Raw genomic sequence first — 55,335 nt, 5'->3', positions numbered from 1 at the left:
GTTAACCGGCGGATATTTTTTCCTGAATGGGGTTACTTAGCAAAAAGAATGGCACCTTCACAGGTCTCTCACGTATTTGATGACAAAAAAGCCGCACCAGTCGGTCCGATCGCAGTGATTGGAGGCGGAATCAGCGCTGCCCACCTGACAATCAAGCTTTCAAAACAATACCCCGGACAGGTTACACAAGTAACCAGACACGCATACAGAGTTCATGACTTTGACAGTGACCCGGGCTGGCTTGGTCCGAAATACATGGATGGCTTCAGCAGATTGAGTGCACAAGAGAAGCGGCGGACGATCCAGCAGGCAAGGCATAAAGGGTCCATTCCAGCCGAACTGAATCAAAAACTGCATCATCTGAGGAAAAAGGGATCCTATCACCTTTATATTGATAAAATTAGTCACGTGGAATATAAAAATAATCAGTTTACATTGACCGCACAATCCGGAAAACAGCTGGAGGTCAAAACGGTCTATTTCGCCACGGGATTTGCTCCTGATGTGATGTCTGCCGGCTTTTTAGCTGATCTCATTAAAAGAGAGAACCTTCAGTGCGCGCACTGCGGGTTCCCTCTTGTGAATCAGCACCTTGAATGGTGCGACCATTTATTTGTTTCAGGACCTCTTGCTGAGCTGGAGCTTGGTCCTTCATCAAGAAATGTTATTGGTGCAATGAAAGCTGCAGATCGTATTACTGCAGCTTCATGTTAATCTTTTCTTCTAAATCTGGCAGCAATATATAACACCATGAAAAACAGTGCAATACTCAGCAGGATATTCGTTGAGAATCCTCCGAATATCCATGCACTCTCTCCTGCACCTGTAAATAACAGACTGACTGCTGCCAGAAAAAAGAAGAAAATTGAGATGACAAGCAGAATCAGCTTCCAGCCCTGCTTCAACATATGAATCCCTCCTACGCTTCCACCACTTCTTTTTCAGCGCCGGCCCCTTCATGATGCCGCTCGCTTTCCATCAGCTTTTCCAAATGCTTTTTAAATAAATACATGACGACTAAATGGACGTTTGCCTGCGTATATTTATAAATGAACCATGGCATGGCGGGCTCATATTCGTGAATGGCAATGATACATTCCTGCGTATCAGGAATTTGCCTGAATTCGATTCTGCCGCGGCTGTTTTCTCGTACAGAAGCGAATCGTCCGCCTGTTATCTTATAGAGTGACCTGAACTGATCACTTTCATCCGGTGCAAATGACAGCTCAAGCAGCGGTTTGTTTTTGCTGATCAGAAATACCTGACCTTTTTTGTGAGAATCAACCTTTGTCCAAAGTAGTGGCTTTGCCAATGTCGCCAGCCAGTCCATATATTCCTCGCCGGCCCATTCAGCATTCTTCCCTTCAGGCAGCATCACCCGCTGCACAGAACGTACATCTTTCCCGGTTGGATTAGGCTTTAGATAGTCCGGTGCCCCAGAAGATTCCTCGTCTTCTTTCAAAGCTGTTTTTGCGGCTTCTTTGAAAGTAATAGTTCCTTCACTGATTCCTTCAACCTTATTCTTTGCAACCATTGCATGCTGCAGACTTTCAACCAGCGGATAGACCATTTCCTTTGAAGCGCCCGTCACCAGCATGACCCACAAACGTGATAAGTTCACTGTCATGAATGGAACATCCACCACTCTCGGTTTCTTGCCTAACACTTCAGCAGTCTGAATCATCATCTCTTTATACGTCATAACTTCCGGTCCGCCGACATCAATTGATCGATTTTTTACTTCTTCGTTTCCAACACTCTTGCTTAATGACCCGACGACATCTTTCAGCGCGATCGGGTGCGTTTTCGTTCTTGTCCACTTTGGCAGTAGCATGAAGGGAAGCCTTTTTGCAAGTTTGGACAGAATCGGGAATGATGACCCTTTTGGTCCGACAATCAGCCCTGCCCTGATAGTCGTGACAGGTGTTCCATATGCTCTCAGCACTTTTTCCACTTCAAGCCGGCTGCGTAAATGACGGCTCAGCTTATTGCGCTCTTCATTCTGCGGAACAATGCCACTTAAATAGATAATCTGTTTTACACCCTGCTTTTTTGCTGCGCGTGCAAAATTGTCTGCTAAAATCAGGTCCATGTCTTCGAATTTAGCCTGTGTTAACTTTGCAGAGGGCTTCATTGAGTGGATCAGGTATATCGCATAATCTGCTCCCTCAAGCGCCTGTTCTGCATCTTTCATCGAAAAGAAGTCTGCTGAGCGCCAGGTAACTTGCTCTGTATTTTCTTTGTCATCCCCGCTTCTCGAAAGGGCAATCACATCAGCTTTTTTTTGTATCTGCTCAAGCAGATTTCCGCCTATGTAACCCGTGGCGCCTGTCAGTGCAACGACTGGTCTGTTGTTTCCCATAAAATCGCTCTCCTTTAATTCGTCAGATCTTATATGTATACCCGGAGACATCCAGTTACTAACAATAGGGGGCAGATGCTTTCCGCGGCCGGGCGGTGAGCCAGCAGGCCGTGCTTCGTCTCACCTGTCCCTTCCTGCGAGCCACCGCCCTACGCTTCAATCCCAGCTGTGCTAAAAACAATGGACTATAATAAAAAAGACCGTGACAATTACGTCTCAGTCTTTTAAAAGTTTGGCTGTGCCTCACTCAAATAGGATGCTATAAATTAAGTATTTTATTTAAGCTCTGCCTTCTTAACAAGCTGTTCTGTTGCACGTGAAAGGCCGCTGGTTGTTTCGTTGATTTCCTGTATAGATGTCACGATGGTTTCAAGGTCTCTTTTATTTCGTCCAAACATGTCGAGGTAGTTTTCCATCTCCATCTGGAAAGTCGTTAAGCCGGTTTTGACCCGTTTAACATTCTCCTGTGAAGCCTGGTTTTCTTCATTTAATTCTTTCATCTGTACGACTAGTGATTGGATTCCTTTATTGCTCTGGTCAATCAGACCATTGATCTGTCCGCTCAGTGCTTTTGCGTTTTCAGCAAGATTTCTGACTTCACTTGCTACAACAGCAAAGCCTTTTCCGTGCTCACCGGCTCTTGCCGCTTCAATTGAAGCATTCAATGCTAACAGGTTCGTCTGATCAGCTATAGCCTCGATTCCCTGTGTCATTTTGATGATCTCTTCAGACGTTTGCTTTAAATGGTTCATCCCTTCAACAGACATGCCCACTTTTTCAGCTGACTGAACGAATTGCACTTCCATTTCATTCATTAATTTCTCATTTTCTTTCGCGAGTCCAACCAGGTTTTTGCTCGACTTTTCTGTCTGGCCGGTTTCTTCTAGAATTTGCGCAGCACTCTCACTCGTTCTGATTACTGTGTGTTCAGCCTGCGTTACTGAAGCCGCAACCTCCTGACTGACTGATGCAATTTCAGTCTGGAGCTGCTCATTTTTCTGATTTGCTTCTTCTAATTCATTCATTCTGATCGTCATATAGTGTTCTGTAACAAGCTGTGCATCAAGATTCATGACATGTGTAATCGCTAAAAGGGATTTCTGCAGTTCCTCCGGGTCTTTTTGAAGCTGTTCTACTACTTTTGGAATCAGCAGTGTCTGAAACGAAGAGTAAGTTGCGAGAAACCATGTCACCGGCACATTAAATCGGTTATGGGTTTCCCCCATTCTTTTACGCATCGCAAAATATTGATCATCAAGCTTCCCGCTCAATAAACTTCTGAAATAATCAGCAAAAACCTTTTTCAGTCTTTCGCGAGTAGACGATTCTGAAGCGATTTTAGCCATCTCAGGACTTTTCATTAGATGGTCAAGGACCGTTTCCAAAATATCATCCAGAATAGATGTGATCACCGGACTAAGCTCCTGCAGGTTTTCTACATGTTCCTGCTTGAACCCCATATAAAACAATCTGTCTTGTAATTCTCGTCTTATATTAACAATCTCTGTTTTTTCTGGATAAGCCATTGGCGCTTTGTAAAGAAGAGCTTCTTTTCTTTTAAATGACAACATAGATGTAACCTCACTTTTGTGATAATAGGCTTATTTTTTATAATAAATCTTTATTCCTATTCCCTCTTTATCATAAAAAACTCCGCCCGATTTGTCTATTTTAAATATAAAAAAACAAAGTCTTCGGTTAAGACTTTGTTTGCTCTTCGTTTTGAAACAGGCTACGGAGCTCTGATGGATTGCGTACCAGATCAGCAAGTGTATAGGCATCAAGCACCTGTAAGTAGGCCTGCAATGCTTTAGCAAGCGCGTGTTTCAGTCCGCACACAGGGGAAATCACACAATGACCTCCTCCGGGCTGAAAACACTCAACCAGTTCAAAATGATCTTCAGTTTTTCTGACAACTTTTCCTACATTAATCTCTTCAGGTTTTTTAGCAAGTCGGATTCCACCTTTTCTACCCCTGGTTGTTTCAATGAGTCCAAGCTTGCCGAGCTCATGTGTCACTTTCATCAGGTGATTTTTCGAGATCTGATAAGCATCTGCAATCTCCTGAATATTTGAAAGTTCCCCCTCTTCTTTCGCACCAAGATAGATCAGTACGCGTAAAGAGTAATCTGTATATAAAGTTAATTTCATTAACCTCACCCTATCTTTTGCTTAAATTTTTATTATACATGTAGAGACACTTCACTGCCAAAATTAAAACTTCAGAAATGATAAAAGAGCTGAGAGATAAAATGTTTCAGCTCTTTTATCGGTTCACCGTGCCTCAGTCGGATATGAACTGATCTTCTTTTAGATATCTATCATCACTATTCGTTTAACTTGATTATTTATATCTAAAGGGTATCCCTTCTTCCTCCCACTTACGATCTAGTGAGTGAAAGGAGGTGATCAGCATGGCAAACGTAAAAACAGATGATATCAGAATCCGCTTATTGTTTGACGCAGGACTGACAGAAGCAGGCAAGCCATTTACAAAGCGCAAAACGTACAGCAGAATCCGCCTGAGTGCTTCAGCAGAACAAATGTATAACACTTCAGTTGCACTCGCTTCTCTATCAAGCTATCCGCTTATCGAGATCGGGCACGTAGAAACAGGAGCAGTCACACTTTAATACCCAAATCATTTTAGAAAGGAGAAATTGATATGAATAAAACACTGGAACTGATCTTTCTGACTTCTGAGGGTGGAAATGCCTCTCTTACAGTCGACACTCCCATTGAACCAATCGATCCTGCAACTGTTCAGGCTGTGATGCAGACGGTCATTGATGAAAACCTGTTTATCTCGCCAACCGGCGCACTTACTGGGATTAAAAGTGCACGCGTTGTATCACGGGGCGTTGAAGCAGTTGAATTAGGCGTTTAATTTTAAAAAGGCGGTCAGCTTCCGGGCTGATCGTTTTTTCTTTTACTGAAAGGAGTTGAGGGAATGGAGCAATGGATTTCTTTTATCAGTGACGTGGGCTTCCCAATCATTGTGACGCTGTATCTGCTGCACAGAATTGAAGCCAAGCTTGAGGCAGTCATCCAGTCCATTCACGGATTAACAGAAGCGGGTAATAGCTAAATACAGAAAAGCGGAAGGCGCTCGTTCAGCTACGACGGGCATAAGACGCGGAGCGGAAAACGGGTGACCTTTCCCGTTTACCGATGCGTGGCTTATGACCCGAGGAGCTAGCGCCTAGAGCTGGACACAAAAACAACCTGAAACGGATAAGTCGTCTCAGGTTCTTTTATTTTTTCCGGGTGCTTTATACCAGCCCATTTTCGTCCAGAGCAGGTAATAGGCAAATGCGAAAACTGCAGCTGCCACAATGTTCACAGGAAATAATACTTCTCCATTTTGAATCAGATCAAAAATGCCAAGCAGACTGAACACAAAAATGAAGACGCACATTGCGCGCTTTTTCATTACTGCTCCTTCTTACGTCTTTTAAGCTCGAAGTACCACATTAACATCGTAAAGAAGAATCCAAACATCACAGACTGGACTGCGTTTGGCCCCCAGTTAATCTGATCAGCAAGCGCAAGGTCCCATAGCGCTGAGAATACAAAATAAATGACTGTGTAAATCACAAAACGGATCACAAATGACAATGTTGACGCTCCTTTTCAATCGGCTTTTTCAGATAGATACAGTATGACACAGAATCGCTTGTAGTAGTGCTGTCTCCTGCAATTGTTCAAGGTTTGGATTTATTTCACTTTTTTCTCCCGATCAGTATATCCACGTCCAGCGTCATATCTGTGCGTTTCAAAGCTTTAAACGATGACACTTTTTCAGGATCTGCACGCCAGCTGAGTGGCGTCATATGAACAAGCGCTTCGATCGCCTGCTGGTTAAGCGACTGGACGAAGGTTACAGTAACCTTTTCTTTTACATCAAACTGCTCGTAAAAAGCTGAAACTGTCTCCTCATTTTCATATCCACTGCCAAAATAATGATGGCGCAGTTCTTTCAAATAGCCTGAACGAGGGACAATTTTAATCACTTCTCCATCATCTTTTAACAGCCGGGCGAACTCGCGGTAATTTGCCGGGGATAAAATATTCAGAATGAAATCTACAGATTCGCTTTCCACCGGCGCTTTTGCCAGGTCAGAAGTAATCCACAGAACCTGTTCATAAAAACGTGCTGCTGCCTGGATTCCGTCTTTGGCCAGATCAATTCCAACTCCCGTAAAGCCTTCTAATGACTCAATTACTTGAGCCAGATGAGTCCCTTCACCACAGCCCGCATCAAGAATGACGCCGCGCTTTTGAATGCTCAAATACTTTATGACTTCATCAATTGCAGGCTTAAAAAACGCCGCCTCATTCATTAGATATTGCCGTGCCTCAAACAGATCCTTCGTATATTTCGTTTTTAGATTTTTCGTTAACAGGTGAATCGAGCCGTTTTTTGCAATATCAAACTGATGATTGCTTTTGCAGATCAGCGTCATTTCTTCCACACCAAGCTTTTCACCGCATACAGAACACAACAGATGCGGAAATTTGTCTTTGATCATAACCGCCGCGGCTTCCCTCTTTTTTAATTTCATACAATATGCTCCGATCAATTTTTCTTTATCATAACAAAAAGCGACAACGATGTTTTACTTCATTTCAAATGTGACAAATGTTTGTCGAACCGCTCAGCGGGTAAATGAAAAGCAAAATCCTAAGGAGTGTTTCACAATGGAAAACAAGCATCAGGATTTCGGTGAGAAAGTCAAAGATGTGTTGAGTAAGATGACAGGAAAAGACGATAAAGACAACTATAATAACCATGAGCACGATGATCCTCTGCTAAAACATCAGTTGCATGAAGCAAAAACGAAAGGTCTCGTGCGTGACGATTCCGGCATTACGAAAAATAACAGTATATAAATAAAAACCGCCTGAAAGCTATTCGCTTTTCAGGCGGTTTTCATTTGTAATAGCAGCTTCTCTGGAAAATGTTGAATTCAGACGAATGATGTTACCCACACATCATACAGTTATTCACATACCTTATGCACATATCCACTGAAAAACCCTTGAATAACAGATGAAAATGGTTTACTTCATCCACATGTGGATGAGTCAGTTATTCGTGTTTTGCATCCTCTGATTGTAGATAAGAACATTTTTAAAGGCTATTTAAAAAAGGGGCCGGAACAATAAATATGTCCCAGCCCTTCGTTACCTTATATATTCTTAACCAGTTCACGGTTCTTTTCCTTAAACACATCATTATGTGAAGATACCATTGCAGCTGCCCCTGCGTCAGGCGTAATATAGCGCTTCGCCTGATTCACAGCATTTGCCGCATCATGAAAAGCACCCATCAGCAGATTCAGTTTGCCGTCATGTTTTGAAATATCCCCCGCAGCATAAAGACCCGGCACACTTGAACCCCCGCCAGATTCAGTTTTAATGAAATAATCATCAACCATCTCAATTGGCAGTTCACTGTTTTTAATGAGTGAAGCATCAATCTCATAGCCGTGATTGATAATGACATCATCCACTTCAAGTGAGCTCGCTTCATTTGTAATGCTGTGTGTCAGCTCTACACGGTCAATCGCATCATGCGTCTCATTAGCATGAAGCTTTGTGATCTGCGTGTTTAAAAGACATTCAGCGGTGCTGTTCATCAGCTGACCGATTTGTGATTCATGTCCTTTAAAGTTACAACTGCGGTGCGTGATATATACTTTCTTTGCTACAGGCTCGAGCTCATTCGCCCAGTCAATGGCTGTATTTCCTCCACCTGAGATCAGGACCGTTTTATCCTTGAATTTCTTCAGTGACTGCACAGTATAGTGAAGATTTGATACTTCAAATCGCTCTGCCCCTTCAATCTGAAGCTTTTGAGGATTCAGGATTCCGCTTCCTACCGCTACGATCACTGTTTTAGAAATATGTACATTTCCACTCGCAGCATTGACAACGAAGTGACCGCTCTCATTTTTATGAATGGATTCAACCTTTTCATTCAAGTAAACTTCCGGGTTAAAAGTGAGCCCCTGCTCAACCATCTGTTTAACCATTTTCGCACCGGTAACAGGCGGCATGCCGCCTGCATCCCAGATCATCTTCTCCGGATACACATTAACTTTTCCGCCTAAATGCGGCTGATATTCAAGAATTTTCGCTGTCATTCCGCGCAGACCGCTGTAAAAAGCTGAGTATAATCCAGCGGGACCTCCACCGATAATTGTCACGTCAAATATTTTTTTCTCCATGATCTTCACTCCTGATTTTCAAGTTGAAATCTCCCGTGAACGTTGTTATATAAGCAAATGATTCTCATTCTCATTTATAATTCTCTGATTATTGTAGCATATACTTCACAAAAGTGACATTGACAATTTTAATTCAGGTGACTATAGTTGGAATTATTGATAGTGAGAATCATTATCACACGCAACGACTGGGAGGCCTTCAATCATGCGTCTATATACAGAAGATTTATCTATTGGATACGGTGAAAAGACGATTGTAAAAGAATTAAGCATACAGATTCCTGATCAGAAAATCACAACCATTATTGGTGCAAATGGCTGTGGTAAATCCACACTGTTAAAAGCCATGACACGCATCATCAGTCACCAGTCAGGAAACGCCATTCTTGATGGGAAGCCAATCTCAGAAGAAAGTACAAAAGAGCTGGCGAAGAAAATGGCGATTCTCCCACAGACACCTGAAAGCGCTGCTGGATTAACTGCAGGAGAACTTGTTTCATACGGACGTTTCCCCCATCAAAAGGGTCTTGGAAGATTAACAAAGCGTGATATCGAGATCGTGAACTGGGCACTTGAAGTCACAGACACCATAGAATTCAAGCACCGTGCAGTCGATTCCCTTTCAGGCGGTCAGCGACAGCGTGTATGGATTGCGATGGCACTTGCTCAGGAAACGGATATTATTTTCCTCGATGAGCCGACGACTTATCTGGATATGGCCCACCAGCTTGAAGTGCTTGAACTGCTGAAGAGACTGAACGCGGAACAGGGACGCACGATCATTATGGTCCTGCATGACCTGAATCAGGCAGCACGGTTTGCAGATTACCTGATTGCACTGAAAGATGGAGAGATTGTTAAGACCGGTACATGTGAAGAAATCATGCAGCCGGATGTTCTGAGAAAAGTATTCAATATAGATGCTACAATCGGCCGCGATCCCGTGACAAATAAACCAATGTGTATGACTTATAACTTAGTGAAAACTGCTGAGAAAATCGCAGTGAACCAATAAAGGAGAATCATCATGAAAAACTTCAAAAAAACACTTTTACCATTTACAATCGCAGCACTTGCACTTGCAGCCTGCGGTTCTGACGAAGAATCAGCTACTGACAACACAGAGTCTGCTGAAGGTTCTTCATCTGAAGAAATGATTACGTATGAATCTGAAAACGGACCTGTAGAAGTACCGGCTGATCCTGAAAGAATCGTCGTTTTATCCACATATGCAGGAAACGTCCTTCACCTTGATGACGACATTGTGGGCGTGGACTCTTGGTCGGCATCAAGTCCAAACTATGACTTTGGAGACGCTGAAGAAGTATCTGCTGATAATATTGAGAAAATCATTGAGCTTGATCCTGACCTGATCATTGGACTTGCAAGTGAACCAAATCTTGATCAAATCAGTGAAATCGCGCCCACTGTGACATTTACTTATGGTGCAAACACCTACCTTGATCAGCATATCGAGATCGGGAAAGTACTGAATAAAGAAGAAGAAGCAACTGAATGGGTTGAAGACTTCAAGCAGCGTGCTGCTGAAACGGGTGAAGAAATCAAAGCTGAAATCGGTGAAGATGCAACAGTCACTGTCATCGAAAACTTTGATAAGCAGCTTTATGTATTTGGCGATAACTGGGCACGCGGTACAGAAATTCTGTATCAGGAAATGGGTCTGAATATGCCTGAAAAGGTTAAAGAAGAAGCGCTTGAGCCTGGATACTATACGTTATCTTCAGAAGTACTGCCTGAATTTGTCGGTGATTATCTGATTGTCAGCCGCGTTGCTGATGCTGATAACTCATTTATGGAAACAGAAACGTACAAAAACATTCCTGCTGTGCAAAACGGCAATGAGTTTGTAGCAGATGCTGAAAAGTTCTACTTTAACGATCCGATTACGCTTGAATATCAGCTGAAATTTTTCGAGGAAAACTTCTTAGGTAACGAATGACCGGAAAAGGCTGCAGATGCTGCAGCCTTTTTTCGCATGAAATGAGTGAATGAGATGGACAGGAAAAAGTCGATTGGACTTAGATTTATCATCGCAGGGATATTTCTGATTGTGATGTTTACAGTGGCTGTTACATTTGGTGCAGCCGATACAACACTTCGGGATGTATTTCGGGCTGCTTTTACAGGAGACCGGAGTGCTACTTCCCTTGTTTTAATTGAAATCCGCTTCCCGCGTGAGGTTGCTGCAGTTGTCGTTGGCGCTTCACTAGCTGTATCAGGTGCAATTATGCAGGGGATGACGAGAAACCCGCTGGCTGACCCAGGTATACTTGGATTGACGGCAGGTGCGAATGCTGCGCTTGCAGTTGCATTTGCCTTTATTCCAGGAATTAATTACATGGGGATTATTATTTCCTGCTTTATCGGGGCAGCTGTTGGAGCTGGATTGGTATTTGGGATCGCTTCGCTGAAACGCGGCGGCTTCTCACCGATCCGTGTTGTTCTTGCAGGTGCGGCTGTATCAGCATTTCTCTTTGCGATTTCAGAAGGGATTGCGCTGACATTCAGACTATCCCAAAATGTTGCCCAGTGGACCGCCGGAGGACTGATCGGGACAACATGGACACAGCTTGAACTGCTCATTCCGATTGCTGCGGGCGGGATTGTGGCTGCGATTTTATTTTCAAAGCAGCTGACGATCCTGAGTCTGAGTGAGGAAGTCGCTGTCGGGCTCGGCTCTAAAACAGGTCAGGTAAAAGCGGTGTTTTTTGTACTGACTGTTCTCCTTGCGGGATCTGCTGTTGCGCTGGCAGGTAATATTGCATTTGCAGGGCTGCTTGTCCCTCATATTGTGCGCGCCATTGTCGGAACGGATTACCGTTTTATTTTACCGATGTGCGTACTGATTGGCGGCGCATTCATGCTGTTTGCTGATACATTCGGCCGGCTGATTAATGCGCCATTTGAAACGCCTGTTGCTGCAATTGTTGCAATGCTTGGGCTTCCTTTCTTCTTATATGTTGTAAGGAAAGGAGTGTCGATGTCAGCATGATTGATCCGCAGCTTTTGAAAAAACAAAGAATACTAATGGTCACGTTTATTGCGATTGTGGTGCTGACGATGATTGTCAGTATCGGCTTCGGCTATTCATCGGTTTCTTACAGCCGCATCATTCCTACTCTGCTTGGTCAGGGTGAGTTCAAGGATGAGTTTGTGTTATTCGAGTTGAGACTGCCGCGTATGCTGATCACACTGCTTGCAGGTATGGCGCTTGCGGTTTCAGGTTCAGTGTTACAAAGTATCACGCGTAACGACCTTGCTGACCCGGGTATTATCGGCATTAACTCAGGCGCCGGTGCTGCAGTTGCTGTGTTCTTTTTGTATGCACCGCTTGAAGCAGATTCATTTGCCTATATGATTCCTGCCGTTGCATTTGCAGGTGCATTAATTACAGCTGTACTGATTTATTTATTTGCTTACGAAAAAAGTACAGGCCTTCAGCCAATTCGTCTCATTCTGGTCGGGGTTGGATTTTCCATGGCGCTCTCAGGTCTGATGGTTGTCCTGATTTCTTCTACTGACCGTGAAAAAGTAGACTTTATTGCTTCTTGGCTCGCCGGGAGTGTATGGGGAACTGACTGGCCGTTTGTGTGGGCGATGTTACCATGGCTCCTTGTGCTGATTCCATTTGTATTGTTCAGTGCGCAGAAGCTTAACATTCTTAATTTGAGCGAGCCTGTCGCGATTGGCGTGGGGGTTGGAGTGAATAAGGACCGGATTATTTTGATGCTCGCTGCTGTGGCACTTGCTGCAGCTGCTGTATCAGTCACCGGGGGTATCGCTTTTGTCGGTCTGATGGCACCTCACATTGCGAAATCACTTGTTGGTCCGCGTAATCAGCTGTTTATTCCGCTTGCGATGCTGATCGGCGGATGGCTGCTGCTTGTCGCTGATACGATCGGCCGTAATATTGTCGAGCCCGGCGGTGTTCCGGCGGGCGTGATTGTGGCGATTATTGGTGCTCCTTATTTTGTGTGGCTGTTGTTGAAGAAGTGATGATTGGATTGGTTTGGTTCGGTTTGGTTCGGAGAAAAAGTCGTGTTGTTCGTAGAAACGTGGAGTATGTTCTTAGAAAAACATGGCTCGTTCGGAGAAAAAATGGGATACTTCTTAGAAAAATCGAGAAGTTTCTTAGAATAGTGTAAATAGACCTATCCCGCAACCATCCCTATGTAAAATGAAAACCCGCTGGCCCATCCAGCGGGTTTTCATCTATTCACTCTTAAACCCTCTCACATCCGCCGCAAGCTGACCGAAAAAGTGATTCATATTCTGCTCATTAATCCAGGCGCGTCCCCAAACATCTTCGTTTGCCGCCAGTACGCCCATAAACCAGATCCTGCGGGCCGCTACAAAATAAGGAAGTGCTTGTTTATCTGCTTCTTCTATCTTCCGCACACTTTCATACCCATTTAAAAATGAGCGCCAGCATGTTTTTTCCTGCTGTGGATAATTGTTTTTCAGGTTCCACCAGAACACGGCGATGTCATAAGCGCGGTAACCAACACCGCAACAGTCATAATCGAAAGCCTCGAGCGTACCATCATGTAAATGGAAGTTAAAGTTATGGAAATCCCCGTGGCAGAATCCATAAGAAAGTTCTTTGTTTTCAGCCACTTCTTTGACCTTACTGACCGCTTCATGTAAAAGCGTTTCCTGCTCCTCCGTCAGCGCATGGCCGAGACGCTTCATAATAATTGCAACAGGCGCTTTCAGCAAATGATTGATATTCAGTTCGTATCCTCTGCTGTAAGCGGGTTTAAACTTATCAGTAGCATTGTGCAGATTTGCAAGCGCACGGCCGATTCTTCCGCTGTTTTCTTCTGTAATCTCAGGCCGCTCTCCTTTTGAATAAGTGAACATGACGCCATAGCGCGTGCCTTCAGGTGCTTCAATTTTCGTTAAATACTGCCCGTCCTTCCGTTTAACCGGAACGGAGGAATGAATCCCTTCATGCTGCGCGAATTCAATTGCTTCAAGCTCAAATAAAATCGCATCTTCTTCACGCCATCCTTTACGGTAGACACGGAAAATATAATTGTCCTCATTCGTTTTCAGCACATACGTATCGTTCAGACCACGTGCTAAAAACAGACATTCTGTTACATCAGGAAGATCATAATCATGAGCCAGATCTTGTATCGTTTGTTCGCCAATCAGTGAATGCTTGATGTGGATCATATCGACTCAATCCTTTCAAACGTGTTTACTTTATACATTCTAGTTTTTTATCAAAACTCCTTCTTCCTAAGCAACCAAGCTAAACTTTTTACCTTTTGTATTCTCTTATCCAAACAACCCCGTATACAAGGGTTGGAATGATGATTGCACTCACAAGCAAGTAGACAGGATAAGCAGGCATAATGTCCAGAAGGAATGGATTAAGAATCATTGCCACAATTAAAAGCGGAACAGCTATTCCAACTGACTTATAAGCTGACTTCGTTGCACTCCGCGTAATCTGAACTTCACGCTCATCCGACTCTTGAAATTCCGTCATATCCATCGCAAATACATGAAACGATTTGGAGCGGTCACGTGTTTTAAAGCTGTAGACCATCCATGGAATCGCAAAAGCAAATAGGAGGATCCACGGAATCGTATTCATGGTGACGCTGACTGTATCAGTTTCGGTTTGACCTGTTTCCATATTCGTTACTTCCTGATATCCTTCAAAAGTAATTCCATTTAAACCAATTGACATAACTGATGACACACCAACAGTCTTGCCGAATACATCATCAACAGCAATCGCCTTATACCCTTCATCAATTTCCTTCATCGTATGAATCGTACTGCTTACGGCGACCGCTACCAACACATAAAAAATCACACTGCATATCGTCTCGATTAATACCCGCCTCACTGACCTTCCTCCTTTGTAAAAATAGACTCCACTGCTTCACCAAATACTTCTGCAATATTTAAAGCCAGCAGAAGCGAAGGCGTGTAGCTCCCCTTTTCAAGCGACACAATCGTCTGCCTTGTTACACCAATCCTTTTGGCGAGGTCTCCCTGCGTCATACCATCCCGCGCTCGGAGCTCTTTCACCCGATTTTTAATCGCCATTTGATCTCCTCCAAAATATGTTAGTTAGATTGTAAAGTAGACTTGTCATTTTGTAAAGTTGATTTTACTTTTAGTAGTGTTGGTTAATTGACTAGTGTAGGGGGTTCAACGCAAAACATGTATTGTTCGGCGTTTAGACGTTGTGGTTCGACACTTAACAAACTTGTTTCGACACTCAGCGGTCCCTGTTCAACACTCAAACGCGTATGTTCGTCACTTAGGGTAATATGACCCATACATTACCCTTTTCACAAAACACAAAAAACCGGAAAGCATCCCCGCTCCCCGGTCATGATAAACACTACTATTTCGGTCTCTCCAGCGAAAACATCTCACCCAGCTTCGCGTAATGACTGCCGGCGAGCCTGCTCACCGCCTTCAGCTCATCTGCATGAATGCGTCCCTTTTCATAAATCGCCTCATCAATATGAAACCGCACAATCCGTCCAATCAATAAGTCTGCAGCAGGCTTTCCATCATTCCCGCCAAGCTGAACGTTCTGCTCGAGCACGCATTCCATTCTGAACCTGGATTCCTTCAAGCCAGGCACACTCACCATTTCACTCTCAACAGGCGTTAGTCCTGCCAGCTCAACTTCACTCTCATCAGCCGGCAGATTCGCTGATGTCTGATTCACCTTTTCGACGTTGGATTCATCCACAATATGAACAACAAACTCTTTTTTAAATTCAGCGTTCCGCGCTGTATCCTTCTGCTCGCCTTCTTTTCGCTGAATGGACACTGAGATCATAGGCGGGTCAGCAGATACAATATTAAAATAACTAAACGGTGCTGCATTCAAAACACCTGTTTCAGATTCAGTTGTCACAAATGCGATCGGGCGGGGAATAATCCCGCCTGTTAAGAGCTTATAGTTATCGCGTTCTGATTGGTTTTCGGGGTTAATAGATAACAATTAAATTCCTCCTTTAGATGAAAAAGCTGAATTTAAATCCCACTTCCAAAGCCGCTCAATTACAGCCTCACCCTCTACTTCAAACTCAATGCCATCCGACGTTTCTTCCGGATAAATACGGGCTGTCATCACAGCCTCGCCATGATTAATAAAGATCTCAGCAGAAGACTGATCAAGGAACAAGTGTAGTGTTAAACGATCCTGCTCCTTTACTTCTACTGATCTCATGCCGGTGACACCCGCACCGGATGCACTACGGTCGAGCGTGATTGCAGATTCCTCTCTCGACCAGCTGAGAACCGTTTTCTCAACATTGCCGCAACGGAAGTTTACATTAAAAGCGTCTGCATCCTTCACATTGACTTCAAGCTTCATCTCAAGGCTTGTGCCGCTGACTGAATCAAACGTTTGTTTAGCTGAAATGGTTTCATTTTCAACGTACACTGCCTCTTTTCTCAGCTCAGCAAGCTCCGGCAATGGCTGAACAAGGAGACGTTCACCGTCAGGTACAAGCACGCGTGGAATCGTCATCGCACCGCAGAACCCATGCGCCTGCGTCGGCATCTCACTCTCCCACATATCCATCCAGCCGATCATCACGCGCCTGCCCTCCTGATCCTCAAGTGTCTGCGGCGCGTAAAAATCAAATCCTGCATCCAGCATATGAAACTCTCCGTGTGTAAATTGCCCCGTCTCATAATCCAGCTCCCCAAGCACATACACCGCCTGATGGAGATTATGAAATTTGTTACCTTCAGGCTTCACGCCCTGCGGTGACATGACCAGCACATCTTTTTCGCCTAAATGAAAGAAGTCCGGACACTCCCACATAAATCCGCCATTCCCTTCTTTCTTGGCTGAAACCGCTACGAAATCCCAGCTTATAAGATCATCAGATTTGTAAAGAAGCACTTGTCCTATGTGATCCTTCGTTCTTGAACCAAGCACACAATAATATGTACCCTCACGCTTCCAAACCTTCGGATCCCTGAAATGAAACGGATGAACATCACCCTCAGGCGCTTCACTGATCACAGGCTTCTCCCATTTCGTAAAATGAATGCCGTCATTGCTTTCCGCAACCATCTGCACCTGCTTCAGGTCGGTATCATGATCCGGTCCCGTCCACACGTTTCCCGTATACATCGCAATCAGCTTACCATCCACCTCAATCGCGCTGCCTGAAAAACAGCCATCCGCATCATCAGACAAACTCGGCGCAAGCGCCACAGGGAGGTGCTCCCAGATCACCAGGTCTCTGCTCACCACATGCCCCCAGTGCATCGGCCCCCACTCCGGTGAAAACGGGTGATGCTGATAAAACAAATGATACTCGCCATTAAAATAAGAAAAACCATTCGGATCATTCATCCAATACACCCGCGGCGCCACATGAATTCGCGGATACCAGTGATGCCCCCGCGCCTCATGTTCTTTCTCCTGAATCGAAGCCTCCGCAATCTGAATCTCCTTCTCCATACCGTCACCTGCTTTCGGGTTGTTGGATTTATTTTAGCACTTAGTGGGGTGCAGTTGGGAAACTGGGGGTTGTTCGTTCAGGAGATTACGTGTGAGGTTCATAAAATTATTATCAATGTTCCTGAAATAAACATTGTGGTCCAGGAGATTTTGGCCTCTGTTCCGGATATTGTGTCATTATACCTATAACTCGAAACCTCTTATATAATAAAAAAATTATGATGTTTCTCTATCATAAAAATGTATAATATGTATAATCAAAAAGAATTGGAGGTAAATTTAAATTGATTTCCCACTCTAGAAAACCCTCTATCCGTGCCCACGCATATGAACTACTTGCCAGACACCTACCTGACTATCACCCCTCCAAACACGACATTTTAAAAGATGCTTCAATGATCAGAGCCGGTGAATATGGTGAACAAAGGATTGACCAGTTTCTTCAGCAGTTTTCATCCCCCGAATTTCTCATCGCATTAAACTTAACTCTTCCTTACGAAGGCGAAACCATTCAGCTTGATCATCTTGTTATCACTCCATTTTTTGCCCTCACAATTGAAACAAAACACCTCAAAGGACATATTAAGTTAGATTATGAAAATGGACATATGTTCCGAAATGAAAGTGATAACTCTTTATCGACTTGGGTGCATCCATCAGTTCAGGCAGAACGTCACCAGGCCGGACTTTTGTCTCTGTTCAAGAAAATCAAAGTCGACCTTCCCGTTTACTCCCTTATTCCTTTCACACACTCCAGCGCTCATTTAGAAGCAGTCGGAACTACTACTCTCCTCCCCAAGAATTTATTCAGAGCTGAACGTTTTACAATGAAACTAAGAGAATTAATAGAGACTAATTGTGATAGATTGTATGAAAATGCAGAGTTGAATAACATCGCAAACTACATTATTAGTTATGAGGTAACTGAAAAAATTTATGATGTGAGAAAGAAATATAACCTCTGTTCCGACTCTCTAAAATCAGGCGTCTGGTGTCATGCATGTGAACAACTTTCAGCAGAATGGATTTCGCAGCGCTTCAGATGCAATTTGTGCGGCGAACCATGCGATGAAAGTTATTTAGACAGCCTTTATGTATATCTGACGTTTATTTCTCCAACAATCTCCAACCGTCAGGCTCGTAATTTGCTAAAAGGATGCAACGCTGATACTGTGAGATACCTTTTACACAAAGCAGATTTGGTTCCAATGTATAAGACCAGCAAAAGAGTTTACAAGTTGAGAGTTTCCCACCGCGAGGATTAAGCCTCGCGTTTTTTGGTGTTTACACCTGGGCATATGTACCCTATCTCATGGACCACCATAATAATCTTCTGAACGATCACGAAAATCTCCGGAACACTATGGGTATTTTCATGAACCTCACACGTAATCTTCTGAACACCCCATGTAATCTTCTGAACACCCCATGTAATCTCCTGAACCAACCCCCAGTTACCCAACTGCATCAAGGGCTAAAAAATTTTTCCAAAACCATATTGACCAACCGTATCAACCGTATTACAATTAATAGTACAGATAATACACTAATATTTGGAGGAGGGTGCGGATGTTTACGTTGGATACGCGCAGCCGGGTGCCGATTTATGAGCAGCTGATGGATCAGCTGAAGACGCTGATGATCCGGGATTTGCTGCAGCAGGATGAGCAGTTACCTTCTGTCAGGAGTCTGGCACAGGAATTGACGATTAATCCGAATACGATACAGAAAGCGTATCGTGAGCTTGAGCGCGAGGGATTCATTTATTCCGTTCCTGGAAAAGGCAGTTTTGTGGCACCGTTACACAATGATGGGAATGAGGAGAGATTGGAGATGTTGAGACAGGACTTAGAAAAAATTGTGAGTGAGTTTTTATTTTTGGGCGGATCTAAAGAGGATCTCATTCATCTGATTCAAAAAATTGAAGTAGCAGAACGGGAGGGTGAAAAATGATTCAGGCAACCGCAGTTAATAAACGGTTTGATAATCTGCAGGCTGTTGAGAATCTCACACTCCATGTTAAAAAGGGATCCATTTATGGGCTGCTCGGATCAAATGGTGCCGGTAAAACAACCCTCCTTAAAATGCTTGCAGGAATTTACAAATATGACAGCGGTGAAGTAAAAATTGCTGATAAAACAGTGTTTGAAACACCAGAGACAAAGCAGCACGTACTGTTTATCCCGGATCAGCCGCACTTTTTGCATCAAACTTCCCTGAATGATATGGCGGGTTTTTATAAAGAAGTGTATGTGCGCTGGAATGAAAAGCGGTTTCAGCAGCTGACGAAGCATTTCAGAATGAATCCGGATAAGAAACTGACAAGGATGTCTAAAGGGATGCAGCGCCAGGCTTCCTTTATCCTTACGCTCTCTGCGATGCCGGATGTACTGATTTTGGATGAGCCGTTTGACGGACTGGATCCGGTGGTGCGCCAGCAGATGAAGAATGCCATTTTGCAGGATGTGGCGGACCGCGGACTGACGCTGATTGTATCTTCACATAACCTGCGTGAGATGGAAGACTTTTGTGATTACGTCGGGATTATGCATAATGGCGGACTGTTATTTGAACGGGATCTGGATGAATTGAAGACAGATATTCATAAGCTGCAGATCGCATTTAAACAGCTGCCTGAAAAAGAAGCATTCCTGAGCGGACTTGATGTATTGCATTATGAAAAGCGCGGCAGTGTGCTACTGGTTATTGTAAAAGGTCGTGAGGAAGAGATTCTTCCTTATGTAGAAAGCTTTCATCCGGCGATTTTTGATTTACTGCCGTTGACACTTGAAGAAATCTTTATTTATGAGCTGGGAGGTGTTGGCTATGAGATCCGGAATCTTATTGTGGAATAAGGGACTGTTCAGACAGCAGCTGAGAGCTGTTACGTGGATCGGCGTATTTTTATCACTTGCGCTTGTGATTATGCTGCCGCTCAGTATGTTTATCCGCGAGATGACGTTGCGTAATGATCAGTTTTTCGGTGGATACGCAAATTATGATGGGATTTTAAATCCGCTGTTTGAATTCTCAATTCCTTTTCAGCTAATGGCATTCTGTTCATTTCCAGTACTGATCGGTATTATTCTGCTGAACTTTATGACGAATAAATCGGCAACGGATTTCTTTCACAGCCTTCCTTTCAAAAGAGGAACGATCTTAACAAATGTCTACATCACTGGTGCTATTACGTTGTTTGTTCCACTTGTGATTACAGGAATTCTGACGGCTGTACTGTACCCTTTCCTGACGGATCAGTTCTATACGATCCCTGATATTTTCAAATGGATCGGGCTCTCTTATCTGATTATGCTGTTTATGTTTATTTTGACAGTTGCGGTTGGGGTTTTTGTTGGAAATGCACTGCTTCACGGAGCGTTGACGTATACAGTAATTATTGTACCGGCGCTGATTATTCTTTTGGCACTGACGAATCTGCAGTATTACGTACAGGGTCTGGCGCTGACAACTTATACGGAAATGCTGCTGACAAACGGTATTTTCTTTGGCAGACTGATTGAATTAACGCAGACGCCGTTCAGCCTGCTTGAATATCTGGTCTACACGCTGATTGCTGCTGCGCTTATCGCTTTCTCATATTTTGCTTATGCGAAGCGCCCTTCAGAGGCGACTGATCAGACGATTGTATTTCCGTTTTTCCGCTATGTTTTCTTGTATAGTCTAACACTTTTTGTCATGCTGATCTCAGGCTTTTACTTTACAGAAATCCAGCAGGGCAGCTTTATTTGGACGATTGTCGGTTACATGCTTGGTGCATTTATTGCCTACACCATTTTACAGATGATCCTTCAGAAAACACTGCGTCTGACGTGGCCATGGAAAGGATTTGTTGTATACGCGGTTGTGGTTACACTACTGATTATTCCAGTGAATCTGGTGGCAGGCTTTTATGAAAATAAGGTACCTGATGCTGGCGCAGTAGAATCGGTTGAGATCACAAGTCCAAATTCACGGAATAACTTCTCTTATTATGAAGAAGGAACAGAAACGCCTTCACTAACCAATCCTGAAGCAATCGAGATGGTCACTGCGATTCACGACCAGCTCATTGATCACACATATAACAGGCTTGCAGGTAACTGGAGTACAGTATCAATTAACTATACGCTTGAAGATGGCAGTACATTATCAAGAGAATATGATGTCGATTATGATTTCTTAAAAGAAGTCACATTGGAATTAAGAAGCACACAGACATTTAAGGAAGCATACGACCCAGTCTACTTAGCTTCAGCAAGTGATCAGCTGAATTATATTATGCTCTATTCGAATCAAAACGGTGAACCGATCAGAATTGCCGACGAAGAAGAAATGCAGGAACTGATCGCTGCCATGAAAGATGACCTTGAGGTTCTACCTTCTGAGGAACTGGCGCTGGATTGGAGTCCACAGTCAGCGGGTGAAGTGCAGTTCTCGATGAATCTGCCTTATGATTATCATGCAGGAATTACAAAAAACCATGAGAATACGATTGAGTGGATGAATGAGAACGGCTACGGCGATGCACTATTTCTACCTGAGAACATTGAAGAAGTAACAGTTGCCAAATCCGAAGGAAATGAATTTTTCCGGGAAGTGGATACCATTGTTTATGAGAACAGGCTTTCACCGGATGACTTGAATGTACCAACGATTACAATCACGGATCAAGAGCAGATCGAGGAATTATTTGATCTTGGTGATTCCAACAGCTATGGGGATTATACAATATTTTATCGTGTAAATGACGGCTACAGCTTCCTTGGTTTAAACGAGTCGGAAGCCCCGGAATTTATCACAAGCCAGTTCGACTAATTGAATGAAAGGGATCTGTTTTCAGGGTCCCTTCTTTCTTTTTGCCAAAAATGAGAAAAAGGAGTGTTAGTATGATTGAAATTAACCAGGTAAGCCATCAGTTTCTGCTGGGTAAAAAGGGTCAGCAGTCCCGTCTTGATGTGTTGAAGAATATTTCCTTTCACGTAAATGAAGGAGAAATTGTATCAATTATCGGCCGCAGCGGATCCGGAAAATCCACTTTGCTGAATCTGATTAGCGGGTTTATCCACCCTTCTGAAGGTGAAATTATCATTCTGGATGAAAAGGTCAGTGAGTTTACTGAAGAGGAATTTGCTGATTTCAGATTAAAAAATATGGGCTTTATTTTTCAGAGCTTTCAGCTGATTCCGAGTATGACGGCCTACGAGAATGTTGAGCTGCCGCTTATCTTAAAAGGAATGTCTGAGCAGGCGAGAAAGCAGATGACGCTTGATATGCTGAAGACGGTTGGTCTGGAAAACTTTAAGGATCATTATCCAAGTGAACTCTCAGGCGGTCAGCAGCAGCGCGTCAGTATTGCCAGAGCACTGATTCTTGAGCCGCCGCTGATTTTAGCTGATGAGCCGACAGGCAGTCTTGATAGTGAAACGGAAGCAGACCTGCTGGCATTTATTAAAAAACTGAATAAAGAGCGCGGGATCACATTTGTCATCATCACACATGATGATGAAGTCGCTAAAATCGGTGACCGGACGATTGAAATTGCTGATGGTGAGCTTGTCAGAAGCGGGGTGTTGGTATGAAGTTAAAAGATCAGTTCCGTTTTATCAGACAGAATATGAAGAAAAACAGAATGCGGGTATTTATGACGATTCTTGCCTCTGCGATGAGTGTGGCATTTCTGATTGTGCTTGCTTCTGTTGCATTTGGACTTCATAATACGGTCATTAAAGATACGATTGAATCTCCTGAAGTGACACAGATTGAAGTGGCAGGGAAAGATACGGGGAATGGAAATGTTGAGAGCCTGACTGATGACAACATTTCAACGATCGAAGCGCTTGAGGGCGTGAATGCTGTGACACGCGCAAAAAATATAATGCAGGAAACACGGTATTTGACTGAGGGTTATGAAATCTCCACGCAAACTATGCAAAGTCATTTTCCTTCGATGGAAAATGCCGGTATTGAATTAAGCGAAGGTACAATTCCAGAAGCGAAGGATGAAGTAGCTGTTGGTTATCATTTTGTGCTGAACCTCATGAAGGATGACGTTGATCCGGAAAAAGTTGAATATGACGAAGACGGTAACCTTTTACCGGAGTATCGCTTTTCAAATGACATCATCGGTCAGACTTTCGATCTTGAGTTTAAAAGAATGGAAGATGGAGAAGAAATTACTGAAACCGTTCCTGTCACAGTAACAGGCGTGCTCGAAAAGCCAGGTCGCGAGTGGGCATGGGATCAGAACGTTTATATTACTGATGAAAAGCTTGCTGAGATTGAAGCGGTTACCGGTACATCCAAAGCGATGCTTGCGGATCCGGCTAATGCTGAAAAAGACAATGGCTACGACAATGCCACTGTCTATGCAGATGATCTTGAAGCGGTTAAAAGTGTGATGACATCTCTTGAAGAAGACGGATACTATGTGTATTCGATTGTGAGTGAAATGGGACAGATTAATACCCTGTTTAACATTGCCAAAGCAGGACTGATTTTTATCGGAACGATTGCGATTTTGATTGCGTCAATCGGAATTTTCAATACCATGACGATGGCTGTGACTGAACGCGCACCTGACATTGGTATTATGAAGGCAATCGGGGCAAGTCCTAAAGTAATCAAGCGGATCTTCCTGCTTGAAAGTACGTATATCGGACTGGTCGGGGCTGTAATAGGAATTGCTGTTTCTTACGTAATCAGTATTGCCGTGAACTTTGCACTGCCAATGATTTTAGAAGCTGCTTTCGGTGAAGAGCTGCCGGCAGGATTGCAGTTTTCATCCATTCCATTCAGCCTGGTACTGATTGCAGTTGTAATCTGTCTCGGTGTCACGATGCTATCCGGCTTAAGACCGGCGAAGCGGGCGACTGAAATTGATGTGTTAAAAGCAATGCGACGCGAGGTATAAAACAAGAGCAGGGCCTGATGGCTCTGCTCTTGTTTTATTTATTTACTAGAATCAGCAGCAACCTGACTGTAAGCTGCTTCCTGCGCGAGTAACAGCGCAACTTGTTCCGGCTTCAGCGGCTTACTGAAATAAAATCCCTGAATGTTTGAAGAACTGTTTTTTCTAATGAATTCGGCCTGCTCAGCCGTTTCAACACCCTCTGTAATGACATGCATCCCTATTCCATCCAGTAATTGATAAAGACCTTTGAGGAGCTTTGTGTCAAACTCTTCTGATGGGACATGCTGAACGAATGAACGATCAATTTTAACAACGTTGACCGGCATATTTTTCAGGTTGAACAATGTTGATGTTCCTACCCCGAAATCATCTAAAGCTACTCTGACATGTTTATTCCTTAGTTCTTTAGCAAATTCAATAATTTCACCATCGAAAAAGAATATATCACTTTCAGTTATTTCAATCTGTAACTGTTCCGGCGGGAATTGGTATTGTTCGAGTAACGCATCTAATTTTTCAAGAAAACGATTTTTATTTCTCATCTGCATTTTTGAAACATTTACAGCAACACCAATCTGACCAAGACCGTTTTCACGCCATGCGACGGCCTGTCTGATACTTTCTTCGAGCACCCACTCACCAATGTCGCTGATAAAACTCCCATTTTCAGCGATTGGAATGAAGACATTTGGTGGTATTCTCCCTTTAATCGGATGATCCCACCTGATCAGTGCCTCAACCCCAATCATTCGATCTTTTGAGGCAGTGTAGACAGGCTGATAGTCCAAATACAGTTCACCGTTCTTCAGCGCAAATTTTAAATCATTTTCAAGCATCAATGTATTTTTGTACTCTAGGTCTTCTGCAAGACTGTGATAATATACAATCTGATTTTTCCCTTTCCGTTTGGCTTCATACATGGCGATATCTGCTGCCTGAAGCACTTCATCGAATGTCTGCCCATCAGCAGAATAATTGGCAATACCTACACTGGATGTAATAAAAGTCTTCATATCATTCAGTTCATAAGTCTGCTTCAATTTCCCAACCATGTACTCAGCGCGCTGTTTCAGCTGCTCTTCATCATGATTGTAAAGGAGCATTAAAAACTCGTCCCCGCCCATTCTTGCAATGATTTCTTTGTCATGATCTACAAACTCACTTAAGCGGTCAGCTACTTTTCTTAATAGCATATCTCCCATTTTATGACCCAGGGAATCATTGATTCTTTTGAATCCATCCAGGTCAAAAAACATAAAAGCAATATTTACCTCCGTTTGTTCTGTCAGTGCCTGAAATGCTTCAATGACACCATAACGATTCAGCAAGCCGGTTAATTGGTCACGGGTAGCCATCTGGGCCATTTCTTCGTGCGCGTATTCAGCAGAAGCAAGTACTCCATTAATTGAGTGCCCCAGGTTATGAATTTCATCATTGTTATGCAATTGCCACTCTACTCTTGACGTGAAATCTTTTGACTGACGGATCTGATTCAATTGCCTGGATAACCCTGTAACCCTTGATATCATGATGCGATTCAGCATAATATATAAAACAATTGCAATAATTGACAATAAAGCTAATAAATAACCCACAAAATTTGTAATCACGTCTCTTTTAGTCAGGTAGTAGCTGCGGGGTTTATCCACAGTCAGTGTCAAATAACTATCTCCATTAGAGCTCCGGAACACCATTTGTCCTTCCATTCTCTGCTCGCTGACACTTCTGATCGACCTGCTTCGACTAGGTATTTCTCCCGTGCTTACCGATGCAGTCATATCCAGCGATAGATCGTATCCCAGTCGCTTAATGTAATTCTCACTGATATTTCTTGCAAGAATCACCTTCCCTGCATCGGGTCCAATACCTGAAGTCGGCAATATGCGCTGAACTGAGACAGTAAAAAATGAATCATTTGCGCCTATAAAATAATTATTAAGTGAGGGGGTCAGTTGATATAACTGTTCAGTGAGGAGCGCTGCTTCTTCTCTTAATCCGTAGCTCCGGTCCAGCAGAATGTCGTCTTCATCGCTTACAATCATCATTCGCCATATTCGATTATTCATAAATGTATTCTCATCTATATTCGAAGCGATAAAACCGGACTGCTCTCCAGTGGCGAATTCGTACATATCATCCCATTGTGCCCAGTCTTGATTCAGACGGGTAAGAAGCTCCTTTTCCATTTGAATTGTATTATGGACTCTGTCCAAATCTCTAACCATACTTTCTTCATCCATAGATAACGCATCGGATAACAGCATCGGTCTGATAAATGTCGTTAACAATAACAGGAATAAAAACATACTTCCTGCGATGACGATGAATGTCTGTTTCTGAAGCTTCATACCCTCACCCCAATCCTAGGACCCATAAATAGTACTTTATATTTATTTTACGACAAGCTTTCTGATAGTCAATAACATTTATATGGAAAAACCGGTCTCTAATGAAGAGACCGGTCTATCGTTAAATAGTCCAGCGGTCGTTGATAATTGCAATCAACTCCCACTCACCGCCGCTATTCTTTTCAAATACAAGGTTTAGACTCTGCCAGTCCATATAATCAAATTCCTCTGTTCCTTCGAAATAATACTCAACTACTCTACCAGTCGGGTATTTCTGCCGGATCAGTTCCTGCGTTGAAACATGCTTTGAACGACCATATCGATACTTGGTTTCATATTCGGCATCCATCAGCCACTCGTCATAATAGTCTGCCGGTGTCAGCTCAATCGGAAAGCCTGACCCATCCTGGTCTCCCCAATCATAAATGACCGGATCGTCCATAAAATGATTTAATTCAGCTGTAGTGAATTGCACTCCTCCATGGTCAATGCAATTCCCGGCATAAGGACAAAATGTCAATGGATCATTTCCCATATAATTTGCGAGCTCTCCAAATTCTTCATTTTGAAGATGAACCAAGATCTCATTGGCTGTACTCAATAATGCCTCATATTGCGGAACAAAAGACGGCTCGACTGCGCGGGCGAGAAATGCTGAGAACTGACCGCGTGTAATTGGTTGATACGGTCTGAAAGTGCCGTCCGGATAGCCCATTGTCACACCATGCTCTTTCATTTTTGCGATTGCCTGACCCATCTCACCACTGGCTGGCACATCACTGAAATCTGAGTTCGGCGCTTCAGCCCATTTAAATGCACGGGCAAAAATCAAAGCTGCCTGCCCTCTTGTAATCGGGTTGTGCGGCTTAAATGTTCCATCACCATACCCGCTTATAATCCCGAGCTCATAAGCTGACATCACATATCCTGAATAATAGGCGTTTGCAGGCACATCGCTAAACGGCGTTGCACGCTTCTCATCGTAAAGGTAGATTCCCTCACCAATCATTTTCATCGCCTGTGACCGGGTTACATTGTTAGCAGGCCTGAACGTCCCATCAGGATACCCATCAATGATCCCCTGTTCATAAAGGTAAATCACTTCCCATACAAAAGGATGATCCATCTGCACATCATCGAACGATACAACTCCCTTTGCCTGACTAGGAAAAAGTACAAATAACAGAATAGAAGCCGCTGCAAAAATTCCTAACTTTTTCATGGGAAATACGCCTCCTTTTGCTAATTATTATATCATTTTCAGCACACTTAAATTTGAATATTCTGAAATTAATTTTCATAAAAAAAATGAGACAAAAGTGTCTCATCCTTTACCCGTTCCGCTTCGCTTCAGGCGGACGCTTTCCGCAGGGCCGGCGGTGAGCCTCCTCGACGCTTCGCGTCTGCGGGGTCTCACCTGTCCGTCTTCTCCTGCTGGAGTCGCCGCCTTACGCTCCGCTGCACTTAAAGTTGCTTTAATTATTTTTAATCAATTAAAGCACAACTTCCGTTTCGTTTGTCAGGCGTTTGCGTGTATTTGTAACCGGCGTGATGAACAGCTGGATCAGTGTTCCGATACCAAATGCCACAATCACTGTACCAAGCCCGATTGGTCCGCCGAATAAGAACGCGATGACTAATACGCTGACTTCCATAATTGTTTTTGAGAATGCCAGGCTTTTTCCTGTACGCATTTTAATCGCCATCATCAGGCTGTCAATCGGATTTCTCGCAAAGTTTGCCTGCAGATAGAATGTAATGCCAAGCGCAATGATTAGTACGCCTGCAACCAGCATCATTGATCTGACCGGCATCGAAAGTGAGTCGAGTCCGGCAAATGCAACGAGCAGCCAGAAGTCCATAAATACACCGATCAGGAAAATCGTAATAATCGCCAGAAAGTCCGGCATTTTTTTCATCAAATATCCATTTAACAGAATCAAAATGATTCCAAGTATAAACACCCATGTCCCAACCGTAAATCCGATTGTTTCTGATAATCCAACGTACAATGCATCCCATGGTCCAACGCCAAGATCCGCAACAATCATCGTACTGATTCCAAATGACAGCAGCAGTAATCCAAGCAAATAAAACATTCCTATAATAAAACCTTTTTTCAAGATTGCACCTTCTTCTCTTTAAGATCTACCAGAACATCTTAACACGGAGAAGAGGTCCGTACCACTATATTTTACTTATGATAGTCACTTTCCACCTTGACTATTGCATATTAAAAGACTTAATCATCACTGATTGATTTTATTCAACATATCATTTGTTTGAAAATTCCCAAAACGAACTTGACGAATGTTTTTGTAAACGTTTACAATATTCAAAGTAAGAACGTGCGCTGAGCGAGCGTTCAATCAACACACAACAGAGAATATTGAACGGGGGAATGGGTATGAATGCTGAAAATTTAATCGCACCGGAGCAGTACAACATTGCAAAAGAACTGGATCAGTTTGCATCAGACGACAAGAGAATCGCAATCAAATGGCTTGATGATAAGCAGAACAGACGCGATGTTTCCTATAAGGAACTTGTAGAACGTACGAATCAGTTCGCACTTGCACTGAAAAGTAAGGGAATTGCAAAAGGGGATAAAGTACTGATCATTTTACCGCGTATTCCGGAAGCTTATATGAGCTACCTCGCTTGTCTGAAGGCTGGCATCATTGCGATTCCATGCTCTGAGATGCTGCGCAAAAAGGATCTTGCCTACCGGATGAAGCATTCAGATGCTAAAGGGGTTATCGCATTTCATGAAACAACTTCAGAGGTAAACGCAATTGATGAAGATTTGCAGGCATTACATAATAAATTCATCGTTGGCGGCACTGAAAGCGGCTGGGAGTCACTTGAATCACTTGCCGGTGAGCAGGCAACTGACTATGACGGCGAGCCGACTTCACGCCACGATACAGCTTTTCTTCCATATACATCAGGTACAACGGGTAATCCAAAAGGGGTTATTCATACACATGCATGGGGTTACGCGCACGTTCGCACCGCTGCAAAAGAGTGGCTTGGTGTGCAGGAAGGCGATCTTGTTTGGGCGACTGCAGCACCCGGCTGGCAGAAGTGGATCTGGAGCCCATTCCTATCAACCATTACACTTGGCGCTACAGCATTCGTCTACCACGGAGGCTTTAACGCTGAAACCTATATGGAATACCTTGAAAAAGAAAAGATTAATGTTCTTTGCTGTACACCGACTGAATATCGTCTGATGGCAAAGCTTGAAAACCTGGCATCTTACAATCTGCCTGAACTGCGAAGCGCTGTTTCAGCAGGTGAACCGCTGAACCGTCCTGTGATTGAAGCTTTTAAAAACGCTTTTAACGTGATTGTCCGTGACGGCTATGGTCAGACTGAAAATACGCTGCTTGTCGGAACGCTTCAGGGAATGGAAGTAAAACCCGGCTCTATGGGTAAGCCGACACCAGGAAATATCGTTGAGATTATTGATGAGCACGGTCGGCCGACTAAGACTGGTGAAGTTGGGGATATTGCGGTTCATAAAGACTGTCCTGCCCTTTTCACTGAATACTATAACGATCATGAGCGCACGCAGGCGGCTTACAGAGGCGACTGGTATTTAACTGGCGATCAGGCTTCACGCGATGAAGATGGCTACTTCTGGTTTGAAGGCCGCAGTGATGACATTATCATCAGCTCAGGCTATACAATCGGACCATTTGAAGTGGAAGATGCCCTGTTGAAGCATCCTGCTGTACGTGAATGTGCAGTGGTTGCAGCACCGGATGAGATCCGCGGAAGCATCGTAAAAGCATATGTTGTTCTTCGTGACGATAACGCAACTGGTGACGAGACACTTGTAAAAGAGCTTCAGAATCATACGAAGGAAATGACGGCACCATACAAATATCCGAGACAAATCGAGTTTATTACTGAGCTGCCTAAAACAACTTCGGGTAAGATTCGCCGGATTGAATTGAGACAGAAGGAACAGCAGCAGTCATAATAAAAATGCCGGGTACGCAGCAATCGCTGTATACCCGGCATTTTTTAATGTCCGTCGTGTTCATCAGATTCTTCGTGGCTTTCCTCATCATGAGAAGCTTCTTCACCATGCTCCTCGTCACCACCCATATGGCTGCTCTCCTGATTCTCAGCATTCTCTTCAGCTGCTGCAATCTGCTCGTCAGTCGGTTCGCCAACGTGGAACTGCGTCTTCGGCATCACGTGCATATCACGCGCAGTCGTGTGAGCCTGAACAGAATAGACGCTTTCTTCAAATGTATAAGTAACCTCGTAGATGCCATTTTCAGTATGCGTACCTTCTACACGCTCACTCTCTGTTCCGGCAGCGTCATTCCAGATCTCAAACAATACTTCATTTGCATCTTCAACCGCTTCCCCGCCCTGAGTCACTTCTGCCTGTAAAACTGTTTCTTCCCCAGGTACAGCATCCTCCGGTACCGAGATCTCAACCTCAACCATCTGCGGAACCTCATTAGACGTTTGTTCTTCCTCTGATGAACAGGCCGCGAGCATCATTACTGCTGCTAACCCGGCAATCCATTTTTTCATAACAGTTTCTCCTTTACATCAACAATAGCTCTAGTATAAACACCTTATGTGAAATGAAGGTGAAGTCGTCCTAACCTTCACATTTTATTCACAAGTTTATTGTAATGCGTCTACATCATCTGTAATTTTTTCAACGACATTTTCTTCTGTAAAGTTGTACTCGCTGAAGATTCTGCCTTCCTGATCCATTACGTAAAACGTAACGCCATGCAGCACCTGGTCTGCATCCTCCGGTTTATTTACCAGCGACTGGAATTCTTCGCGGGCAAATGTTTCTATTTCCTCCTGCTCATAGCCGGTTAACATATGCCAGTTGCTGTCATCCTCTGTGAACTGGGCTAAAAACTCAGCAAGCTTGTCAGGCGTATCCACTTCAGGGTCCACGCTGAATGAAACAATCTCAGCATCAAGTCCACGCTCTTTCAGTGTAGACTGAACATCCGCCATTTTATAAGTCATCGGCGGGCAGACCGTATCACAATTGGTGAAAATGAAGTCTGCAATCCATACCTTCCCTTCAAGTTCACTGCTGCTGAACGCCTCACCGTGCTGATCGGTATAAGTAAAACCGCTCACAGGGGGTCCATCAGGTTCACTTCCACAAGCTGTAAGCAATAAAGATGCTGCAATTAATAAGATCCATTTTTTCATTCTGTCTGTCCTTCTTTCGGCATTTTAATCTTTACTTTAAATGCATCTGTTTTCAGATCAATCTCAAACCTGCCACCCATCAGCCTGACGAGCTCTTTTACAATGGCAAGCCCAAGACCCGTGCCGCCCGTCTGACGGTTCCGGTCACGGTTCGCCCTGTAAAAGCGTTCTCCAATCCGCTCTTTTTCTTTAGCTGAAAGGGTCGAGTCATTGATCACTGAAAATCGCATCTGATAATCTTCTTCTTGCAAAATAAGCATGATCACTGAATCTGCCGGCGCATACTTCACCGCATTTTCAATAAGGTTATAAAAAATCTGCTTCAGCCTTTTCGCATCCTGTATCATGACAAGCTCTTCGTCCGCTTCAATATTAAAACGGAGTGACTTCTCTTTTGCAGGTAAAGAAAACAATTGAACGGTCTCATAAAAAAGGTCTGCCGCAACGATCGGCTGTCTGTCGAATTCAGCATACCCTTCCTGCAGGCGGCTCAGCTCCGCAAGGTCAGATAACAGTGAATTCATGCGCTGGACTTCACTTTCAATCGTTGAAAGAATCATATCTTTATTTCGATCAGACTTTTTCAGCTGCTCCGTGTAGCCCTGAATGTAAGTCAGCGGCGTTCTGACTTCATGCATGATATCCGCAAGAAACTCTTTCTGCCGCTCCTCCTGATGCTGCAGCGCCTCACTCATCTGATTGAGCGCAGCAGACACCTGACCGATCTCATCCATCTGCTTCACCTCAAGCCGGTTGTCATACTCCCCCGCTGAGACTTTTTTCGAAAAGGATTCAATAGAAGCAAGCGGTCTGAAAAGTGACTGACGGATTCTGCCGACCATCAGACTCAGAATGATGAAAAATAAGATCCCTACGCCGATTAACAAAGGAATACTGCTGCCAAACACCTGCGCAAGCCCTTCAAGCGGTACGAAAATATAGACGTACCCTGCCGTTGAAACGCCGTCCGTAATCGGATATACCCCGCCGATCACCTGACGCCCGTAATGATCAACATACCCTTCCTTCATCATTGACTGACCGGCAAGCAGTGCCTCACGATCAGTTTCCTCCACAAGCCTCTCCCCATCAATTTCATACGGAAAAAAACGATTCAGCTCATCCAGATCATCTGCCACAAGCACTTCATATTCAGACACCACGTTATACCAGTGGATCTTTTCAATGATCTCCTCCGTCAGCTCACCCGAATGATAGTGAGCCGCAGTTCGCTGCCCCTGCGATTCAACAGACTCCCTGACGGTTGATAAATAAAGGTCGCGGTAGGTAAAATGCAAAAAAATGAATGCGGCAAGTAATGTAACCCCGATGCTTCCTATCAGTAACAGTAGAATTTTTCTGCTGAATGTCACTGTGGCGCCTCCAGCCTGTACCCGACACCGCGTACTGTCTTAATCCGCTCACTCTCTTCAGGCAGCTTCATTCTGATCGTCTTCATATGCGTATCCACCGTCCGTTCAGATCCTGGATAATCAGGCCCCCAGATCAGCTCCATCATTCTTGAGCGCGTCACAGTGTGGTTTTCATGTTTGATCAGAAGTACCAGCAGATCGAACTCTTTTCTCGTCAGCGGGACAAGTCTGCCGCTGCTTTTTGCTTCCATATAGTCAAGGTCAAGCGTCAATGTTCCTGAGGTAATGGTTTGGGATGACTGCTTCCCGCCTGCACGTCTGATGACTGTCTCAATGCGTGCGATCAGCTCCCCCGAGTGAAACGGCTTCACCATATAGTCATCCGCTCCGAGGCGCAGCCCCTTCACCTTATCAAGCTCTTCTCCTCTTGCTGAAAGAAATATAAATGGAAGATCAGACACCTTTCTGACTTCCTCCAGCAGCTCAAAACCGTCCATAAATGGCATCATGATGTCCACCACCATCACATCCGGCTGCTCACGCTTAAAAAGCTGCATCGCCTCAACCCCGTTTGCCGCCTGGATTACGTCATAATTTTCTTCTATTAAAAATGAAGCGATCAGCTCTCTCATCGGCTGCTCATCTTCCACAATTAACACTTTATAGCCGGCCATCCGTTAGTTCACCTGCTTTTGTTGAAATGATACCGCTATTGTATCAGTTTTGTGTGAAGTTTGAGTGAAGTTTGGGTTTTTGGAGGGACTGTGTGGCGGAATGGTGATGTGGGTTCGACGGGAAATACTCTGACTACGATGGGAAATGATGCATGTTCGCTTTTGGTACAGCCATGTTCGACGTTCAAACCGGATTGTTCGGCGTAAAACACCGACTGTTCGACACTTCGGGACTTTATGCTCATCAAAACTCCCTGTCACCCCCATCCCTGTTTCCAACCGCAGTAAAAAAAACCGCCACACAAAGCCAGAAATCCTGACTCCGCGCAGCGGTCTTACACAATCCTATCTATTCAACCAGCTGAATAAACTGCTTCGTCCGTTCATTAGACGGATTCTCAAAGAACGTTTTCGGATCTGCTGACTCAATAATCACGCCCTGATCAAGCATGATAATCCGGTCTGCTACCTCGCGCGCAAAGCGCATTTCGTGGGTCACGACGACCATGGTCATGCCTTCTTCAGCCAGCTGCTTCATCACCTGAAGCACTTCAGTAACAAGCTCCGGGTCAAGCGCTGACGTCGGTTCGTCAAACAGCATGACTTTCGGCTCCATTGCAAGCGACCTCGCAATCGCGACACGCTGCTTCTGACCGCCTGAAAGCTTATTAGGATACACGTCAGCTTTATCTGCAAGCCCAACTTTATCAAACAGTTCTTTCGCATGCTTGATTGCAGCATCCTTCTTCTTTTTCTTCACCTGAATTGGTGCCTCAATCACATTTTCAAGCACTGTCTTATGGGGAAACAGGTTAAAGTGCTGGAACACCATGCCGACCTCTGCGCGGACTTTTGAAAGGTTGTCTTTTTTATGATTCACAGTGGTGCCATCAATCGTAATTTCTCCGTCATTGATCATTTCGAGAAAGTTAAAGCAGCGCAGCAGTGTACTTTTACCAGATCCACTGACGCCGACAAGTACAACCACTTCTGATGGCTGGACTTCAAGATCAATGCCTTTTAATACTTCGAGGTCACCAAATGATTTATGAATATTTTTTGCTTTAATCATATGCGACCCTCCTTAATCTTTATCAAAATCGAGTTTATTTTCATACCATCTGAGCAGGTATGTGAAGATCATAACGAGGACTAAGTAATACAGTCCGACGATCAAATACGTTTCAAATGGCTGGAAGGACTGTGCGGCTTCTCTGTTGGCCAGCGAGAATAGCTCGGCTACCCCGATAACGTACACAAGAGAAGAATCCTTCAGCGCAATAATAAACTGGTTGCCAAGCGGCGGGATTGAGCGGCGCAGCGCCTGTGGGAAGACGATTCTTTTCATCGTCTGAGACTTTGTCATACCAAGCGAAAAGCTTGCTTCTGTCTGCCCTTTATCCACACCCTGAATCGCGCCACGAAAAATTTCCGCGATATAGGCGCCGTTGTGCACACCAAGTGCGATGGCACCGGCCCAGAAGTTGGTCAATGTGATCAGTTCAGTAATCCCGAAATATAAAAACATAATTTGTACAATCAGCGGCGTTCCGCGAATGATCGTAATATAAAAGTTCGCAATCAGTTGAAGCGGTTTTGCTTTCGACAATTTCAGAAGCGCAAAGAATAACCCTAACAGACAGCCGAGGACAACCCCGACCGCTGTTAATTGAAGGGTGATGACAGTGGCGTCCAAAAAGCCGGAAAGCGTTCTTGTAAACACATCAATGAGTGTTCCAAATAATTCTGGCATATTAACACCTTCCTACTCTCGTGGACTTATTCTAAAATTTCAATGCCTTCTGTTTCTGTTTCTAACAGGTTACGACCGAACAGGTCATTTGAGATCTGATCATAGGTACCATCTTCAACGATCGCAGCTAAAGCTTCATTAATCGCTTCAAGCAGCGCTTCGTCATCTTTATTTACAGCTACTGCTGCTTTTTCAATCCATAGCGGGTCACCGACTTCTTTAATCTCAAGCCCCTGTGCCTGCGCTTCATAACCAACTACGTCAGCTGTAATAACGGCATCAAGTCGCCCTTCAATCGTCAGGTCATTCAGCGCTACAACGTCACTGTTGTAATACTGAATATTACCTTCATCTGTGTATTCCTGTGCAGCTTCGTCATACGTACTCTGTGCAACTACACCGATTGTCTTGCCTTCAAGGTCTTCTGGCGACGTGATGTCATTATTGTTTTCGTTTACAAAAATCATTCCGCCTGAGTAATAATACGGATCTGAGAAGTTAACCTGTTCAGCACGCTCATTTGTAATTGCCATACTACCGATAATCGCGTCAAAACGGTTACTTGTAAGACCCTGCAAAATTGTTTCCCACGGTGTTGTAATCGGGTTTGGTTCAAGGCCCATTTCTTCAGCCAGTGCATAACCGATTTCAACGTCAAATCCTTTCAGCTCTCCGCCTTCTTCATAGTTAAATGGCTTGTAAAGACCGCTTGAAGCCCACGTTAATTTACCTTCTTCAAGCAGGTTGAATTCACTGCCAGCTTCAGAAGAGCCGCCTTCTGCGTTGCCTGAATCCTCAGCTGACTCGTCCCCTCCACCCTACACAAAAACCCCGCCAGCACCACACAGACGGGGTCCATCAAATCCCTTACAATCCTACCCGTTCCTCACTCCAGCCCCACAGCTCTTCTGCCAGCCATTCATTTGACGCGTCCTCTGATACATCCATTTCTGCCATCTGATAAAAGTACTTTCCGCTAACCCCTGATAACTCCGGTGCAGACGCCAAATAGACTGCTGTTGCAGCTCCTTCTTCGGCTGTCTGGAAAAACGGCTTCAATACTTTATGAACACTTTTCCCGAACTCCGTTTTCCGATCTATCCCAATATTCGTTGATACTGCGCCCGGGTGTACGGCATTTGCTGTTACAGCAGTGCCTTCAAGACGCTTAGCCAGTGCTTTTGTAAAAAGAACGTTTGCAAGCTTTGAACGGCCGTAAGCTCTCGCAACGTTATAGCCTTTTTCAAAATGAGGGTCGTCAAAATCGATTTTGCCCCATTTATGCGCGCCTGAGCTGACTATGACTACTCTGCCCTGCTCCGCGGCTTTTAGTTCATCCAGTAACAGATTCGTCAATAGAAAATGCCCGAGATGATTGACGCCTAAATGTGATTCAAAGCGGTCATCTGTGAGCCTGCGCTTTACAGATACGACGCCTGCGTTATTAACGAGCACGTCCAGTTTTGAAAACTTCTTTTTAAAATCTTCTGCAAAGTTTCTGATACTTTCGAGGTTGCCAAGGTCACATTGCATTAATGTCAGTTCTTCTGAACGCGTCTGTTCTTTCGCTGAGATCCAGGCTACTTTTCCGCGGCGCGTGTTGCGGCACATCATCACGACATGATAGCCCTGTTTTACAAGTTCAATGGTCGTTGTAAGTCCCATACCTGAATTGGCGCCTGTGACTAATGCTGTTTTCATATGGAGACACTCCTTTAGCGTAGAAAGTTTTGTACAGTATAACAAAGATTACAGGTGGAATCTTTTCTCAGACCACATGAAAACTCCCCTGCAACCTGCAGAGGAGCTGACTGTCTTATTCGATACCTGTCTGAATCTCATTAACCATTTCCTGTACAGATACTAATCCGCCGCCCGACAGATACCAGTAATCCGGATCAAGGTAGATAATGTTGCCGTTCTCATAAGCCTGTGTACCTTCGATGAATTCATTCTCTACGACCTGCTTTGCTGATGACTCTCCATCAACTGCTGCGCCGCGGTCTACAACGAAGATGTATTGCGGATCTTCTTCTACAATGTATTCATATGAGATGCTTTGCCCATGTGTGGATACTTCAATCGTTTCGTCTGCAGGGGTAAAGCCGAATACATCGTGGATGATGCCAAAACGAGAACCTGCACCGTACGCACTAATTTTCCCGTCATTTGCAAGTGTCACCAATGCTTCAAGCTCTTCAGAAGTGACTTGTTCATTTAACTCATCAATTGATGCGTTAATCTCATTCAACTTTTCAGCGGCAGCTTCTTCTTTTTCAAAAAGCTCCGCCAGTGTATTGACGTTCCCCTCAAATGATTCCATATAATTTTCAGTATCAACGCCCATATAAATCGTTGGAGCGATCGCTTCAAATTCTTCGTAGAGGTCTGCCTGGCGTCCTGAGATAATGATCAGATCAGGATCCATTGCATTAATCGCTTCAAAGTCAGGTTCTTTTAATCCACCAGCGTTTTCATAGTCATCTCCCTCATATTTTGAAAGATAAGATGGCATGTTCATCTGGGGGACACCTTCTACTTCAACGCCGAGCGCATCAAGTGTATCAAGCGTACCGAAGTCGAATACGACAACTGATTCCGGACTCTTTTCAACTGTTGTATCACCTAACAGATGAGAAATTGTCATTTCTTCTTTTTCAGCGGCTGAGCCTGTTGTGGTTTCTGCATTTTCTTCTGATCCGCAGGCAGCTAATACAAGTGAGCCTGCGATTACTGGAAATAATAATTTCTTCATATCTGATCCGTCCTTTTAAGCGTAGTACACGCAGATTTTATTTTCATTTACATCTTTAATGTCAATATCCATATCGTAAATTTCTTTCAGTACACACGGTTTGATGATGTCATTTACAGTACCTTCTCTGACAACACGTCCATTTTTCATTGCGATAATATTGTCTGAATAGCAGGAGGCAAAGTTGATATCGTGAATCACGATTACCACGGTTTTACCCAGCTCATCGACCAGGCGGCGAAGTACCTTCATCATTTGTACAGCATGCTTCATATCAAGATTATTGAGTGGTTCATCAAGCAGGATATATTCTGTATCCTGCGCGATGACCATCGCAAGAAACGCGCGCTGTTTTTGCCCACCGCTCAGCTCATCTAAGTAGGAGTGCTGCATATCTTCAAGTTGCATATAAGTAATTGCTTCATCAACAAAGCGTTCATCCTCAGCTGTCAGCTTCCCCTGTGAATAAGGGAATCGGCCAAATGAGACGAGTTCCCTGACAGTTAATTTCAGCGTCATATAATTTGCCTGCTTTAAAATAGATACCTTTTTAGCAAGCTCACTGCCACGGCATTTAGCGACGTCAAGCTCATCGATTTTCACTTCACCGCCGTCAGACGTCATCAGTCTGCTGACGATCGATAGCAGTGTACTTTTACCGGCACCATTTGGACCGATCAGAGAAGTGATTTTTCCTTTTTCGACATGAATTGAGACGTCCTGTACGACTTTCTTTTTACCGAAAAATTTCACTACATTACTCGCTGAAACCATTTAAGATCGCTCCCTTAATAGTAAGTATAAAAAGTACACGCCACCAATGAAGTTCACGATGACACTGAGTGTCGTTGTAAAGCTGAACACTTTCTCAACAAGCAGCTGACCGCCTATAACTGCGATGATGCCGATCAAAGCAGAAGCAGCCATTAGATAGGTGTGGCGGTAGGTTTTCATGACTTCATATGTGACGTTGGCTACGAGCAGTCCGAGGAATAAAATCGGACCGACAAGTGCGGTCGAGATCGCAACAAATACTGCTGTCACCAAAAACAGTTTTCTGACGACGCGCTCATAATTTACGCCCAGGTTCAGTGCCTGATCCCGTCCAAGTGACAGAACATCGAGATATTTAAGGTCCTTCCACATCCAGATCACAGTCACTGCAATACAGCCCAGTGCCACCCACACAAGATCAGCACTGACGTTGTTAAAGCTTGCAAACATCCGGTCCTGAATCATGAGAAACTCATTTGGATCAATCAGCACCTGCATGAAGGTTGAAATGCTTGAAAAGAATGTTCCGAAAATCAGTCCGAGCAACAGAAGGAAAAACAGATTTGATCCTTCCTTTCTGAACAATAGCTTATATAACAGCATGGCAAACACCATCATGAGCAGGACTGATACGACAAAATTTAAATTGCGGTTCATAATCAGCGCACTGCCTGAGCCGACGATAAAAATTAGCGCTGTCTGAAGCAGCATATAAAGCGAATCCATTCCCATAATGCTCGGGGTAAGAATTCTATTGTTAGTCATTGTCTGAAAGATGACCGTGGAAATCCCGATCGTGCTTGCAGTAATGACCATCGCAAGCACCTTCATGCCCCGGCGCGGAATAATATAATCCCAGTTACCGCCGGATGCGATCGTCATATAGATCACAATCATGGTGACAGCAAGAACGGCAAGTATGGTTAACATCAGCTTATGCTTCACGTGATCGCCTCCTGATCAGCAGCCACGCAAAAATTCCGCTTCCAAGCACTCCGACGGTTAAGTTAATTGGCAGTTCATACGGGTAAATCACAATGCGGCCGAGAATATCACAAACGAGTACAAATAATGCGCCAAGCATCGCTGTGTGCGGCAGGTTCTTCTTCAGGTTATCCCCCTGATAAAGGCTGACGATATTCGGTACGATTAAGCCAAGGAAAGGGATCATTCCGACTGTCAGCAAAACAGCTGAGGTGACAAAGGCAACAAGCACAAGTCCTGTATTCACAACGGTTCTGTATTTCAACCCGAGGCTGACAGCAAAGTCCTCACCCATCCCTGCAATTGTGAACTTATTTGCAAATATGTATGCAGCAACCATGAATGGAACGCTTAAGTACATCAGTTCATAACGGCCGGTCACAATGAGTGAAAAGTCACCCTGCATCCAGGCAGACATATTCTGAATGAGATCCCGCTCATATGCGAAAAAAGTTGTAAAAGAGCTGATAATATTCCCAAACATCAGCCCGACAAGCGGAACAAAAATGACATCCTTGAACTTAATCCGGTCTAAAATTTTCATAAAAACGAATGTGCCGAGTAAAGCAAATAAGAATGCGATACTCATTTTTAACAATGGTGACGCGCTGGTAAATAACATGAGTGATACCAGCACACCGAGTCTTGCAGAATCCATTGTACCTGCAGTCGTTGGTGATACAAATTTGTTACGTGAAAGCTGCTGCATAATCAGCCCGCACACACTCATCCCCGCTCCCGCCAGTAAAATACTCATTAACCGCGGCAGCCGGCTGTTCCACAAAACATGCAGCTGTTCCTCAGACAAATGAAATAAATCCATTGGGGAAAGTGATGATACCCCTACAAATAGAGATCCTGCAGCGAAAAGAACGAGTGCACTGGCCAGATATCGTTTTTTCATTATTGGAACCCGACTTTCCTTATAGCGAAAATGATAATTATTCTCACTGTATTCTAAAAAAAGAGAGAGTCTTCTCTCCGGCAAATACTTGTTTAGACAACTAATGCACAAAAATAATACTTGTTTCAACAAGTGTTTGACGCAAAAAAGATTACTCTAAATTCGCTCTAATTTTATCAAGCGCTGCTAATACCTGCGCCAATTCTTTTTCCGGCAGTCCGTCTGATGCCTGGGCAATGGTTTTTTGTGCTAACGTTTCGAGGTCTTTCTGGTCACGCTTCGCTTCTTCAGTGAGCAAAATTTTGTTGACACGGCGATCTGATTGATGGACTTCTCTTTTGACGTATCCACGTATAATCAGATTATCTATCAGCCTTGATACACTCGCCTGGTCTCTTTCATTTTGAGTCGCAAGCTCATTTTGAGTCTGACCGTCACGCTCATAAAGCCGGGTCAAAATCTGCCACTGTTCATATGTAAGGTTAAAACCATTTTCTTTAAAATTACGGTTTAATCGGCTGTTCATCAGCCTTGAAGCATGAAACAGCTTATAGCCCAGGGAATCATTAAGGAAATATTGTTTGTCATTCATAAGATCCATCCTTTTATCTTCCCATATCTGATAGTAAATGAAAATCGTTCTCAGTGCAAGTGGGTTTTGAAAAAATTTTCAAAATAAAAATCCGCAGCGGATATGCTGATAGATTAAACACATCAACGCTGCGGAAATCAGTTTATTCCGTTTTAAAATCTCTTGCAATCATTGGTTTGGGTTCTTCTTTCCTTTGCTTCCGGTCTTCAAGCTTTGCTGAAGCCACCCCGTAAAGGATGCCGAAAACTCCCCCAGCCAGTACTTCAAGCGGCTGGTGACCGAGCAGTTCCTTTAATTCCTTCTCACGCTTTTCAAATTGAAGGCTTGGATAATCATCTGAAATGATTTCAAAGTGATCTTCCAGGTCATTTACCAGCCTTGCAATTTCACCCGTATGCCGGCGGACGCCCTGCGCGTCATACATCACAATTGTCCCAAAGACAATCGCAAGTGCTGTTTCAATATGTCTGGTTCCTCGGTTGGCAGCCACATAAGCTGCAAGGGAAGCAACACCCGCCGAGTGAGAACTTGGCATACCGCCAGTCTGTACGAGCGGTTTCAACTCCCACTTCCCTGTAATTTTTTTATGCGTTACAATTTTCAGCGCCTGGGCGATCCCAATTGCTGATAATGAGGTTACAACGCCTCTGTTCATCAGCTTCTCCTCCTGTCAGATATGTAGATTCTGTTAGTAACCATACCCTAATTGAAAAGAAATATTCTATCCGCAGTCAGACTTCCTGAATGACTTCGCAAAAAATCTTTGCATAGTCTAATTCCACAATCGGTTCATTATTGACTAATCGTTCACGCAGACTTTTCACAAGCGTCCCCTCTCGTTCACTCGCGTTTTCAAGATCCACCTGTTTATGAAAGACACCATACAATGTATAATCCCTCATTTTTAAAAACATCGGCAGTTTTTCAATCCACTCCTGGTCAATGGCACTTGTATTGGCATAGCCTGTCAAAAACGCTTTGAGGAATACTTCTCCCTCTCTGGATCGCTCTTCCAGCGGCAGCTCTCTGTTTTTCCACAATGTCATATAATAAAGCGTGATCGCAATGTCGCTGATGTAGTGGAAATACATTGTGTCGTCAAAATCAAATAAATGCAGCTCCCCTTCATAAAAAAAGAAATTACCCATATGAATGTCAGAGTGAATCAATCCATATACTTCTTTATGATCCGGCAGCCGTCTGATTTGTTCAACCAGCTCACGGTTACCTTCGACGATTTGCTGATCTTCTTCAGATAGGTACTTTCCAAGCTCAATCAGATCATCCTCATACCAGTGAGGCCGGTCAATTTGCTTCGTATCAAAATCCTTTGCTACAGTATGCAACTCACCTGTGATCTCTCCCCACTTTTCAAAAAGTGGAATGTCAAAGACCGGGTCATCCAATTTCACAGATGCACCAGGTGCTTTGTTAAAAAGGCATGCATAAAAGTATGTATCCTCCGCTTCGATCACTTCTACCAAGTTTCCGTTGACCGACTGATTTACAAGTGAAACATTGATGCCTCTGCTGTGAAGGTCATTAATCCAGATCAGTTCACTTTCAACCTCTGATTTTGTTCTGTGAGACGAATGCGTTAGTCTCAGTACATAAGGCTTTCCATTCTTATAAACTTCATAGACATAGTTCTCAAAGCCGTTCAGATTTTTAGCATGAGTGGCGTCTGTCTGAAAGCGTGATGCTGCTTTTGACAGTATCTGTTGTGTAAATAATCGTTCAACTGACTGTTCCATCATTGCCTCCAGTTTTTAATCAAAGTGTACAGGATCACCTGTTAAGCTGCCTCCGTCCCGCGACGGTTATCAAAATCTCTCTTTCAGATAGGTCAAATTACACTATTCTCCGAACATGGCTGAAATACCTTTGAAGTTCACTTGTTTTTCTTTGAACCTTCAACCTTAAACGCCGAACATCTCGCTTTTTTCTCCGAACACCCGCCGCTGACCTCCAAACCGTCAGCCGTCTACCAAAAATGAAACCGCCTTCATTCGCAATTACATTGTCAAAATGTTATAATAACTTTATACAAGAGGAGGAAACATGATGATGGATCCTAAAGTGAAATATCTGATGCTCGTACTCCCGACGTTTATTCTAAGTGTAGTATTGCTCTACATATTGCCTGAAAGCAGAAGCCTGCTTGCGATGTCACCAGTCATTGCAGCCTGGATCATCTACTTCCTCTGGCAATATGCTGAAAAGCAGTCTAACGACGATGAAGAAAATACAGTTTAACTGGAGGTTTTCCTTTGGCCGCATTGTTCACCATAATAGGTGATATATTCGCAGCAATTGCCATGAAATTCATGGTTGAAAAAGATGAAAAAGAAAATCCTGAATCGGAATGATTCAGGATCTTTTTTCGTTCAAATATAATTTATTCACCTTGATACTTTTCACCAATAAGATTGCCCCAATGAACGTAATGAGACTTGTAATCCAAAAGCCGTAAGCATAGGCTGAAACGTTGTGCCATAGAACGCGGTCATTGATCTCAAACAATAGAAAATATACACCTGTGCCTGCCCCGTCCCTTGTCTCTAACGTTTGCATCAAATTAAATCCATGTAATGCAAGCATACCGGATAAGATGGTCAGTCCGATTGCCGCCATTCCTTTTTGAGGTGCTGTCATTTTTCCCACTCCTAGCGTGATAAGATGGTTTCAATCTTCCTCTTCGCTTCAGAATCTTTTAAAATGAATGTGCCTTCTTTCTCAGAACTGGTGAACCTTGAATACTGCCCGCTTTCTTTCCACAGATAAATGCGTTCGCTGTGGTTATCCTCATATGTAAATGTCAGTTTCACATCTGCTACAACGGCCATTTCAGATTGGCGGGCTTTATAATCTGAGCTGTTTAATACGCTTCTGAGCTCTTTTTGCTCTTGATCATTCAACACAACAGATACTTCCTCATAAACCTGCGAGTCTTCATCCCAAAACTGGACAGTAGCAATCCGGCTTTTTTCAAACTGATTAGATGCAAAAATCATACCTGCAAGACCAAAAAACAAGACAAGTGCAATGATGACGGGTTTTCTCATGATGGACGGTCTCCTTGAAAATTTTTCTTATTTAAACAGACGAATGACTTCACAAAAAGTTGCATGACTTTTGGGTTATTTTAGTTATTTATCGGGAAAATCATTTAAGAAGGAGATGATTCACCATGCCGGAAATTAAAGCTTACATATTTGATGCTTATGGCACACTATTTGATGTTCATTCAGTCATGAAGGAATTAGAGGAACTTTTCCCGGAAAAGGGGGAATCCATCAGTCAGACGTGGCGAAAAAAGCAGGTTGAATATTTTTTCCTCAGACAGGTAATGGGACGCTATAAACCTTTTGATCAGGTAACCAGGGACTCCCTTGTCTATGCGGTGAAAGAAAATGATCAGACAATTGACGAGCAGCAGGTAGCGCACATGCTCGAAAGCTATCGTCAGCTCAAGCATTACGATGAAGTTGAAGAAGTATTGAAGCAGTTGCAGGGGAAAGAACTGATTGTGTTCTCAAATGGATCTGAAAATATGCTACACCCTCTGATGGAGTTTTCAGGACTGAAACCTTTGTTTACAGAGGCAATCAGTGCTGATGAGGTCAAGCAGTATAAGCCGTCACCCGCTGCTTATGTATACGCGCTTGAAAAAGCAGGTGTTAAACGCGAAGAGGTCTTATTTATGTCGTCAAACGGATGGGACATTTCAGGGGCAAAGAGCTTTGGGTTTCATACTGCCTGGATTAATCGAAGCGGACTGCCTGTTGAGGAACTGCAGTTAGAACCTGATGCAGTGTATCAGGATTTAAGCGGTATATTAAAGTGGTAAAGTAGAAAAGCGGAGGCAGGCGTTCAGGTTCACAAAAACCCTGCGTGAAGGCTGTCTTCACGCAGGCTCCTTAGTTTTCATACCAGCAGATAGATGATAACCGCAGCTACAACTATCCCCAGCATAATCAGATATCCTTTTGCACCGAGCCCTGTCCTGCCGGGCTGTTCTGACGGTGCTTCGGCAGTTGTATTCGTTTCAGGATTGAGCTCCTCACGCTGCAGTCGCTCACGTTTTTCTTTGGCTGTTTTATTTTCCATGCTGTTCACTCTCACTCTCCAATCGGAATTTTTTCACCCGCGCGTATATCCGCATCAAGTGATTGTTCAATAATTCTCATGGCGCTGTCATGTGCTTCCTGCGATTCTGCTGCCGAGCAATCTTCCGGCACACAGATTTCATACTCACGCATATGGGCATCATTTGCCGTAAAGAGAACACATATATCAGTTGCGACACCCGCAATGATCACCCGCTCAACTTCCAACTGCTTTAATAAAATATCGAGCTGGGTGCCGAAAAACCCTGAATGCTTCGGCTTGATAATGAAATAATCATGATCTTCAGGCCGTATTTTTTCCACAACCGGCTTTCCTTTTGAATGAAGACATTCTTCCACCACAGCATCTGTATTATCTTGCCAGTGATCAAAGTTGTCGTTTACATAGATCACAGGAATGTCTTTCTCCTTCACTCGTTTTTTTAAAGCCACAAGACGATCGACCATCGGTAAAGTACGTTGAAGCAGGTCATCCCCACCTTCAAATTCCATATGATTCATCATATCTATAAGTAATAAAGCTGTTTTCTTCATTTCACTTTCACTCCTTATATCCAATATTTCACTTTAGTGCACCTGTTAAACACAGCACGTCAAGTAAGTAGATGAGTTGAAAGCTGAGTGACAGAAGAATTACATGTCATGCTACACTATACTTACCATGATTTGAGAGGATCTGAGACAATGAAACCTGTTAACTTATTAATTATCCTGATTACACTTATGCACTTTTCTTTTCTTATTAACCTTTCCGTATTTGATGGCGTCTATGATGCCATTGTCATGACAATCAATACGATTTTATTCTTAGCAGCCATGATTACATTTGCGACAGCTAAAAACAGCGAAAGAAAAAAGCAGCCGGTATAATAGTGGCTGCTTTTACTTATGATTGATCCCTGAACAATTCATCTGCCTTTTTCTCAGCACGACGCGCGAGACCGAAGTAAGCGGTGAGCGCGAGCAGACTTGCACTTAAAATGATCAAGCCCATCGGCACAGCAGAATATTCACCTGCAATCCCAACCAGCGGTGCAGTCATAGAACCAAGTACCAGCGGGAGCATGCCAAGAAATGCTGATGCACTTCCTGCAATATGTCCCTGCGTCTGCATTGCCAGCGAAAAGGATGCTGTCGCAACCATTCCGATTGACATGACAAAGAAAAACAATGGCAGTGCTACGAAAAAGAATGGTCCATCTAATAGTACTGTCGTCGTCAGGACCGCCCCTGCCGTTACAGCCTGTGATAACCCATAAAGCAGAAACTGTCTTTCTGAAATTCTATGAGACATCCGCCCGACGGATTGTGTCCCGATAATCAGCCCAATCCCGTTGATTCCAAACAGATAACTGAATTCCTGTTCTGAGAACCCGTAGATATTCTGATAGACAAATGGTGTTCCGGATACATAAGCAAACACCCCTGCAATCATAAAGCCCTGCGCCAGTGAATAGCCCAGAAACTGCTGATTGGTGATGAGAGATTTAAAGTTTTTTACCGTCGTACCAATGTTGCTCGGAACCCTTGATGTTTCAGGTAATGTTTCTTCAAGACGCAATGTAATCAGCGCGAAAAGCAGTAACCCCACAACACTTAAAACAATAAAAATACCGTTCCAGTCTGTAAACAACAAAATGGTACTGCCGACAATCGGTGCCAGGATCGGCGCCAGATTACTGATCAGCATTAAGAGCGCAAAAAACTTGGTCAGCTCCCTGCCACTATATGAGTCTCTGACAATTGCACGGGAAATGACAATTCCGGCTGAAGCAGAAAACCCTTGTAGAAATCTTAGTGCGACCAGCACATAAATATTTGGTGAAAACGCGATGGCTAATGAAGCGACCGCATAGGCTACTAGTGCAATCACAAGCGGCTTTTTTCTACCGTGCACATCACTCAACGGGCCGTTAATCAACTGCCCAAGACCAAGACCAAGCAAACAGGCGGTCAGACTGAGCTGTACGGAAGATGCACTTGTCATCAAATCTGCCGCAATCGTTGGGAATGCAGGCAGATACATATCAATCGTTAAAGGACCCATCGCACCAAGTGCACCAAGCATCAATGCCAGACGGGTCCGTTTTGAACCGGATAGTGTATTCATCATCATCAGACCTTTCATTTATTCGATCTCCGAAACATGATGCCTATTATACACCTCTTCTGTTAACTTACCTATACAAGAGATTCAACTTTTACAAATTTACATCAATGAAACCAGAAAAATAATTTTGAACAATTTAGCAGAATCCGTTCAAAACAGCCCTATAGTTACTTCAGTACCTTGTTCCTCTTAACAATCAGGCGTATAATGATGTCTCAGTTATTCTTTTTTGAATGACAGTCAAAGGAAAGGATACACGCCATGAAAAACACAAAATACTTTATTATGATCAATGTCGGACTTATTCTTGCTGGCGTCCTTGGCTATTATCTGATTTTAAATGAAACGCCAAAACCGAAAATTTTTGCGATTTCATTCCTGTTTTTCTTTTGGGTCATAACAGATTATGTGAAAGCATATATACAAAAAGCAGGCGCTAACAAAAGCATGCTGATGCTTGGCAATGTCAGTTTTTTAATCTCAACAGCAATTGGTCTTAGCATTATTTATTTAGCTTCATAACCGGAACCGTGCCTAGGCACGGTTTTTTTGTGTGTTTCATGATGATCACCCATGCCACCTGATCTTCTCCGCGTATGATATAGAGAATTCGACTTAAGGAGGAAGATCATGAACCCGCATTTTATTCACCCTGCTGATTTTGAACGCATGGCTCATGAAGAAAGAAATTATTATGGAAGACCACGTCCATATGGAAGGCCAAACTATTATTACCGCCCCCGTCCACGCCCTTATTGGGGAGTTCCATTTCTTGGCGGATTAGCAGGCGGTCTGCTGGCAAATACACTGTTTCAGCCTTATGGAAGCTACTACGGAGGCTATCCGTTTTATCAGCAGTGGTAATGTAGTTCATATAAAAGAACTGCTCCTTATAGAAGCAGTTCTTTTTATTGCTGTCTGGTATTTACACGGAACACCCGCTTAGGTTCAAATTCAAAGGCAATCCCTCTATAGATCCCCTGAAGCAGAAAACCCGCTTTTTCGGCTGTTCTTACTGAAGGTACATTATCTGCTGAGCAGTCCCAGTAAGGAACTCCGTCATGAGCAAGACATTCTTTCACAAACGCCTTAGCAGCGATTGTACCAAGCCCTCTTTTCTTAAAAGCCTTATAAGTCTTAATATCAACCGCATGAACATTTCCGGCACGGAACCCTGTTATACAGATTGAAGCAACTTCCGAACCTTTCATCACACAAATCCCTAAACCATTTTCAAAAAAATCTTCCTCTGAAGACCAGAACGTATAAATTTTTTCTTCAATCAACGATCGACTGAACGGACTTGCCTGCACGAGTGCTTTTTCAACCGGAACGATACGGAAACCTTCCGGACATTCGATACTCTTAGAGGAATTGGCGGGATAACGGTAAATGAATTGCTCCCATTTCTCGCTCGTGCGATCACCAAAGACATCATCAAGTACCAGATCCCAATTAGGGTGATAAGACAATACCTCGGCTTCATGTACACCCGCAGCGATTGCGGCAGGTCCAATAACCATATCAATACACTCTCTGATTTTCGTTGTGAATAATGGGTTTCTTTCTTCACCAATTACAAAAATACCGTCCATATTTCCAAGCCAGACAATTGCAGAAGCAGGATCATGTACCTGATCCACAAACACCCTTCCTTCATTCATACCTTCAATGACTGCCCGGACTTCAACAGAACCCTCATCAATCAAAAGAGGCTCTACTATATAAAACTGATCTGCAGTTAATTCTTTCATCCTGTTACTCCTCTTTTAAATTTATAATTGCATTTATCCTAACACAGATAATTCCAACACGTATATCATGACACTTTTTGCAGCTGCAATATTGTATGGTCAACAACCTTTTTTCTTCTCCTATACATATTCATTTTCTATAAAGGGTATGTATAGAATAGACGACCTGTTCGAAAGGAGAATGAAGATGGGACTTATACTTTACTTAATTGTAGGCGGGCTGATCGGCTGGCTGGCAGGGCTGATTCTTGGTAAGGATGTACCGATGGGATGTATCGGAAATATTATTGCGGGGATTATCGGCTCATGGATCGCAGGTGAACTGCTTGGCGGATTCAGCACAATCGGTCCATCTGTTGCAGGCATTCATATCTTCCCGGCACTAATCGGTGCGATTATCTTTGTATTCTTATTAAGCCTGATTTTAAAAGCTGCCAAGAAAAAATAAAAAGCTGGCTTCGGCCAGCTTTTAGTATGCTTATAACTGTATTCCTTCTACCTGATGAAGCGCTCTTTTCACATCCAGCCCAGCACTAAATCCACCAAGACCGCCATCCTTCGCAATGACCCGGTGACATGGAACCACTACTAAAATCGGATTAGCACCAATCGCCGTTCCGACTGCACGGAATGCTTTAGGTCTGCCCACTCTCGCTGCAATATCTGCATACGTTCTGGTTTCTCCGTATGGTATTTCAAGCAGTGCCTCCCAGACTTTCTGCTGAAAAGGCGTTCCCTTCGGATCGATTGGCATATCAAAAGCTTTTTTCTCTCCGGTAAAATAAGCTTCGAACTCATTTACAAACGGAGCCATCTCTTCGGCACTTTCAATCAGGACGGCGTCCGGGTATTGTTTTCCCACCCACTTTTCCAGCGCCGCGTAGCCCTCTTTTGGACCACCTATGTAGCATACTTTTCCATCCACCGCTGCAAACTGATAGGAGCTTCCTTCATCTATAAATTCTGACCAGTAAACTGTTTTCATCGTACGTTCACCTGCACTTTTCTTCTATTATACAATGAATACATAGCTGAAAAAAACAGCCTCATGAAGAAGCTGTTTTCAGGAATATGCCGTTGTGTGACGGATCTTTCACAAACCAGCCTCCATCAACCTTTTTTGCACCGGTTTGTTCAGCCGCCTCTGTCAGCAATTTTTCAGATGGATAAATCAGCGTGTACTGCACAAGACCTGCAGATTTTTCAGAAGGTGCAGGCGCACCTGGTCCATTCCATATATTTAACCCAATATGATGATGATATCCTTCAGTTGAAATAAAAAGCGCCTGCTGACCATAACGGCAAACTACTTCAAAGCCAAGCTGATTGTAGAATGCTTCTGCTTCTGGTATTGATGCAACATGCAGATGAATATGTCCCATCTTTGTCTCTTCAGGCAACTGGTTAAAATGGTCATGTGATACGTCAAGAACCTCTTCAAAATCAAGAGGGTCAACCGTCATTTTCACTTCACTCTCATGCCATTTCCACTCTTCCTGTGTACGGTCACGGTAGATTTCAATGCCATTTCCATCCGGATCAGATAAGTATAACGCCTCACTTACCAGATGATCAGAAGCACCAACCTGTACATTGTTTGCAGCTAAGTGCTTGATCATTGAAGCCAGATCTGCACGTGTCGGCAGCAGGATCGCAAAGTGATAAAGTCCGGTTGTACGGGGTTCTTTCGGTTTCGCTCCTTCCGGTTGCACAAGCTTCAAAAGAGAGGTTTTTCCGTCAGCTGTCAATTGGATGTCACGTTCATTTTGGATAAGTATCTTAAACCCGATCACATTTTTATAAAAGTCTAAAGCTCTATGAAGGTCTGTTACATTAATTGTTACTTCTTCTACAAATGTTGCCGGTGCTGAATGAAACGTCATATCAATTCACCATCCTTTTAGTTACTTTATGTAACTAATTATATTTTAGAAACTAAAAGAAAGCAAGAATATTTTCCTGCTTTCTTCTGAGTGAATTATTCTTTTAACGTCACACGGTTTCGACCATTTTTCTTCGAAAAGTAGAGCGCTTCATCAGCCCGTTTGAAAATTGTATCTTTTGTGTCTGAAGATTTTACTCCCGATACACCAACTGAAATTGTGATTGGACTATGTGGCCATTCACTGTCTTTAATATTTCCACGGATTCTGTCTGCAATTTTCATTGCCAGCTTTTCATTGATCCCTGACAGTAAAATGACAAATTCTTCTCCTCCAAAACGCACAAGGACATCATCTTCTCTGATTTCCTCTTCAAGCTTCCAGGCAAGATCCTGAAGCACCTGATCTCCTACAGGATGACCAAATTCATCATTTACACGTTTAAAGTGATCGATATCAAGAATTAAATACGAAAACACAAACCCATCTCTTTGGTTTTTCTCTAAAAAATCAGTTAATACCTCTTCATAATAACGTCTGTTCTTCACACTTGTCAGCGGATCAATCATCGCCAGATTTTCGAGCCTGTTATTCGCTTCGATGATTTCCTCTCTTTTCATTTCAAGTTCAGCGAGAAGTCTGTGTAATTCTCCATTTGCATAATCAGTATCTTTCAGAATTTTTTCCACCTGACGCTTAGCCAATATCAATTCATTTTCAAAATCATCTCTCGTTTTCATTTTTACAAAGATATATTCATATTGTCCATCTCTTTCCTGTGCATTCATGAGTACAGGTAGCGGTCCACCATTCGTATGAAGGGTTAAATACATCTCTTCCACTTTCTGATACGACGATATAATGGGAGAGAAATAGGTTTGAAAGTACAGCTTCGAAGGCAGGGTCAATAAAGATGTGATATGACGCTGCTTCAACTCTCTCGCTTTTTCTCCAACAAGATTACTGATCATTTCATTTGCTTCAGTGATCCTGCCATCAAATTCTGTCGTGATATATCCGCATGGTGCGTAAAAAAGCTGCGTATCCATGCTCATCCCTCCTGCACTATAAAGCCTCTACTGCAATATACTTTTTAATATATTTTATTACTTCTTCAGGATGGCTGATATGAGGGTTATGTCCTGATGCCCCCAGTATAACCAATTCACTTTCAGGAAACTCACTGGACAGATATAGCGCTGCTTCATGCGGCACAATTGTATCGTCTCCCGGCTGCATCACAACGACTGGCACGTTCATCTGTTTCAGTTCCTGTCTCATATCGACCAGAAATGTGGCTTCAGCAAACTGCCTTGCGATTGTGTGATCATTTGAAAGCAGCTGTTTCTCAAAGTTCTCTGCCAGCTCAGGCCGGTCTTCATTTTTTGATGCGACAGGTGCCAGATATTTTGCCCACTCATTGAAATTCTTTTCCATCATATCCAGCATACCTTCGATACTTTCGTGATCAAATCCCCCGTGATAACCTTCATCATTCAGGTACCTCGGAGAAGCTGCAATCATCATCATTTGTCTAAATAATTCAGGCCTTCTAATAGCGGCAATTGTGCCGATCATACCGCTTACAGAATGTCCGACAAAGATGATGTCCCTGAAATTAAGTGAATCACAAATTTCAATAAGGTCATCTGCATAGCCTTCAAGTGAATGATAGCGGTCAGAAGAATATGCACCTATATCTGAATTACCAGACCCGGTGTAATCAAATAGAACAACCTGATAATCATCTTCAAACGCCTTTACCATCTGATGCCACGCTGCCTGACTGCTGCCAAAACCATGCGCAAAAACGATGGGCTGCCGGCCATTTCCTTTGACCGTAACATTATTTCTTCTTAAAACGCTCTCAGTCATCTTCATCACTCCTGAACTGTTCATTACTACAGCTTTTTATAATACTATTTTACTATTCACCTTCAAGAATTAGTATTGTTATTTGCTTCTTTTTTCATTTTTTCAAAAATTACCTTAACCCCTATCCACCACTCAGGATCTTCTGCGTATTTTCTATTAATCCACTGAATGGCATCATAGTTTTCCGGTCTGCCCTCACTTAAGTTAACGACAGTCCTTGCAGCAATTTCTGACGACTCTTCAATTGTTGTGTTAAAGTCTTCCCAGCTATGAAACACATTAAATGGGTTATTTGCGATCTCTTCAGCATTCGGATGATCTTTTTGAACAAAGCCTTGCTCTTGTCCCGTTATCGCAAACAGCAGATAAGGATGAACGTTAAATTCATAAGCTGCCTGATAGATAGCTGAAAAATACGGGTCATCTGCCAACATCGACTCTCTGTTCAGAAGCCAGTCCTGTAACGCTGCCTGATTCACTTTTTCAAATTGCAATTCCTGAGGCAATTCATTGTCAGACCCCTGATCAACCGGCTCGATCTGCACAAAGTCGCGGTTCACTGAATCACTGGACCTATCTTCAGCCTCGTTAAATGCCCCTGAAAATATCAGCCCAACAAATGAAATGAGCAAAGTAACTCCGATGATCATCGGTTTTATAACAGGCTTTGAATTAACTGTTACAGCAGGTTCATCACTGGTTTCTACTTCTTCCGGATAAAAATGTTTCGAGAGTTGTTCATCTATCTCATGCTGCCTGAACCATTCTATCAGCTGCGGTTTTGAAATATAGTCAATCGAAGCTTCCGCGAGATCGTACCTGCTAAGCTTCATCTCCCCTGATTGAATCATCTTTTCAAAAAGTGATATACGTACCTTTTCTGCATCTTCAAAATCCGGAAGGGACCTGGCGATCATCTCGTGCAAAGTTTGTGATAATAATGCTGCACGCTTTTTAGATGATGCCTCCGGATATTTTACAGACAAATATTGCTGGACCTTTGCAATCTTTTCTCTTGATAGGACGATATCCTGCTTTAAAATATGCTCCGTGTCCATGATGATAACTGCTCCGTTCTCATTCTTTTATCTTATTTTAACACACGTCTATTGACCCAATATGCCAATAGATGTTTTAACATAAGTTAGGCGGGTAACCATATAATTGTAAGCGCTTACTTTTCTTTTGGAGGTGACAAAACCATGAGCGAAAATAATCAGAGCAACGGAAAGAGCGGAGAAAACCGTAATGAAGAAACAAATAAGGAATATGGACGCCAGGGGAAGCACGCAAAAGGGAACGATCATTCAAATAACAAGAACGACTGACGAACTTAGAAAAGAGTAAACTCCGGACGTGGAGCTTACTCTTTTTATCTCCTATTATTCACTTTCATATGGGCGGCTTTGCTGTGTTGCAAGTGTGTCCCAAAAAGAGATATCTGCATCATTGATTGAACCGTCAGAAATTGCGCGCACAGCTGCATCAAGCGTAGTAACAGTCTGCTTAATCAGATAACCATTACTCTTTTGTCCAAGGACATAAGATTCATAGAAATGGTCAGACATTCCCCGCATTTCAAATAGTAATGTTGAAATGCCATACTCAACAGCAATACCGTTTCGGCTGATCGTTTCTGCAGATCCTCCATTATATTTTCCCAGATGTCCCCATCCTTTTGAATCAACTGCGTCAAATATTACTGATCCCAGCTGCTTTGATTTTTCTACAACTGCAGGGTCAGCATTTGGAGTAGTCGGATAAAGAATTGAACCTGATACAAGCTTTCCATCACGTTCGCTTTGAGCGCCCTGGTGGTGCAGATCGATCATATAATCAATATCATATTTCTGCATCACGTTTTCATGAAGCGCTTTTGTTTCAGGCTGGACCTTATCTATATGGTCACGGTTCAAATCGACTTCAAGGGCATTATAACGGGTCAGATTTCGATCACCACTTGCAATGTAGTCATCCAATGAAAAATCAACGTCTCCCATTGCTCCATCAGGATTCAGCATTGGTACAATTAAAACGTTAACGTCATCAAGTACGCCTTTCATCTTCCCAGTCCCCATGTGTTTGATGAATTCAAGTGCACCTTCTGTTGTTAATTGCTCATTCCCATGCTGCTGCGTCAGAAATAAGATAGTTGGGTTATCAGGATTTTGTATGTACTTCGCAACAAAAAGGTCCCGCCCTTTGACTGATTCACCAATCTTTTC

Annotated in this window: 66 protein-coding genes (2 of these 66 running past the window's edge); 23 read left to right on the top strand and 43 right to left on the bottom strand. The window is 43.5% G+C overall.

The window, feature by feature from the left end; translation table 11 throughout:
- Positions 1-714 carry the 3' portion of a SidA/IucD/PvdA family monooxygenase gene (locus tag ACH6CZ_RS12530; RefSeq protein ID WP_374097790.1) on the top strand. Its footprint begins 444 nt before the window's first position, so the window shows 714 of its 1,158 coding nt (coding positions 445-1,158); its start codon lies beyond the left edge, outside the window; the stop codon is at positions 712-714.
- Here the strand turns inward: ACH6CZ_RS12530 and ACH6CZ_RS12525 are convergent.
- The 4 genes from ACH6CZ_RS12525 to ACH6CZ_RS12510 form a co-directional block, all read right to left on the bottom strand.
- On the bottom strand, positions 711-908 hold the full coding sequence (locus ACH6CZ_RS12525; protein ID WP_374097789.1) for a hypothetical protein: 198 nt from the start codon (positions 906-908) through the stop codon (positions 711-713). The two genes, ACH6CZ_RS12530 and ACH6CZ_RS12525, sit on opposite strands and share 4 nt — an antisense overlap.
- Positions 909-919: 11 nt before the next feature.
- Positions 920-2,362: an NAD(P)H-binding protein gene (locus ACH6CZ_RS12520; RefSeq protein ID WP_374097788.1), complete on the bottom strand. Its 1,443-nt coding sequence runs from the start codon at positions 2,360-2,362 to the stop codon at positions 920-922.
- A 275-nt stretch (positions 2,363-2,637) separates the two neighbouring features.
- Entirely contained in the window at positions 2,638-3,933 is a 1,296-nt protein-coding gene (locus ACH6CZ_RS12515) for a protoglobin domain-containing protein (RefSeq protein ID WP_374097787.1), read from the bottom strand.
- A 127-nt stretch (positions 3,934-4,060) separates the two neighbouring features.
- Positions 4,061-4,513 (bottom strand): RrF2 family transcriptional regulator, encoded by a 453-nt coding sequence (locus ACH6CZ_RS12510; RefSeq protein WP_374097786.1) that lies wholly within the window; start codon positions 4,511-4,513, stop codon positions 4,061-4,063.
- A 263-nt stretch (positions 4,514-4,776) separates the two neighbouring features.
- On the opposite strand from ACH6CZ_RS12510, the gene ACH6CZ_RS12505 reads away from it, so the two are divergent.
- The 3 genes from ACH6CZ_RS12505 to ACH6CZ_RS12495 all read left to right on the top strand — a co-directional run bounded on the left by ACH6CZ_RS12505 (position 4,777) and on the right by ACH6CZ_RS12495 (position 5,450).
- Entirely contained in the window at positions 4,777-4,995 is a 219-nt protein-coding gene (locus tag ACH6CZ_RS12505) for a DUF1659 domain-containing protein (RefSeq protein ID WP_374097785.1), read from the top strand.
- A 32-nt stretch (positions 4,996-5,027) separates the two neighbouring features.
- Entirely contained in the window at positions 5,028-5,249 is a 222-nt protein-coding gene (locus ACH6CZ_RS12500; RefSeq protein ID WP_374097784.1) for a DUF2922 domain-containing protein, read from the top strand.
- Positions 5,250-5,312: 63 nt separating this feature from the next.
- On the top strand, positions 5,313-5,450 hold the full coding sequence (locus tag ACH6CZ_RS12495; protein WP_374097783.1) for a YvrJ family protein: 138 nt from the start codon (positions 5,313-5,315) through the stop codon (positions 5,448-5,450).
- 156 nt (positions 5,451-5,606) lie between these two features.
- Here ACH6CZ_RS12495 and ACH6CZ_RS12490 read toward each other — a convergent pair whose 3' ends face one another.
- The 3 genes from ACH6CZ_RS12490 to ACH6CZ_RS12480 form a co-directional block, all read right to left on the bottom strand.
- The gene (locus ACH6CZ_RS12490) at positions 5,607-5,795 is read right to left on the bottom strand and encodes a hypothetical protein (protein WP_374097782.1); all 189 of its coding nucleotides are present in this window, start codon (positions 5,793-5,795) and stop codon (positions 5,607-5,609) included.
- Complete coding sequence (locus tag ACH6CZ_RS12485; protein ID WP_374097781.1) at positions 5,795-5,980, bottom strand: hypothetical protein; 186 nt, start codon at positions 5,978-5,980, stop codon at positions 5,795-5,797. Before ACH6CZ_RS12485 ends, ACH6CZ_RS12490 begins: the two co-directional genes overlap by 1 nt.
- A gap of 104 nt (positions 5,981-6,084) precedes the next feature.
- On the bottom strand, positions 6,085-6,927 hold the full coding sequence (locus tag ACH6CZ_RS12480; protein WP_374097780.1) for a methyltransferase domain-containing protein: 843 nt from the start codon (positions 6,925-6,927) through the stop codon (positions 6,085-6,087).
- A gap of 136 nt (positions 6,928-7,063) precedes the next feature.
- Here ACH6CZ_RS12480 and ACH6CZ_RS12475 point away from each other — a divergent pair, with 136 nt between their 5' ends.
- Positions 7,064-7,255, top strand: a complete 192-nt coding sequence (locus ACH6CZ_RS12475) for a hypothetical protein (protein ID WP_374097779.1) — start codon at positions 7,064-7,066, stop codon at positions 7,253-7,255.
- A 299-nt stretch (positions 7,256-7,554) separates the two neighbouring features.
- Here ACH6CZ_RS12475 and ACH6CZ_RS12470 read toward each other — a convergent pair whose 3' ends face one another.
- Complete coding sequence (locus tag ACH6CZ_RS12470) at positions 7,555-8,595, bottom strand: NAD(P)/FAD-dependent oxidoreductase (RefSeq protein ID WP_374097778.1); 1,041 nt, start codon at positions 8,593-8,595, stop codon at positions 7,555-7,557.
- 202 nt (positions 8,596-8,797) lie between these two features.
- Here ACH6CZ_RS12470 and ACH6CZ_RS12465 point away from each other — a divergent pair, with 202 nt between their 5' ends.
- Genes ACH6CZ_RS12465 through ACH6CZ_RS12450 form a run of 4 tightly spaced genes read left to right on the top strand, consistent with a single transcriptional unit; the run spans position 8,798 to position 12,612 of the window.
- Positions 8,798-9,610, top strand: coding sequence for an ABC transporter ATP-binding protein (locus ACH6CZ_RS12465; protein WP_374097813.1), 813 nt, complete (start codon positions 8,798-8,800; stop codon positions 9,608-9,610).
- A gap of 12 nt (positions 9,611-9,622) precedes the next feature.
- Complete coding sequence (locus ACH6CZ_RS12460) at positions 9,623-10,555, top strand: iron-hydroxamate ABC transporter substrate-binding protein (RefSeq protein ID WP_374097777.1); 933 nt, start codon at positions 9,623-9,625, stop codon at positions 10,553-10,555.
- Between the two features lie 54 nt (positions 10,556-10,609).
- Positions 10,610-11,608, top strand: coding sequence for a FecCD family ABC transporter permease (locus ACH6CZ_RS12455; protein WP_374097776.1), 999 nt, complete (start codon positions 10,610-10,612; stop codon positions 11,606-11,608).
- Entirely contained in the window at positions 11,605-12,612 is a 1,008-nt protein-coding gene (locus tag ACH6CZ_RS12450) for a FecCD family ABC transporter permease (RefSeq protein ID WP_374097775.1), read from the top strand. The genes ACH6CZ_RS12455 and ACH6CZ_RS12450 overlap by 4 nt, the downstream gene beginning before the upstream one ends.
- A gap of 216 nt (positions 12,613-12,828) precedes the next feature.
- On the opposite strand, the gene ACH6CZ_RS12445 is transcribed toward ACH6CZ_RS12450, so the two are convergent.
- The 5 genes from ACH6CZ_RS12445 to ACH6CZ_RS12425 all read right to left on the bottom strand — a co-directional run bounded on the left by ACH6CZ_RS12445 (position 12,829) and on the right by ACH6CZ_RS12425 (position 17,080).
- Complete coding sequence (locus ACH6CZ_RS12445; RefSeq protein ID WP_374097774.1) at positions 12,829-13,797, bottom strand: phosphotransferase; 969 nt, start codon at positions 13,795-13,797, stop codon at positions 12,829-12,831.
- An 88-nt stretch (positions 13,798-13,885) separates the two neighbouring features.
- Positions 13,886-14,482, bottom strand: a complete 597-nt coding sequence (locus ACH6CZ_RS12440) for a hypothetical protein (protein WP_374097773.1) — start codon at positions 14,480-14,482, stop codon at positions 13,886-13,888.
- Positions 14,479-14,685: a helix-turn-helix transcriptional regulator gene (locus ACH6CZ_RS12435; RefSeq protein ID WP_374097772.1), complete on the bottom strand. Its 207-nt coding sequence runs from the start codon at positions 14,683-14,685 to the stop codon at positions 14,479-14,481. Before ACH6CZ_RS12435 ends, ACH6CZ_RS12440 begins: the two co-directional genes overlap by 4 nt.
- 304 nt (positions 14,686-14,989) lie before the next feature.
- Positions 14,990-15,601 (bottom strand): flavin reductase family protein, encoded by a 612-nt coding sequence (locus tag ACH6CZ_RS12430; RefSeq protein WP_374097771.1) that lies wholly within the window; start codon positions 15,599-15,601, stop codon positions 14,990-14,992.
- A complete protein-coding gene (locus tag ACH6CZ_RS12425; protein ID WP_374097770.1) occupies positions 15,602-17,080 on the bottom strand; it encodes a glycoside hydrolase family 32 protein in 1,479 nt (492 codons plus the stop codon).
- A 284-nt stretch (positions 17,081-17,364) separates the two neighbouring features.
- Here ACH6CZ_RS12425 and ACH6CZ_RS12420 point away from each other — a divergent pair, with 284 nt between their 5' ends.
- The 6 genes from ACH6CZ_RS12420 (at position 17,365) to ACH6CZ_RS12395 (ending at position 23,990) form a co-directional block, all read left to right on the top strand.
- On the top strand, positions 17,365-18,345 hold the full coding sequence (locus ACH6CZ_RS12420) for a nuclease-related domain-containing protein (protein ID WP_374097769.1): 981 nt from the start codon (positions 17,365-17,367) through the stop codon (positions 18,343-18,345).
- Between the two features lie 304 nt (positions 18,346-18,649).
- Positions 18,650-19,033, top strand: coding sequence for a GntR family transcriptional regulator (locus ACH6CZ_RS12415; RefSeq protein WP_374097768.1), 384 nt, complete (start codon positions 18,650-18,652; stop codon positions 19,031-19,033).
- On the top strand, positions 19,030-19,935 hold the full coding sequence (locus ACH6CZ_RS12410) for an ABC transporter ATP-binding protein (RefSeq protein WP_374097767.1): 906 nt from the start codon (positions 19,030-19,032) through the stop codon (positions 19,933-19,935). The genes ACH6CZ_RS12415 and ACH6CZ_RS12410 overlap by 4 nt, the downstream gene beginning before the upstream one ends.
- Positions 19,907-21,895, top strand: coding sequence for a hypothetical protein (locus tag ACH6CZ_RS12405; protein WP_374097766.1), 1,989 nt, complete (start codon positions 19,907-19,909; stop codon positions 21,893-21,895). Before ACH6CZ_RS12410 ends, ACH6CZ_RS12405 begins: the two co-directional genes overlap by 29 nt.
- A 71-nt stretch (positions 21,896-21,966) precedes the next feature.
- Complete coding sequence (locus tag ACH6CZ_RS12400; RefSeq protein WP_374097765.1) at positions 21,967-22,659, top strand: ABC transporter ATP-binding protein; 693 nt, start codon at positions 21,967-21,969, stop codon at positions 22,657-22,659.
- A complete protein-coding gene (locus ACH6CZ_RS12395) occupies positions 22,656-23,990 on the top strand; it encodes an ABC transporter permease (RefSeq protein WP_374097764.1) in 1,335 nt (444 codons plus the stop codon). The genes ACH6CZ_RS12400 and ACH6CZ_RS12395 overlap by 4 nt, the downstream gene beginning before the upstream one ends.
- A gap of 38 nt (positions 23,991-24,028) precedes the next feature.
- Here the strand turns inward: ACH6CZ_RS12395 and ACH6CZ_RS12390 are convergent, their stop codons facing one another.
- The 3 genes from ACH6CZ_RS12390 to ACH6CZ_RS12380 all read right to left on the bottom strand — a co-directional run bounded on the left by ACH6CZ_RS12390 (position 24,029) and on the right by ACH6CZ_RS12380 (position 28,461).
- Positions 24,029-26,338 (bottom strand): bifunctional diguanylate cyclase/phosphodiesterase, encoded by a 2,310-nt coding sequence (locus ACH6CZ_RS12390; RefSeq protein ID WP_374097763.1) that lies wholly within the window; start codon positions 26,336-26,338, stop codon positions 24,029-24,031.
- A 121-nt stretch (positions 26,339-26,459) separates the two neighbouring features.
- Entirely contained in the window at positions 26,460-27,560 is a 1,101-nt protein-coding gene (locus tag ACH6CZ_RS12385) for an S-layer homology domain-containing protein (protein ID WP_374097762.1), read from the bottom strand.
- A gap of 271 nt (positions 27,561-27,831) precedes the next feature.
- Positions 27,832-28,461: a YczE/YyaS/YitT family protein gene (locus ACH6CZ_RS12380; RefSeq protein ID WP_374097761.1), complete on the bottom strand. Its 630-nt coding sequence runs from the start codon at positions 28,459-28,461 to the stop codon at positions 27,832-27,834.
- Between the two features lie 284 nt (positions 28,462-28,745).
- On the opposite strand from ACH6CZ_RS12380, the gene mbcS reads away from it, so the two are divergent.
- The gene (gene mbcS / locus ACH6CZ_RS12375) at positions 28,746-30,329 is read left to right on the top strand and encodes an acyl-CoA synthetase MbcS (RefSeq protein ID WP_374097760.1); all 1,584 of its coding nucleotides are present in this window, start codon (positions 28,746-28,748) and stop codon (positions 30,327-30,329) included.
- Between the two features lie 44 nt (positions 30,330-30,373).
- Here the strand turns inward: mbcS and ACH6CZ_RS12370 are convergent, their stop codons facing one another.
- The 15 genes from ACH6CZ_RS12370 to ACH6CZ_RS12300 form a co-directional block, all read right to left on the bottom strand.
- Entirely contained in the window at positions 30,374-30,898 is a 525-nt protein-coding gene (locus ACH6CZ_RS12370) for a FixH family protein (protein WP_374097759.1), read from the bottom strand.
- A gap of 96 nt (positions 30,899-30,994) precedes the next feature.
- Positions 30,995-31,549, bottom strand: a complete 555-nt coding sequence (locus tag ACH6CZ_RS12365; RefSeq protein ID WP_374097758.1) for an SCO family protein — start codon at positions 31,547-31,549, stop codon at positions 30,995-30,997.
- Positions 31,546-32,922, bottom strand: a complete 1,377-nt coding sequence (locus ACH6CZ_RS12360; RefSeq protein WP_374097757.1) for a sensor histidine kinase — start codon at positions 32,920-32,922, stop codon at positions 31,546-31,548. The genes ACH6CZ_RS12365 and ACH6CZ_RS12360 overlap by 4 nt, the downstream gene beginning before the upstream one ends.
- Positions 32,919-33,596: a response regulator transcription factor gene (locus ACH6CZ_RS12355; protein ID WP_374097756.1), complete on the bottom strand. Its 678-nt coding sequence runs from the start codon at positions 33,594-33,596 to the stop codon at positions 32,919-32,921. The genes ACH6CZ_RS12360 and ACH6CZ_RS12355 overlap by 4 nt, the downstream gene beginning before the upstream one ends.
- Positions 33,597-33,945: 349 nt before the next feature.
- A complete protein-coding gene (locus ACH6CZ_RS12350) occupies positions 33,946-34,668 on the bottom strand; it encodes an amino acid ABC transporter ATP-binding protein (RefSeq protein ID WP_374097755.1) in 723 nt (240 codons plus the stop codon).
- Between the two features lie 12 nt (positions 34,669-34,680).
- Positions 34,681-35,349: an amino acid ABC transporter permease gene (locus ACH6CZ_RS12345; RefSeq protein WP_374097754.1), complete on the bottom strand. Its 669-nt coding sequence runs from the start codon at positions 35,347-35,349 to the stop codon at positions 34,681-34,683.
- Between the two features lie 26 nt (positions 35,350-35,375).
- A complete protein-coding gene (locus ACH6CZ_RS12340; RefSeq protein WP_374097812.1) occupies positions 35,376-36,092 on the bottom strand; it encodes a transporter substrate-binding domain-containing protein in 717 nt (238 codons plus the stop codon).
- A 124-nt stretch (positions 36,093-36,216) separates the two neighbouring features.
- Complete coding sequence (locus ACH6CZ_RS12335; RefSeq protein ID WP_374097753.1) at positions 36,217-37,050, bottom strand: SDR family oxidoreductase; 834 nt, start codon at positions 37,048-37,050, stop codon at positions 36,217-36,219.
- Between the two features lie 115 nt (positions 37,051-37,165).
- Positions 37,166-38,104 (bottom strand): siderophore ABC transporter substrate-binding protein, encoded by a 939-nt coding sequence (locus ACH6CZ_RS12330; RefSeq protein WP_374097752.1) that lies wholly within the window; start codon positions 38,102-38,104, stop codon positions 37,166-37,168.
- A 15-nt stretch (positions 38,105-38,119) separates the two neighbouring features.
- Positions 38,120-38,878 carry an iron ABC transporter ATP-binding protein gene (locus ACH6CZ_RS12325; protein ID WP_374097751.1) on the bottom strand — a complete coding sequence of 253 codons (759 nt, stop codon included), beginning with the start codon at positions 38,876-38,878 and terminating at the stop codon, positions 38,120-38,122.
- Positions 38,879-39,823 (bottom strand): iron chelate uptake ABC transporter family permease subunit, encoded by a 945-nt coding sequence (locus tag ACH6CZ_RS12320; protein ID WP_374097750.1) that lies wholly within the window; start codon positions 39,821-39,823, stop codon positions 38,879-38,881.
- Positions 39,813-40,766 (bottom strand): ABC transporter permease, encoded by a 954-nt coding sequence (locus ACH6CZ_RS12315; RefSeq protein ID WP_374097749.1) that lies wholly within the window; start codon positions 40,764-40,766, stop codon positions 39,813-39,815. The genes ACH6CZ_RS12320 and ACH6CZ_RS12315 overlap by 11 nt, the downstream gene beginning before the upstream one ends.
- A gap of 151 nt (positions 40,767-40,917) precedes the next feature.
- Positions 40,918-41,358: a MarR family winged helix-turn-helix transcriptional regulator gene (locus ACH6CZ_RS12310; RefSeq protein WP_374097748.1), complete on the bottom strand. Its 441-nt coding sequence runs from the start codon at positions 41,356-41,358 to the stop codon at positions 40,918-40,920.
- Between the two features lie 142 nt (positions 41,359-41,500).
- Complete coding sequence (locus ACH6CZ_RS12305; RefSeq protein ID WP_374097747.1) at positions 41,501-42,013, bottom strand: divergent PAP2 family protein; 513 nt, start codon at positions 42,011-42,013, stop codon at positions 41,501-41,503.
- Between the two features lie 76 nt (positions 42,014-42,089).
- On the bottom strand, positions 42,090-43,112 hold the full coding sequence (locus tag ACH6CZ_RS12300) for a phosphotransferase enzyme family protein (RefSeq protein WP_374097746.1): 1,023 nt from the start codon (positions 43,110-43,112) through the stop codon (positions 42,090-42,092).
- Between the two features lie 310 nt (positions 43,113-43,422).
- Between ACH6CZ_RS12300 and ACH6CZ_RS12295 the strand changes: the two genes are divergently transcribed.
- The gene (locus ACH6CZ_RS12295; RefSeq protein WP_374097745.1) at positions 43,423-43,614 is read left to right on the top strand and encodes a hypothetical protein; all 192 of its coding nucleotides are present in this window, start codon (positions 43,423-43,425) and stop codon (positions 43,612-43,614) included.
- A gap of 114 nt (positions 43,615-43,728) precedes the next feature.
- Here the strand turns inward: ACH6CZ_RS12295 and ACH6CZ_RS12290 are convergent, their stop codons facing one another.
- Positions 43,729-44,013, bottom strand: a complete 285-nt coding sequence (locus tag ACH6CZ_RS12290; RefSeq protein WP_374097744.1) for a hypothetical protein — start codon at positions 44,011-44,013, stop codon at positions 43,729-43,731.
- Positions 44,014-44,024: 11 nt separating this feature from the next.
- Complete coding sequence (locus tag ACH6CZ_RS12285) at positions 44,025-44,423, bottom strand: hypothetical protein (RefSeq protein WP_374097743.1); 399 nt, start codon at positions 44,421-44,423, stop codon at positions 44,025-44,027.
- Positions 44,424-44,548: 125 nt separating this feature from the next.
- Between ACH6CZ_RS12285 and ACH6CZ_RS12280 the strand changes: the two genes are divergently transcribed.
- The gene (locus ACH6CZ_RS12280; protein WP_374097742.1) at positions 44,549-45,208 is read left to right on the top strand and encodes a haloacid dehalogenase type II; all 660 of its coding nucleotides are present in this window, start codon (positions 44,549-44,551) and stop codon (positions 45,206-45,208) included.
- Positions 45,209-45,285: 77 nt separating this feature from the next.
- On the opposite strand, the gene ACH6CZ_RS12275 is transcribed toward ACH6CZ_RS12280, so the two are convergent.
- On the bottom strand, positions 45,286-45,468 hold the full coding sequence (locus tag ACH6CZ_RS12275; protein ID WP_374097741.1) for a DUF6366 family protein: 183 nt from the start codon (positions 45,466-45,468) through the stop codon (positions 45,286-45,288).
- Positions 45,469-45,479: 11 nt separating this feature from the next.
- Positions 45,480-46,022, bottom strand: coding sequence for a cysteine hydrolase family protein (locus tag ACH6CZ_RS12270; RefSeq protein WP_374097740.1), 543 nt, complete (start codon positions 46,020-46,022; stop codon positions 45,480-45,482).
- An 87-nt stretch (positions 46,023-46,109) separates the two neighbouring features.
- Here ACH6CZ_RS12270 and ACH6CZ_RS12265 point away from each other — a divergent pair, with 87 nt between their 5' ends.
- Positions 46,110-46,358: a hypothetical protein gene (locus ACH6CZ_RS12265; RefSeq protein ID WP_374097739.1), complete on the top strand. Its 249-nt coding sequence runs from the start codon at positions 46,110-46,112 to the stop codon at positions 46,356-46,358.
- A 16-nt stretch (positions 46,359-46,374) separates the two neighbouring features.
- Here ACH6CZ_RS12265 and ACH6CZ_RS12260 read toward each other — a convergent pair whose 3' ends face one another.
- On the bottom strand, positions 46,375-47,616 hold the full coding sequence (locus ACH6CZ_RS12260) for a Bcr/CflA family multidrug efflux MFS transporter (RefSeq protein ID WP_374097738.1): 1,242 nt from the start codon (positions 47,614-47,616) through the stop codon (positions 46,375-46,377).
- A gap of 243 nt (positions 47,617-47,859) precedes the next feature.
- Here ACH6CZ_RS12260 and ACH6CZ_RS12255 point away from each other — a divergent pair, with 243 nt between their 5' ends.
- Together ACH6CZ_RS12255 and ACH6CZ_RS12250 are read left to right on the top strand one after the other, a co-directional pair.
- Positions 47,860-48,120: a hypothetical protein gene (locus ACH6CZ_RS12255; protein WP_374097737.1), complete on the top strand. Its 261-nt coding sequence runs from the start codon at positions 47,860-47,862 to the stop codon at positions 48,118-48,120.
- A 108-nt stretch (positions 48,121-48,228) separates the two neighbouring features.
- The gene (locus tag ACH6CZ_RS12250; protein ID WP_374097736.1) at positions 48,229-48,462 is read left to right on the top strand and encodes a hypothetical protein; all 234 of its coding nucleotides are present in this window, start codon (positions 48,229-48,231) and stop codon (positions 48,460-48,462) included.
- Positions 48,463-48,506: 44 nt separating this feature from the next.
- On the opposite strand, the gene ACH6CZ_RS12245 is transcribed toward ACH6CZ_RS12250, so the two are convergent.
- Positions 48,507-49,352, bottom strand: coding sequence for a GNAT family N-acetyltransferase (locus ACH6CZ_RS12245; protein WP_374097735.1), 846 nt, complete (start codon positions 49,350-49,352; stop codon positions 48,507-48,509).
- A gap of 187 nt (positions 49,353-49,539) precedes the next feature.
- On the opposite strand from ACH6CZ_RS12245, the gene ACH6CZ_RS12240 reads away from it, so the two are divergent.
- On the top strand, positions 49,540-49,800 hold the full coding sequence (locus ACH6CZ_RS12240) for a GlsB/YeaQ/YmgE family stress response membrane protein (RefSeq protein WP_374097734.1): 261 nt from the start codon (positions 49,540-49,542) through the stop codon (positions 49,798-49,800).
- 30 nt (positions 49,801-49,830) lie between these two features.
- Here ACH6CZ_RS12240 and ACH6CZ_RS12235 read toward each other — a convergent pair whose 3' ends face one another.
- The 5 genes from ACH6CZ_RS12235 to ACH6CZ_RS12215 all read right to left on the bottom strand — a co-directional run bounded on the left by ACH6CZ_RS12235 (position 49,831) and on the right by ACH6CZ_RS12215 (position 54,168).
- A complete protein-coding gene (locus ACH6CZ_RS12235) occupies positions 49,831-50,337 on the bottom strand; it encodes a methylated-DNA--[protein]-cysteine S-methyltransferase (protein ID WP_374097733.1) in 507 nt (168 codons plus the stop codon).
- Between the two features lie 61 nt (positions 50,338-50,398).
- The gene (locus tag ACH6CZ_RS12230; protein WP_374097732.1) at positions 50,399-51,235 is read right to left on the bottom strand and encodes a VOC family protein; all 837 of its coding nucleotides are present in this window, start codon (positions 51,233-51,235) and stop codon (positions 50,399-50,401) included.
- 95 nt (positions 51,236-51,330) lie between these two features.
- Entirely contained in the window at positions 51,331-52,284 is a 954-nt protein-coding gene (locus ACH6CZ_RS12225; RefSeq protein ID WP_374097731.1) for a sensor domain-containing diguanylate cyclase, read from the bottom strand.
- A 16-nt stretch (positions 52,285-52,300) separates the two neighbouring features.
- A complete protein-coding gene (locus tag ACH6CZ_RS12220) occupies positions 52,301-53,110 on the bottom strand; it encodes an alpha/beta fold hydrolase (protein WP_374097730.1) in 810 nt (269 codons plus the stop codon).
- A gap of 62 nt (positions 53,111-53,172) precedes the next feature.
- The gene (locus tag ACH6CZ_RS12215) at positions 53,173-54,168 is read right to left on the bottom strand and encodes a hypothetical protein (RefSeq protein WP_374097729.1); all 996 of its coding nucleotides are present in this window, start codon (positions 54,166-54,168) and stop codon (positions 53,173-53,175) included.
- A 144-nt stretch (positions 54,169-54,312) separates the two neighbouring features.
- Between ACH6CZ_RS12215 and ACH6CZ_RS12210 the strand changes: the two genes are divergently transcribed.
- Positions 54,313-54,438: a hypothetical protein gene (locus tag ACH6CZ_RS12210; RefSeq protein ID WP_374097728.1), complete on the top strand. Its 126-nt coding sequence runs from the start codon at positions 54,313-54,315 to the stop codon at positions 54,436-54,438.
- Between the two features lie 54 nt (positions 54,439-54,492).
- On the opposite strand, the gene ACH6CZ_RS12205 is transcribed toward ACH6CZ_RS12210, so the two are convergent.
- Positions 54,493-55,335: the 3' portion of a M14 family zinc carboxypeptidase gene (locus ACH6CZ_RS12205; RefSeq protein ID WP_374097727.1), read on the bottom strand. It continues 204 nt past the right edge of the window; only the last 843 of its 1,047 coding nucleotides appear in the window; the start codon falls outside the window, past its right edge; it ends in the stop codon at positions 54,493-54,495.

Source organism: Jeotgalibacillus sp. JSM ZJ347 (assembly GCF_044383825.1).
GTDB lineage: Bacteria > Bacillota > Bacilli > Bacillales > Jeotgalibacillaceae > Jeotgalibacillus.
This window is presented reverse-complemented; position numbering and strand designations above follow the sequence as displayed.

Excerpts from the sequence above, each read along its gene's own strand:
- ACH6CZ_RS12525 (WP_374097789.1), bottom strand. The coding sequence starts at position 908 with ATGTTGAAGCAGGGCTGGAAGCTGATTCTGCTTGTCATCTCAATTTTC.
- ACH6CZ_RS12520 (WP_374097788.1), bottom strand. The coding sequence starts at position 2,362 with ATGGGAAACAACAGACCAGTCGTTGCACTGACAGGCGCCACGGGTTAC.
- ACH6CZ_RS12515 (WP_374097787.1), bottom strand. The coding sequence starts at position 3,933 with ATGTTGTCATTTAAAAGAAAAGAAGCTCTTCTTTACAAAGCGCCAATG.
- ACH6CZ_RS12510 (WP_374097786.1), bottom strand. The coding sequence starts at position 4,513 with ATGAAATTAACTTTATATACAGATTACTCTTTACGCGTACTGATCTAT.
- ACH6CZ_RS12505 (WP_374097785.1), top strand. The coding sequence starts at position 4,777 with ATGGCAAACGTAAAAACAGATGATATCAGAATCCGCTTATTGTTTGAC.
- ACH6CZ_RS12500 (WP_374097784.1), top strand. The coding sequence starts at position 5,028 with ATGAATAAAACACTGGAACTGATCTTTCTGACTTCTGAGGGTGGAAAT.
- ACH6CZ_RS12495 (WP_374097783.1), top strand. The coding sequence starts at position 5,313 with ATGGAGCAATGGATTTCTTTTATCAGTGACGTGGGCTTCCCAATCATT.
- ACH6CZ_RS12490 (WP_374097782.1), bottom strand. The coding sequence starts at position 5,795 with ATGAAAAAGCGCGCAATGTGCGTCTTCATTTTTGTGTTCAGTCTGCTT.
- ACH6CZ_RS12480 (WP_374097780.1), bottom strand. The coding sequence starts at position 6,927 with ATGAAATTAAAAAAGAGGGAAGCCGCGGCGGTTATGATCAAAGACAAA.
- ACH6CZ_RS12475 (WP_374097779.1), top strand. The coding sequence starts at position 7,064 with ATGGAAAACAAGCATCAGGATTTCGGTGAGAAAGTCAAAGATGTGTTG.
- ACH6CZ_RS12470 (WP_374097778.1), bottom strand. The coding sequence starts at position 8,595 with ATGGAGAAAAAAATATTTGACGTGACAATTATCGGTGGAGGTCCCGCT.
- ACH6CZ_RS12460 (WP_374097777.1), top strand. The coding sequence starts at position 9,623 with ATGAAAAACTTCAAAAAAACACTTTTACCATTTACAATCGCAGCACTT.
- ACH6CZ_RS12455 (WP_374097776.1), top strand. The coding sequence starts at position 10,610 with ATGGACAGGAAAAAGTCGATTGGACTTAGATTTATCATCGCAGGGATA.
- ACH6CZ_RS12450 (WP_374097775.1), top strand. The coding sequence starts at position 11,605 with ATGATTGATCCGCAGCTTTTGAAAAAACAAAGAATACTAATGGTCACG.
- ACH6CZ_RS12445 (WP_374097774.1), bottom strand. The coding sequence starts at position 13,797 with ATGATCCACATCAAGCATTCACTGATTGGCGAACAAACGATACAAGAT.
- ACH6CZ_RS12435 (WP_374097772.1), bottom strand. The coding sequence starts at position 14,685 with ATGGCGATTAAAAATCGGGTGAAAGAGCTCCGAGCGCGGGATGGTATG.
- ACH6CZ_RS12425 (WP_374097770.1), bottom strand. The coding sequence starts at position 17,080 with ATGGAGAAGGAGATTCAGATTGCGGAGGCTTCGATTCAGGAGAAAGAA.
- ACH6CZ_RS12415 (WP_374097768.1), top strand. The coding sequence starts at position 18,650 with ATGTTTACGTTGGATACGCGCAGCCGGGTGCCGATTTATGAGCAGCTG.
- ACH6CZ_RS12410 (WP_374097767.1), top strand. The coding sequence starts at position 19,030 with ATGATTCAGGCAACCGCAGTTAATAAACGGTTTGATAATCTGCAGGCT.
- ACH6CZ_RS12405 (WP_374097766.1), top strand. The coding sequence starts at position 19,907 with ATGAGATCCGGAATCTTATTGTGGAATAAGGGACTGTTCAGACAGCAG.
- ACH6CZ_RS12400 (WP_374097765.1), top strand. The coding sequence starts at position 21,967 with ATGATTGAAATTAACCAGGTAAGCCATCAGTTTCTGCTGGGTAAAAAG.
- ACH6CZ_RS12395 (WP_374097764.1), top strand. The coding sequence starts at position 22,656 with ATGAAGTTAAAAGATCAGTTCCGTTTTATCAGACAGAATATGAAGAAA.
- ACH6CZ_RS12390 (WP_374097763.1), bottom strand. The coding sequence starts at position 26,338 with ATGAAGCTTCAGAAACAGACATTCATCGTCATCGCAGGAAGTATGTTT.
- ACH6CZ_RS12385 (WP_374097762.1), bottom strand. The coding sequence starts at position 27,560 with ATGAAAAAGTTAGGAATTTTTGCAGCGGCTTCTATTCTGTTATTTGTA.
- mbcS (WP_374097760.1), top strand. The coding sequence starts at position 28,746 with ATGAATGCTGAAAATTTAATCGCACCGGAGCAGTACAACATTGCAAAA.
- ACH6CZ_RS12370 (WP_374097759.1), bottom strand. The coding sequence starts at position 30,898 with ATGAAAAAATGGATTGCCGGGTTAGCAGCAGTAATGATGCTCGCGGCC.
- ACH6CZ_RS12365 (WP_374097758.1), bottom strand. The coding sequence starts at position 31,549 with ATGAAAAAATGGATCTTATTAATTGCAGCATCTTTATTGCTTACAGCT.
- ACH6CZ_RS12355 (WP_374097756.1), bottom strand. The coding sequence starts at position 33,596 with ATGGCCGGCTATAAAGTGTTAATTGTGGAAGATGAGCAGCCGATGAGA.
- ACH6CZ_RS12350 (WP_374097755.1), bottom strand. The coding sequence starts at position 34,668 with ATGATTAAAGCAAAAAATATTCATAAATCATTTGGTGACCTCGAAGTA.
- ACH6CZ_RS12345 (WP_374097754.1), bottom strand. The coding sequence starts at position 35,349 with ATGCCAGAATTATTTGGAACACTCATTGATGTGTTTACAAGAACGCTT.
- ACH6CZ_RS12335 (WP_374097753.1), bottom strand. The coding sequence starts at position 37,050 with ATGAAAACAGCATTAGTCACAGGCGCCAATTCAGGTATGGGACTTACA.
- ACH6CZ_RS12330 (WP_374097752.1), bottom strand. The coding sequence starts at position 38,104 with ATGAAGAAATTATTATTTCCAGTAATCGCAGGCTCACTTGTATTAGCT.
- ACH6CZ_RS12325 (WP_374097751.1), bottom strand. The coding sequence starts at position 38,878 with ATGGTTTCAGCGAGTAATGTAGTGAAATTTTTCGGTAAAAAGAAAGTC.
- ACH6CZ_RS12315 (WP_374097749.1), bottom strand. The coding sequence starts at position 40,766 with ATGAAAAAACGATATCTGGCCAGTGCACTCGTTCTTTTCGCTGCAGGA.
- ACH6CZ_RS12310 (WP_374097748.1), bottom strand. The coding sequence starts at position 41,358 with ATGAATGACAAACAATATTTCCTTAATGATTCCCTGGGCTATAAGCTG.
- ACH6CZ_RS12305 (WP_374097747.1), bottom strand. The coding sequence starts at position 42,013 with ATGAACAGAGGCGTTGTAACCTCATTATCAGCAATTGGGATCGCCCAG.
- ACH6CZ_RS12300 (WP_374097746.1), bottom strand. The coding sequence starts at position 43,112 with ATGGAACAGTCAGTTGAACGATTATTTACACAACAGATACTGTCAAAA.
- ACH6CZ_RS12295 (WP_374097745.1), top strand. The coding sequence starts at position 43,423 with ATGATGGATCCTAAAGTGAAATATCTGATGCTCGTACTCCCGACGTTT.
- ACH6CZ_RS12290 (WP_374097744.1), bottom strand. The coding sequence starts at position 44,013 with ATGACAGCACCTCAAAAAGGAATGGCGGCAATCGGACTGACCATCTTA.
- ACH6CZ_RS12285 (WP_374097743.1), bottom strand. The coding sequence starts at position 44,423 with ATGAGAAAACCCGTCATCATTGCACTTGTCTTGTTTTTTGGTCTTGCA.
- ACH6CZ_RS12280 (WP_374097742.1), top strand. The coding sequence starts at position 44,549 with ATGCCGGAAATTAAAGCTTACATATTTGATGCTTATGGCACACTATTT.
- ACH6CZ_RS12275 (WP_374097741.1), bottom strand. The coding sequence starts at position 45,468 with ATGGAAAATAAAACAGCCAAAGAAAAACGTGAGCGACTGCAGCGTGAG.
- ACH6CZ_RS12270 (WP_374097740.1), bottom strand. The coding sequence starts at position 46,022 with ATGAAGAAAACAGCTTTATTACTTATAGATATGATGAATCATATGGAA.
- ACH6CZ_RS12260 (WP_374097738.1), bottom strand. The coding sequence starts at position 47,616 with ATGAAAGGTCTGATGATGATGAATACACTATCCGGTTCAAAACGGACC.
- ACH6CZ_RS12255 (WP_374097737.1), top strand. The coding sequence starts at position 47,860 with ATGAAAAACACAAAATACTTTATTATGATCAATGTCGGACTTATTCTT.
- ACH6CZ_RS12250 (WP_374097736.1), top strand. The coding sequence starts at position 48,229 with ATGAACCCGCATTTTATTCACCCTGCTGATTTTGAACGCATGGCTCAT.
- ACH6CZ_RS12245 (WP_374097735.1), bottom strand. The coding sequence starts at position 49,352 with ATGAAAGAATTAACTGCAGATCAGTTTTATATAGTAGAGCCTCTTTTG.
- ACH6CZ_RS12240 (WP_374097734.1), top strand. The coding sequence starts at position 49,540 with ATGGGACTTATACTTTACTTAATTGTAGGCGGGCTGATCGGCTGGCTG.
- ACH6CZ_RS12235 (WP_374097733.1), bottom strand. The coding sequence starts at position 50,337 with ATGAAAACAGTTTACTGGTCAGAATTTATAGATGAAGGAAGCTCCTAT.
- ACH6CZ_RS12230 (WP_374097732.1), bottom strand. The coding sequence starts at position 51,235 with ATGACGTTTCATTCAGCACCGGCAACATTTGTAGAAGAAGTAACAATT.
- ACH6CZ_RS12225 (WP_374097731.1), bottom strand. The coding sequence starts at position 52,284 with ATGGATACGCAGCTTTTTTACGCACCATGCGGATATATCACGACAGAA.
- ACH6CZ_RS12220 (WP_374097730.1), bottom strand. The coding sequence starts at position 53,110 with ATGACTGAGAGCGTTTTAAGAAGAAATAATGTTACGGTCAAAGGAAAT.
- ACH6CZ_RS12215 (WP_374097729.1), bottom strand. The coding sequence starts at position 54,168 with ATGGACACGGAGCATATTTTAAAGCAGGATATCGTCCTATCAAGAGAA.
- ACH6CZ_RS12210 (WP_374097728.1), top strand. The coding sequence starts at position 54,313 with ATGAGCGAAAATAATCAGAGCAACGGAAAGAGCGGAGAAAACCGTAAT.